The organism is Wenzhouxiangella sp. 15190 (genome assembly GCF_003417465.1).
In the GTDB taxonomy this organism is placed as follows: Bacteria; Pseudomonadota; Gammaproteobacteria; order Xanthomonadales; family Wenzhouxiangellaceae; genus Wenzhouxiangella.
In genome coordinates this window covers 69,307-124,962 of sequence record NZ_QVMV01000012.1, presented here as the reverse complement: position 1 = coordinate 124,962, position 55,656 = coordinate 69,307, and the positions used below count along the sequence as shown (strand labels likewise).

Sequence of the window (55,656 nt, the reverse complement as noted above, 5' to 3'; positions counted from 1 at the left end):
ACCGGTAAAGCCGAAGCTTTGCAGGCTGCCTCCGGGGAGGGTCTGCTTTTCGACAATGATGGTGCCGGTTGCCTCCGGGCATGCATCGGGAACGGTGATTGCGTTGTTGGCAGTAGTGACGGTCGAGCCAAATGCCAGAGCCCTGCCTTCAAGCGTTGCCGAATCTCCCAGAGTAATACTGAGGCCGGCGGCCGTACCACGAAAGACGGTTCCGATAAAAGCGGCATTGGCGCCAATGGTCGTGCCACCGCCCGGCGTCCAGAAGACATTATCCGTACAGGCACCATCAGCTGCGACGACACTGGAACCGGCGGCCGGATCAAGCGCGCCGGCCGGCCTGAAAATGAAAACCCCATCGCCTCTCAGCGTGACTGTCGTGTTCGCGGTGATGGTCATCGCACCGGAACTCGAGTAGCAGCCGGGCGGAAACTCTCCGGCCGGCCCACCGCCGATACTGATCTGGTCCAGCGCTACGGCAGCACCGATATCAGTACATGCCTGCGCGTCCAGTTCGGCCCGGGCGGCATTCTGATCCGTTCCGGTTTCGGGCGGGCATGGCACAAAGATTGTGCCGGTTACAGTGGGGTTAACGGCAGGCGGAGTCGTATAACAGACATCGCCATCCACAGTCGTCCCGGCGGTATTTGTATAGGTTTCTGAGACGATTCCAAATGGACTGGTTGCCCCGAGGTCCGGTGCTGTCTGGGAAAGCGCCGGCACGGCAAGCAACAGCAGCATCGCTGCCAAGCCCGTTTTAATCAGACATACCGCTATATGCGTACGCTTTCGGTTCACCATGTGTCAGAAGTTGAAATCGGTCATTCCGAACAGGCCGATCAGACCGACGACAATAAGGTAGATGGCGACAATTACGCTGAGCAAGCGCGGCACAATCAGGATGAGAATACCGGCAACAAGCGAGATCAAAGGAGTCAGCATCGCAGACAAGTTCATGAGTTTTATGCTCTCTTTGAAGAGTAAGACCCGCGTTTAATACACCGGGTGTCACCCAGTGTGTCTAAGGATGTCGAGAACGTCGGTGCGATAGCGCACCCAAGCCAGCGTGTATAGAGAGGAGATGTCTCGGCTAAGGTTCGCGGACGACCCGCTTGACCCGGGTTCCGGCCGGAATCGTCACCTCGGGCCCGGATAGCTGATTGATCAACGCCAGGCGTTCAATGTCAATGACCGATGGATACTGTGCATTGAACGACGTCAGCGTCATGGTCCGGGGAGCTCGTACGATGGCAATGCGATCGGGCTGCCTGTCCAGCGCCTTACGCTCGGTGAGCCTGGCGAAGCTGCCGGTGGTTTTCCGAAAAGCTGAATCATGGCGGCTGAGTTGGTCGGTGGGGGTAAATGCCAACAGGCGGTAGACGTGCTCACCGTGAGCAATGAAGGCCGCATGACCGCCAAGCTGGCGGTTCGATGTCTGGGCCTGGAAGCGGCCACGGATGGCGTCAAGCCCGTTGATCTGCTGCCGGCCCACGTCGCTGGAAGTCAGCCCTTCCTGCTGGAAGAATTGCCCGGCGGCTTCAGATACCGTGCCGGCTGTCAGGGTCAACTGCACCACCGCATCCTTTTCGGGGCTGCCGGCCAGTACGACCTGGGCCAGGTTCTGCATTTGCCAGCCCTTGGGAAACGTGAGCCGAAATGCCAGATCCGGGTGATTGAAGCGGTTTTCCTCGAAGTATCCCTGTCGCGGATTAACTCCAAAGACCGTGCCGTCGATGCGGGCCAGATAATCATTCCGACCGATACGCGTCCCGCCCAGCGACCGATCGAGCCTGCTCAGCCGGGTTTCGATGCGCTCAATCCGTTCGGCCGGATCGGGATGGCTGGAAAGCCAGCTGGGAAGGGGACTGCCACCGGCAAGCTGGCCGGCATGCTGCAAGGATGCGAATACATTGACCATCTCGCGCACGTCGTATCCATGATCCAGCGCATAACGGAACCCGAGATCGTCCGCCTGGCGTTCCGCATCACGCCCGTAACTGAGGAACAACAAGGACAATCCACCCGCGGCGGCCTCGCTGAACTCGGCCAGTTCGGGGCTGAGAATGCTTCCGACCCCCAGGCCGATCTGGGCTACCTGGGAACGAGTCATCATGGCAACCGAGTGGCGTGCGGTTACGTGCCCGATTTCATGACCCAGAACACTTACCAATTCGGCCTCGTTACCCATCAAGCCCATCAGGCCACGGGTTATGAAGATGTAGCCACCGGGAAAGGCAAATGCATTGGGTGTGGGATCATCGATCACGCCGAATGACCAGGGCAGGTCAGGCCGCTCCGAGTCCACCGCCAGGTTCATACCGAGTTTCTGAACGTATCCCTGGAGCCTCTCATCTTCCACCAATCCGACGGATTGATTAACACTCTCGGCGCCCTGCGCGCCCATGGCGATTTCCTGCTCCTCACTGACCAGCACGAACTCGCGTTCCCCGCTGACCGGATTGACTGCGCATCCTTGCAAGAATACAAATGCGAGCCAGACAACGCTGATTGATTTCTTGACGTTAAATTTCATGATTCAAAGCGCCTCACGCAGCAAAGACCCGGATAATTCGATTACAACGGTATCCTTCGCCGAAATAACAGTCGGTACGCTGGCACACCCAACACCCGCGAGCATAAAATGGGTGTGCTGTTTGCTTCCGAACAGACACAACTCCCAGAGAGGATCAACCTACGCTCGAAGACTCAAGCATCCGCATAACAGAAGGCATCAGGCACCCGATGGAGAACATTGAAACCGACACGAGCATTACCACCCTGGGGGATCAGGTCATACAGCTAACGCGAGCACGGTGGGGATCAGACCACGCTCAACTGACAGGACTCCGCAGAGAGCCGCTCACGACTCCAGCTGGCACTCAGGCAAACCGCTGGACAGATTTTGTTCCACCCAGCCGGGAATAATACTCATTCGCTGGTAAATGAAAAGAAATCTGACAAACATTCTCGCAAACGGAAAAAATCAGGCCGCTCTGAGCGGCCTGATCTTTTGAACCCATCGCAGCTACCAAGCACTCCCGATGACTACTTCATCGGCAAGTGCTCAGCGCTATCTTCCTGGAACTACTTGCGCGCGAAGGCAGGTGCTTCAACCAGGCTAAGGTCGGATACGTCAACGGAAAGCGTAATGCTTTCGCCGTCCACTTTGCGTTCAACCTGGTCCCATGCGATAGCCAGATCCTTCTGACCCAGACCCATGACGCCACCGGTACTCATAATAACCGCACCTATCTGGCCATTTTCGTCAATCAGAAGTTCATTGACCTTGCCGACAACCTTATTATCTCGCCTATTCATTACTTCATGGCCCACAATATTGCTTGAAAAGTAATCATCAGCAGGCTTGCTTGCCAGATAGTGCAATTTCGCTTCAACAGCTCTGGCCTCGGCGGCTTCCTTGGCGGCGGCATCGGCCTTGGCGTCAGACCTTGACTCGCGTGCCAGGCGCGAACGTGTTGAGGCATTGGCAGCTTGCTCAGCACCCTGCTTACCATGACTCTTTTCAGCGCTTACGCTGGTCCGTTCGGAATCACACGGACAATCGCATTTCTTATCCTCGGCCGACGCAACAGAAACACCCATTGTAAGAGCGGGCAGAAGAACGACTGCGTATTTCATCGAAATGAACCTGTTCATTGATATTCTCCTAGGTTACCCATGTGACTGAAATGTCACCGGGCCATCAGCACCAGCGGCATGATAATCGCCCCCTGGAAGTGTTGATCATTGTTGCTGTTGTACAGGGCCAGGTCTGTACGCTGCGACACGCTCGTCCAGGCTATGAGCATCCTGCATGTTCGGCAGAGTGGTAGATACTCCTGGACGATTCTCTGACGAAACGTTCGAGATAACCATTGGCAGGTAGGGCCTGCGTGCGATCGCGTACAGATCACAACGTCCGAAACGTTCAAGATGGGCGTCATGGATAAGCCCACTTCAGCTCGCGAACGACCGAAAGCACTAAATTTTCTCTTTTGCGCGCTCGCAATCGTCCTTGTCTTGCTGTCACCCGCGCTGGGTGTCATGGCGGCTGCTATCGCCACTTGGCATGCCCTGCTGGCCGGCTCGTTCTGGTACATGCCGCTCGGGCTGGTCATGACACTGGCGGCATTTGCGATGGTGCAGAGTCACAGGCTGTTTGACCTGGCTTTTCTCGGCCTGATGGTTGTCGCGGCCATTACCTGGTTCGGGTTGGATTCGCCCCAACAGCGCTCCTTGCTGGAGGCAGTCCAGGCTCTGGCCTCTCAGACCTACCTAATGGCCGGTGTACTGCTGGTAATGCTGGTGGCTGGGGTGCTGATCCATATAGCACGTGGAGCGAACCGATGGTAATTCAGCCAGCACTGCGGCTTCCGGCTTGCCAGTCCTGCTGCAAACTAGCCAGACGCCCGGCCTGGGCCTTCAAGTGCCGCTCGAGCTGCCGGAGACGCTTTCCGAAAGTGGGGGCTTGCCAGCGATAGCGCAGTGCCGCGCTACCGGCCTGAACGCGCTCGGCCTGAACGGCTTGCCACTGGGCAACCGTGTCCCTGAACTGCTGGTACTCGCGCTCGATAGTCCGGGCCCAGGTCTCTTCGGAATCGCTAGCGGCAAGCTGGTTCTCGAGTTTTCGGAACTGCATCTGTACGCGGGCCCGCCGCATCTTGAAGGTCGGCGTGCGCTTTAAGCCGCCAGCCAGTCCAACAGCCTTACTTGCCGCTATCAGCCACTTCCCGGGATCGAAATCCCACCAGTGGGCGCCATTTCGATAATCTGCCTGAAAGGCGTGATGAAAATTGTGATACCCCTCGCCCCAGGTCAACAGCGCCAGCCAACCATTGTCACGCGAGCTGTTGTCGTCACTGTAGTGTCGCTTGCCCCAGGTGTGGGCCAGAGAGTTGATAAAGAAAGTGCAATGCTGGCTGAATACCAGTCGCACGGCGCCAGCCAAAAGTATCATGCCGATTACATCGCCGGCCAGGAACCCCAACGCGACGGGGACCCCAAGGTTAAGAAACCAGGTAAGCAGCCAATAGTGCTTATGCTGCCATTTGAGAATCGGATCGCGTTCGAGATCCCAGATCTGCTCGAAATCGACCTCGCTTGAGGACCAGTGACGCAGCATCCAGCCGATATGAGCATGCCAGAACCCAGTTCGAATGGAGTGGGGATCCCGCTCGGAATCATCGACAAAGCGGTGATGGACCCGGTGACGAGCACACCAGACAAGTACCGAATTCTGCAGCGCGAAGGTACCGAAAACGACAAAGAATAGTTTCAGTGGCCACGCGGCGCGGTAGCTTCGGTGCGACCACAGCCTGTGATATCCAGCAGTAATCGAGAGCCCGCTGAACAGCCAGATCAGACCGGCGGTTAGCCAGGTCCACCCGCTGAAACCGACCAATATGCCCCAGAGGGGCGCGGCCACGAGGGCCAGCACGTGGGCTGCGACGAAGAAGCTTACGTTTGCTGTTGCGAGTGGCGGCTTACGCATGGTCATGCTCAAGGGATCCTGAAGTTGCTGCAAATGTTCAGCCCCATTGGATCACCTTGGCGGGGTTCCTTTCTGTTCGGTAGCATACGGAGTTTCGAGAATGGACCTCAGCACAGGCCTGCGAGGCAAAATGCTCGATTATTGCCCGGTTGGGTCCCGATTGCAGGAATGCTGAATCAAATCGGCAGCATGGTCGAACCGTGACCCAACCACCGGTCGCTCCATACCTGCCTCGTGAAAGCAGTAGCCTTTCTCGTTATCGATTTTGGCGTGGTACATAGCAGCATCTGCCCGGTGCATCAGAACGTCCATTTCAGTGCCATCCTCGGGGCAAATACTGATTCCGATACTTACCTCCAGACTGATGTTGCAATCCCGAGTGTGCTGAAGCTTCGCTGCCGCAGCACGCATCTTCAGAGCCACCTTGCCGGCATCTTCAGGTTGCCTGACTTCATTGAGCAAGGCGACAAACTCATCTCCGCCGTAGCGACAGAGCAGGTCGGTGCCCCGAACGCAGCCTGCCAGATTTCGAGACAGGGCCCTCAGCAGCCGGTCACCCGCATGGTGTCCCAGGCTATCGTTGACCTGCTTGAATTGGTCGAGGTCGATGAAGAGCAGAGCCAACCTTCTGTGGTGCCGCCGGGAAAGCTTCAGAGCCTGATCAAAGTGTTCACCGAATGCGACACGATTCGGCAATCCAGTCAGGGCATCATGACGCGCCAGATAGGCCATTCTTGCCGTGTTTTCACGTGATAGCCTGCGGTCACGAAAGACCACGACCGCGCCCGTGAGCTGACCGCTCTTGTCTAGGATCGGGGCCGCGGAGTCCTCTATGGCCAACTCACTACCGTCGGGGCGTAGCAGCACACAGTCTGTCGGCATTTGCACAATCTCCAGACTTGCCATGGCACGCCCGGCCAGGCTTTCAATGGGCTTACCATTTTTCGGATCGATTACCTTGAAGACCCGATCAAGCGCCTGGCCGCCGGCTTCCTCTCGAAGCCAACCGGTGAGTCGCTCCGCAACTGGATTCAGGTAGGTTACGTGTCCCCTGGCGTTCGTACTGATCACGGCGTCGCCGATGCATTCCAGCGTCACACGCGCACGTTCTCGCTCCCCTGATAGATCATCCAAGGCTGCCTGTTTCGCCTGTTCCGCGGCCTTGATTCCGCTGATATCTTCAATGGTATGGATATGGGCGCCAGATGCGGTTCGATCGCCCAGCCTGGCGATGCTGTGGCGTGTCCATATACGCTGTCCGGAGCCGGTGACAATTCTTACCTCGAACTGTAAAGGCCGGTCTGTTTGGTTGAATTTACGCCAATCGGTTGGCACAACCGCCTGATCATCGGAATCCATGAGCTGGCTCCAATGAATGCCGATCAGCCTCGATGTGGTAACGGCGTACATGCGCTGACAGGCGGGGTTGCTGTAAGTGATGTTACCGCGATGATTGGTTATGAGGATCCCAAGCGGCAGAGCGTCGAGCAGCGCAAAGTCCGGGTCGGCATGGCTGGGTATTTGTCGGCGGCCGGACCGATCCGCCGCGGGTGTCCAACATAGACTGCCACCTTCATTCTCCCAATCCCCCAGGGGATCGGAGCACCGCCATCGGTGACGATACAGATGACGCGTGGACTTGTGATCAGACATGGACTCCGCCCCCCGTGCAACGTTGTTCCTGGTTGACAGAGCACCTTACCGTCGGCCTCACTGCCGCCTCAGTTCGTTGACCCACATAAAAACATGGACGCAAAAGCGCCCATGCTCCCCGCCTGCGCTGCCATTTCTAGTTGATTACAAAACTGATTCGCATGATCACTCGGTAGTTCGTGATCTTGCCTTCGTCAATGGTGAGTTTCTGTTCAGAAATCCACGCGCCTTTTACATTCTTGACTGTTCGTTCGGCACGCTTGATGCCGGACTCGATGGCATCCTGAAAACTCTCGGTGGAGTCACTCGAAATTTCAATGATCTTGGCAATCGTCATGGGAGATTCCTTTTAAACAAAACCGGGCGATCGGCTTGCGACCACCCGGCGAGTTACTTCATAGCTGGTGGTTCAGGCGTTCGGGGCCTTGAGGCGCCGACGCGTGGTCAGTGTGACGCCACCCATCAGCGACAACATGCCGCCCAAGGCGATGATCGGCAACGGGCCAGCGGTGGCCGGCAGAGTTTCCGGCTGCTCGGTCTTGGCCGGCTGCGCCTTGGCCATTTCCTGTTCCTTCCGGGGTTCAACGATCGTGACCTTCTCGGTATCCAACGCGCCCGGCTTGGTGGTGAAGGCATAAGCGTTTTCCGGCGCATAGAAGTTCAGCACCTGGCCTTCCTTCAGCTCGGAGAACCGATATGGACGGCCATCGAGCATCACGCGCTGGTCCGGGCCCGGCATCAGCCGCACACTGCCAAGCGAGCGTCCGTTTTCGTCCCTGAAGTCTGAGGTAATCGCCCCATCACGATGGAACTGCTCAAATTCGGCTTCGAAGCGGGCCCATTTCTGTCCATCGACGATGATGGCTTCCTGGCACCCTTCGGCGACCCAGGGGTAGTTACGCAGCAGACTGCGATTCCATTCGACATCCCTACAGCTTGCCCGGTCCACTTCCGGTCCCGGCATTGCCTGTCTGGATTCCTGGGCGATCACGCTGCCAGTCGATGCCAGACCCAGCAGCAAGGCTACTGATGTCATGGCGAATACGTTTAAACGGGTGTTCATGGTGTTTCTCCTGATGGTGATGCGGTGGGAACTGCGCCCATTCGGCGCGCGTTCCCGGGTTGATCAACGGCGACGGCCTGCACGATGTAGCGTTGCGGTGCATTGCCGATGAAATAAAACGGGTAACAGGTGACCAGGGTGACGGTGGGCTCGGTCGTGTCATCGAGAACCGACACATCGTCCGGATCAACAATGGCGATCCTCGATACTCGATACTCGCCACGGCCGGAGAGACTCTCCAGCTCCATGGTGTCGCCGACCTGGATGTCCTTGAGCGGACGAAAGTAGCGATCGCGATGGGCGGCGATCGCCATATTGCCGCTCGTGTTGGGTGCGGCCGTGCCGCCGATCCAGCCGGCGCCCCGGCTCATGTTCAACTCACTCAGGTCCGGATAGACGGGTACCTCAAGCGCCACCTTGTCAATGCGCAATACGGCAATCGGCAGTTCGTCGGCATCGGCAACCCTTGCACGGGTCGCTTCAGGCGCGACTTCCTGGCTGTTCAACAACGCCAGGGTCTGGCCGGCGAGGGGAAGATCCTCCAGGCGGTGGCTCACTGTTGCTGCCGCCCGCGCCTCGGAGAACAATTCGATACCCTGCTTGCGTTCACTCTCCAGGCCGGTGGTTATCAGAAAATAGGTCGCGATAAGCGCAATGCCCATGATCCAGAATGCCAGTTCCACAGATATCCGCCCTGAGCCGTTGGCCATCGATGTGCGCGCGGCCAGGAGACGAGATTGTCGGGAGAAAATCGGGGTGGAGCGTTTCATTGCAGGGTGTTCCTTTGCGAACTGCGACAGGAACCCATGATGAGACTGCAATCAGAACCTGTCTGTTCGCAAGCACACAGTTCGACAATGCCGGGAATGCTCCCGGAAGCCGCAATGCTCAGGTGCGACAAGGCGCACCGGGTTCTTCAGCTACTGGCAGGAAAAAAGCTGGTCGTCAGTCGAACAGCTCGCCGCTGGCTTGCTGCCGCCGCTGGTAGTGCTGGGCATCGACCACGGCAATGGCGGTCATGTTGACCACGCGGCGCACGGTCGCCGAGGGGGTGAGTACGTGGGCCGGGCGGCCGATGCCCATCAGCATCGGGCCAATGGTCACGCCCTTGCCGACCACTCGCGCCATGGAGAAGGCAATGTGAGCGGCGTCCTGGTTGGGCATGATCAGCAGGTTCGCCTCGCCGCTGAGACGCGAGTTGGGGAAGATTCGCTCACGGATCGCCGGCATCAGTGCCGCGTCGGCACGCATTTCGCCTTCGACTTCCAGGTCGGGTGCGCGCTCGCGCAACATGTTGAAGACCTGGCGCATCTTCGAGGCCGATGGATTGACGTGGCTGCCGAAGTTCGAGTGCGAGCAAAGCGCGATACGCGGCGTGATCCCGAACATCCGAAGACGCTCGGCCGACATCAGGGTCAGCTCGACGAGCTGCTCGGCCGTGGGGTCGGGGTTGACGTGCGTATCGCAGACGAACCACACACCGTTTTCGTTGGTCATGGCCGACAGCGCGCCCAGCGTGCCGCAATCGTCGCGGGTGCCGAATACCTCGTTGATGTACTGCAGCTTCTTCTGGTAGCGGCCGACCACACCGCAGATCATCGCGTCGGCCTCGTTGCGGTGCACCATCACCGCGGCAATCACGGCCGTGCGCGTACGCACGAGCGCTTTGGCCGAATCGGGCGTGACCCCGCGGCGCTGGGTAATCTCGTGGAAAGTCTGCCAGTATTCCTTGAAGCGCGGATCGGATTCGGGGTTGACTAGCTCGAAGTCCTCGCCGGGCTTCAGCCGCAGGCCGGCGCGCTCGATGCGCATGTCGACCACCTTGGGCCGGCCGATCAGAATCGGTTTCGCGAGGCCGTCATCCACCACCGTCTGAACCGCACGTAGCACGGTTTCCTCTTCACCCTCGGCGAAGACCACGCGCTTGGGGTCCTTGCGGGCGGCGTCGAAGACCGGCTTCATCAACAAGCCGGTGCGGAAGACATGCTGGTAGAGCCGTTCGGTATAGGCGTCGAGATCCTCGATCGGCCGGGCGGCCACGCCCGAATCCATGGCGGCCTTGGCCACCGCCGGGGCCAAGTGCACCAGCAGTCTCGGGTCGAAGGGCTGGGGGATCAGGTACTCGGGCCCGAACTTCGGGGCCTGGCCGCCGTAGGCCTGGGCGGCCACGTCGGAGGCTTCCATCTGGGCCAGCTCGGCGATGGCGTTCACGCAGGCCATCTTCATCTCGTCGTTGATGGCCGTCGCGCCCACATCGAGCGCGCCCCGGAAGATGTAGGGGAAGCACAGGACGTTGTTGACCTGGTTGGGAAAGTCCGAGCGGCCGGTGGCGATCAGCGCATCGGGACGCGCCTCGCGCGCCAGATCGGGCATGATCTCCGGCACGGGATTCGCCAGGGCCAGGATGATGGGCCGATCGGCCATCTTCTTGACCATTTCGGGCTTGAGCACGCCCGGTGCCGACACGCCCAGGAAAACGTCGGCGCCCTTGATCGCCTCGCCCAGCGTGCGCGCTTCGGTCTCGACGGCATAGGTCGCCTTGCGATCGTCCATGTAGGACGCTCGTCCCTTGTAGATGACGCCTTCGCGGTCGCAGACGACGATGTTCTCGCGCCTGACACCCATCGTCACCAGCAGGTCCAGGCACGCCATGCCCGCGGCACCCGCTCCGGAGGCGACCAGGCGGATGTCGTCCATCTTCTTTTCGACGAGCTGCAGGCCATTGACCAGGGCGGCGGCCGCAATGATCGCCGTGCCGTGCTGGTCGTCGTGGAAGACCGGGATATTCATGCGCTCCTTGAGCGCTTCCTCGACCTTGAAGCACTCCGGCGCCTTGATGTCCTCGAGATTGATGCCGCCGAAGGTCGGTTCCAGGCTGGCGATGATTTCGATCAGCTTGTCGGGATCGCGCTCGTCGATCTCGACGTCGAACACGTCGATATCGGCGAACTTCTTGAACAGCACGCCCTTGCCTTCCATCACCGGCTTGGAAGCCGCCGCACCGATATCGCCCAGGCCGAGCACGGCCGTACCGTTGGAAATGACCGCCACCAGGTTTCCGCGCACAGTGTAGTCGAGCGCCTTGAGCGGGTCCTTGGCGATTTCCTCGGAGGCCGCCGCCACGCCCGGTGAATAGGCCAGCGCCAGATCCTTGGCCGTGGTCAGCGCCTTGGTCGGCACGATCTTGATCTTGCCCGGCGGGTACTGCCGGTGATACTCGAGGGCTTCTTCGCGGAACTTGTCTTGGTCGCTCATTGATTCTGTGGTCCGTGGTCGGTGGCCAGTGGTCTGTGGTCCGTGGTCAGTGGTCGGTCATCCCGGGCCCGTGTTCAGCAGCTGCAATCGGGCGATGGACCTCTAATACTGATTACAGACTACCGACCACAGACTACAGATCACGGACCACCGAAGCAGCCGTCAGCCGCGCTCGGCTTCTTCGCTCCACTCACCCATCGCGGCCAGGCCGTTCATCTTCGCGCGGTGGGCGAGGATCTGCTGGGCCTTTTCGCGATTGCCCTTCGGGTCGGCCGCCCAGGTCTTGAGGCATTCCTGTTGCAGAGCACGACCGTAGGAGAACGACAACGGCCAGGGCAGGGTACCCATCTTGTTCATGGTGTCCAGGTGCTCGGTCGCTTCCACGTCTTCCTGCCCGCCGGACAGGAACACGATGCCGGCGGTCGCCGCCGGAACGGCATTGAGTAGGCAGTCGATGGTGGCCTCGGCCACTTCCTCTGCGCTAGCGCGATCGCTTGCATCCGAGCCGGAAATCACCATCGAGGCTTTCAGCACCGTGCCCTCGAGCAGCACGTTCTGCTCGTAGAGCTGGCCGAACAGCGCCTTGAGGGTGGCCTCTGTGACGTCGTAGGAGGTATCGAGGTCATGGTTGCCATCCATCAGCACTTCCGGCTCGACGATCGGCACGATGCCGGCTTCCTGGCACAGGGCTGCGTAGCGAGCCAGAGCATGGGCGTTGGCGTCGAGGCAGGCACGCGAGGGGATGTCGTCACCGATGGTGATCACCGCGCGCCACTTTGCGAACTTCGCGCCCATCTCGGCGTACTCGGCCAGGCGCTCGCGCAGACCGTCGAGTCCCTCTGTGACCTTCTCGCCCTCGAAGCCGGCCAATGCCTTGGCACCGCGGTCGACCTTGATGCCCGGCAGGATGCCGGCATCGTTCATGACATCGACCAGCCGCTTGCCGTCGGAAGTCGACTGCCGGATGGTCTCGTCGAACAGGATGGCGCCGGAAATGTGCTCACCCAGCCCCGGCGTGGTCAGCATCATCGAGCGGTAGTCGAGGCGGTTTTCCTCGGTCGACTCGACGCCCACGGCCGCGAGGCGCTTCTTGATGGTGCCGGTGGATTCGTCGATGGCCAGGATACCCTTGCCTTGGGCGACCATCGCCTGTGCGGTTTCAACGAGCTGTTCGAGTTTGTCGGTCATCTTGAAAATCCCCTGCTACGCAGTTTGAGGGTGAATGAGAGATCAGGCCGCTATTGTAGCCAGCCCAGAGGCCGAGTTCACCCATCTTGGGGCTCTGGTGGGTAAAAACCTTTAAAACGCAAAGCCGCGAAGCAGCAAAGATCGCAAAGATTGAAAAAATGAGTCGGGCTCTGGTTGACCAGGCCGTCCCTTCCCCAGAGCAAGGGTTTCGCCCAATCCCTGTTCGCCACCAGTACCGCAATGAGAGGGATCCGGGGGACTGGCCCTAGCACCGGTACTCTTTCAATTCACTTCTCTTTCTTTATTCTTTTCTTTTTTCTTTGCGTCCTTTGCTGCTTTGCGGCTTTGCGTTCCAAAGGTTTTGAATTTCGCGGAAGCGCCCCCGTCACTCGACGGTGAGGATCTTCATGGTGTTGGTGCCGCCCATGACGCCCTGCTCGTCGCCGAGGGTCATCAGGACGCGGTCGCCGGCTTCGACCACGCCGGCGCGCCGGGCGTGCTCAAGCGCGGCGCGGGCCTGGCTGGGCGTGGGCACGTTCTCGGGCACGAACAGAAGCGGGCGAACGTGCTGGAACAGGCGCATCCGGCGCAGGCTGGCGCGATTGGGCGAGAGCGCGATGATCGGCACCGGCGAGCGCACGCGGCTGAGCCACTGCGCGGTCGAGCCCGACTCGGTCAGCGCGATAATCGCCTTCACCGGAAGGTTGTGGACGGTCACCATCGTCGCCATCGCCACCGCCTGGTCGATGCGCTCGGCGCGCACGTTGATCTTGCCCATTGGCACGTGGGCCTCGACGTGGCGCTCCGCGCCCCGGCAGATACGCCGCATGGCCTCGATCACCGTCACTGGATGACGCCCGACGGCCGTCTCGGCCGAGAGCATCACCGCGTCGGTGCCGTCGATGACGGCATTGGCCACGTCCAGCACCTCGGCGCGTGTCGGGATCGGGGACTCGACCATCGACTGCATCATCTGCGTGGCCGTGATCACCGGCCGGTTGGCCGCCAGTGAGGCGGTGATGATGCGTTTCTGCAGCCCGGGCAGTTCCGCATCACCGATCTCCACGCCCAGGTCGCCGCGGGCGACCAGCACGGCATCAGAGGCCTCGATGATCGCATCGAGATTCTCGATCGCCTCGGCGCGCTCGATCTTGCTCACCAGTCCGGCGTGGCCGCCGGCCGCCTCCATCAGCTCGCGGGCACGTTGCATGTCTTCGGGCCCGCGCGGAAAGGACACGGCCAGGTAATCCACCTGCCATTCCGCGGCGCGCTCTATGTCACGCGCATCGGCCTCGGAAATGCCGGGCACGGACAGGCCGCCACCGCGCAGGTTGAGCCCCTTGCGGTCGGACAGCTTGCCGCTGGTCAGCACGGTGCAGTGAATGGTGTCGCCGTCGACACGCTCGACCCGCATGGCCATCAGCCCGTCGTCGAGCAACAACTCCGATCCGGGCTTAACGTCATCGACCAGTCCCAGATAGGCCACGCCCACGCCATTCTCGTCACCGGCCGGCGGATTCTCGCGGGCATACAAGGCGAATCCCTGCCCCGCCTTCAGGCTGACCGAGCCCTCGCGGAAACGGTCGATGCGTATTTTCGGGCCGGCCAGGTCGGCCAAAACCGCGACGTCGGTGTCGAGCTCGCGCGCGGCGGCGCGCACCATCTTGATGCGGCGGGCGTGGGTTTCATGATCGCCGTGCGAGAAATTGATCCGCACGACGTCGCAGCCGGCGGTGATCAGACGCTCGAGCACATCCGGCTCGTCGGTGGCCGGCCCCAGGGTGGCCACGATCTTGGTTCTTCTTGTCATGCCTGCGAGTCTAGCAGTCGCGCATGCCGATTCGATGACTCACGCGTCCGGCTTGCGGAATTTCAGGGTCATCCGGTGCGACTCGCCGATGGCCTCGTACTTCGCACCCAGCGCCTCGGCGTTCTCCGCGTCCTCGGGCACGCGCAGCGAAGGCGGCAGACGCCAGACCACCTCGTCGGTCGTCGGACGGTCGTTGGGATTGGCGTTGATGTCGCTTTCGTCGACCAGCTCGAAACCCGCCGATTCAGCGCGTTCGACCACGAAAAAGCGCTTCAGATAACCGGCGCTTCCGTCGGCCCATTCGTCGGGCATGTCCTCCCGCGCTTCGTGCTGAACCACGCCGAGAATGCCGCCGGGCTTCAGCGCCGAGAAGGCATCGGCAATCGCCTGGTCGAGATAGTTATCGACCCCGGCGTTCTGGAAGTTCGCCATGTTGTGCATCAGCCGGATGAACAACACCGCATCGGCCGCGCCCTCGATTTCGGCCGGCATATCGCCGAACCAGAATGTACGGACGTCGGCGCAATCGTCTTCGCACCACCCCTTCGCTTGCTGCGCAAAGGTTTCGGGCCATTCGCGCATCTGTGCCAGGTAATCATCGTCCACGAAGGGGAAGTTCGGCCACATGTCCAGAGGGTAATTGGCCGCGATCAGTTCGCCGTTCGAACCGAGATACGGCAGGAGAATCCGGGTGTACCAGCCGCCGCCAGGCAGGCCCTCGACCACGGTCATACCCGGCTCGATCCCGAAGAACTCGAGCGTCTCGCGCGGATGGCGGTCGTCGTAGCGCGCCCTGACCTCTTCGGGCTGGGCCTCGAGAACCTGGCCCAGTCGGTCGGTGTCATCCGACGCCGAAGCATCCATCGATTCGTCCATCGACGGTTCCTCGGCGGTCTCCATGGCGTCGTCTTCGACCATGGGTTCGTTCGCTTCCGGTTCGGAAGCGTCGGTCTGGCCCTCTGTGCCCTCATCGGATGCGGGACCGCAACCCAGCAGAGTAAGCGCCAGCAATACAGTGATCAGGTGCTTCATGGTCTGTTCTCCGGGATAGGGGAACCCTCATTATCAATACAGCGACCGACCACGGCAATCGGGCGGCTTCACGCCCCGATGCCCGGCGACTACGCACAATTACCTAGGGAACCTCTGAATAACTCTGCGCGGGCGCGACGGTGCCTTTGCGGGAGGCTCCGTTTTGGCTTCGGCGAGCGAAGTTTGGTTATTCCAAATGAGCGAGTCGAAACGAAGCGGAGACCCCGCAAAGGCGCCGGCCCTCCGGGTTTCGCCGGAAATGCCGCATCTCGCGCGTTGCGACCCTCGGCCGTAACAATCAGTACTGTCACTCGGGTCGCACCACACGATCTGCGGCATTTCCGACTGAAACGCGCTCCGTGCAGAGTTGTTCAGAGGTTCCCTAACGACAAGAGTTGACGGCAGCGCGCACTGCTCGCACATTAGTCTGCGACACCGACATAAGGAGCACGTCGCATGAGCCAGGACGACTACGAACCGCCCAGAGTGTGGAAATGGGAACCCGATGACGACAACGGCGGCCAGTTCGCCAGCATCAACCGCCCGACCGCCGGCGCCCGCGAGGAAAAGGAACTGCCGGTCGGCAAGCACCCGCACCAGCTCTACTCCCTGGCCACGCCCAACGGCGTCAAGGCTGCGGTGATGTTCGAGGAACTACTCGAAAAGGGCTACTCGGATGCCGAATACGACGCCTGGCTGATCCGCATCGGGGAGGGCGAGCAGTTTGGCTCCGGCTTCGTCGAACTCAACCCCAACTCCAAGATCCCGGCCATGGCCGACCACAGCGTCGACCCGCCACGGCGAGTGTTCGAGTCGGGCTCGATCATGCTCTACCTGGCCGAGAAATTCGGCGCTTTCCTGCCGGGCAATCCGGACGGACGCACCGAATGCCTCAACTGGCTGTTCTGGCAGATGGGTGCGGCACCGCTTCTCGGCGGCGGCTTCGGGCACTTCTACAACTACGCGCCGGTGAAGATCAAGTACGCCATCGACCGCTACACCATGGAGGTCAAACGCCAACTCGACGTGCTCGACCGCGAGCTGGCCAACAAGGAATACATCGCGGGCAACGACTACACCATCGCCGACATGGCCATCTGGCCCTGGTATGGCTGCCTGGTGCTCAACCGCGTCTACGAGGCGGTCGAATTCCTGCAGGCACACGAATACGAGAACGTCATGCGCTGGGCGAAGGCCATCGACGAGCGCCCCGCCGTCAAGCGCGGGCGGATGGTCAATTCGGTGTTCGGGGAGCCGGAGAACCAGTTGCGGGAGCGGCATGATGCCAGTGATTTCGAGCATCGGACCTGGGACAAGGTCGGAGACCAGGACTAGGCGATTGCATCAAGATGGCCCTGAGAAATCTGTCGCACAATGCCGAATTTGATCCGCCGCGGGACCGCGCGACAGTCCGGCGGTCAATTAACGCGGCTTGCTCGGCAGACCGCTACTCCACATAAGCGAAGTAGTCGGTCACGCCCGGGTCGTGGCCGAGCTGGGACAATAGATTCGTCACTTGACCCCGATGGTGGGTTTGATGATTGAACACGTGTGCAGCCGCCACCCAGACAGGATGCTCGCGCACCTGGCCCTTGGAATTACTGTAGCGCATGGTTTGCGCCAGCAACTCATCGTTCAGTTCCTCGACCCAGTTCGAAATGACCCGGTCCGTGGCTTTCCGCTCACTGAACAACTTGCCGAAGTCGGCACAGATTTCCTGCGACAACGACGAGAACTCGAAAACCAGTTCCGCATTGCTCAGCGCGGACATGTCCGGAAACGCTTTTGCGAACCGACCAAGCCAGATCCTGTCGGCCAGCAATATATGATTCAGGGTCCCGTGGATCGAGCCGAAGAAAGCGCCCATATCCCGTCTGCGCTCGCCATCATCGAGCTCCGCCGCCTTGCTGAACAGCGACAAGTTGAACTCGCGATTGTACTTGGCAAATCCACGCATCTGATCCTGATGTGTGCCCATCAAACCTCCTCACCAAGCACCGGCCTGGGCGGTGAAGTGCGAGAAAATGAAGCCTCAAACGATGCCGGCATGCCCCGCATCATCGAGACTAACGCTTGGCCTAACCGGCTCGGTCTTTGCCCACGTCTGAGCTGCGGCCATTGTCAGCAATCAACTCTTTAAGCATGAATTGCGCTGAATCAGGGCATAGTCACCATACAGTTCTATACCAACCACTGCGGAAAGCGCCCCATCTTTCTTTAATACCAAAAAGCTGGATTTGGTCATTCTGCGGAACATCCGATACGGGAAGCCCATAGGACTCCAGGAGCTCTTTCACTTCAATATTGAAATCTATCTCTTCCATTGCCCTCCCGTAGTTCAATGTTGCCTTTTTGCCCCGGCCGGTTCAAGCGGTCAATGGGTAAATATGCTGCATTCGCTCTCGGCAGCGACTATCCTTTTCCAAATGCTGATTGCCTTCAACAAACCCTTCGGCGTGCTCTGCCAGTTCACCGGGGAGGGCCCGACGCTGGCCGACTACGTGGATGTGCCCGGCGTGTATCCCGCCGGGAGGCTGGACAAGGATTCCGAGGGTCTGTTGCTTCTGACCGACGACGGCAAGCTGCAGGCGCGGATTGCTTCGCCGAAGTTCAAGTTGCCGAAGAGCTACCGGGTGCTGGTCGAGCGCGAGCCGCCGGAGGAAGCTCTGGAGCAACTTCGCCGCGGCGTCGAGCTCAAGGATGGCTGGACTCGGCCCGCCGAGGTGCGGCGTATTGCCGAGCCCGAAGGGTTGTGGCCGCGTGATCCGCCGGTGCGGTATCGCAAGAACGTGATCGACGTGTGGCTGGAGATCGTGTTGCGCGAGGGGCGCAATCGGCAGGTGCGGCGGATGACCGCGGCGGTGGGGCACCCTACCCTGCGGTTGATTCGGTGGTCGATTGGGGAGTGGTCGGTAGAAGGCCTGGCGCCGGGGGAGTGGCGTCGGCTTGATTGAGGGGGTCTGCCCTCCGACATGTGCGAGGTCCCGGATAGCCGCTGCGCGGCTTCCGGGACGACACATTCACTTGTCCCTCTTGGGCCAAGAGTCGTGCGGTTAGTCCTCGGCTGATTCCGGGCAGCGCTTGCCGATGAGTTCTTGCAGTCGTTCGGACAGCTCTTCGGCGGCGGGTTCGGAGCGCTCGAGGATTTCTTCGACGCGGTCGAAGTGCAGCATGCGGATGTCGTCGAGTCCCGGCTTGATGTAGATGTCAGCCGGGTATTCGCGCAGCCGCGCTCGAATGATCGACTGCTGCATGATCTCGAAGCTGCTGAACAGCAGGTCGCTGATGTCCGGGGGGGCGCCCGAATCGCGCCGGCGCGAGCCGGTGACGTCGATGGCCACCACGATATCGTGCTCGCCCACCACGTCGACCGGCAGCGGGTTCGATGCGCCGCCGTCGATTAACAGGTCTTCGCCCTTGCCCACCGGGGCGAACACGCCGGGCACGGCCATGCTGGCGCGCATGGCTGGCAGCAACTCACCGGCGTCGATCACCCGGGGCTCGCCCGACCAGAAATCGGTGGCCACGATCGACAGGGGCATTTCGAGGTCGTCGAAGGTTCGTGCTTCCGTGCGCTCGCCGACGAAATCGACGAAACGGTTGGAATCGAGCAGGCTGCCGTTGCCCAGGTCGATCTCGATGAGCTCCCGAAGGCTTGGCGCTACGTTGCCGCCGAACAGGCCGGCGAAGGGGTTGAACGCGGAGCCCCCAAATTCACGAAACAAGGTCTCTATTTCGTCGGCATCCATGCCGGCGGCGTGCAGAGTGCCGATGATCGCCCCGATGCTCGAACCGGCAACGACACGCGGCCGGATGCCCTGCTCTTCGAACGCACGCAACATGGCAATGTGGGCCAGGCCGGCCGCGCCCCCGGAACCCAGCACCAAGGCCACGTCCGGTTCGGGACAGACCGCCGCCGGCTTATCGGCCGAGGCCCAGGCACCGGCCAGCAGGCCGACCCAGCACAACACGCCCGCCAGCCATGCGGAAGGTCCCGGATAGTCGCTTTGCCACTTCCGGGACGACAAGGTTCGGGATGGCCGCCTGGCTCTGTCGTCCCGGCCAACGAGCCGGGACCTCGCACATTGGATCTCGACACGGCTTGGCTGAGTGGCAGCCGACAGGTGCGAGATCCCGGATAGCCGCTGCGCGGCTTCCGGGACGACAGTTCTCTTATTCCTCCTCGTCATGGCGCTCGAACCAGGCCAGGATATTGTCGACCTTGGCGATCAGGCGCGAGGGCCGGCCGGCAATGCCGTGCGGACTTTCGGGCAGGCGCACCATGACGGTGTCCACCCTCTGAAGCTTGAGCGCCTGGTAATACTGTTCGGTCTCCGAGATCGGCGTGCGGAAATCGTCCTCGCCGGTGATCAACAGCGTCGGTGTGGTCACGTTACCCACCAGCGACAGCGGCGAGCGCTTCCAGTAATGCTCGAACTCTTCCCAGGGCAGGCCCGGGAACTGGTGCTCGATTTGCGTGGTGTAGATGTCGCCGGTCAGCGTCTTGGAAATCCAGTTGATCACCGGCTTGGCCACGGCGGCGGCGCGGAAGCGGTCGGTCAGGCCGATGGCGTAGGCCGCGGCGATACCGCCGGCCGAGCCGCCGGTGACGAACAGCCGGTCGGGATCGACGAAGCCCTTGTCGATCATCGTGTCCACGCCCGACATATGGTCGCCGAAGTCTTCCTCGGAGGCGTACTTGTACTCGAGCAGCATGCCGAAGTCGCGACCATAGCCCGACGAGCCGCGGTGATTGTCGTAGAACACCACGTAGCCCTCGGCAGCCATGCGCTGCATCTCGGCGGAAAAATGCGGGCCGTAGGCCAGGTGCGGGCCGCCGTGGATTTCGAGGATCAGCGGATACTGCTTTTCGGGATCGAAGTCCGGCGGCGTCAGGTACCAGCCCTGGATATCGGTGCCGTCGACCGACGATTCATAGACGATTTCATGGACCTCGCCCAGCGCGCGTTGGTCGAGAAGGTTGCGATTCAGGCGGGTCAGCCGGCGGGCATCACCGCGGCGCGGCTGCACCCAGACATCGGCCGGATGCTTCTCGGTGCCGAGGGTGTAGGCAATGCGCCCGTCATCGGCCACCGAGAAATCACCGCTGCGATAAGGCCGGCCGACGGTTGTGCCGTTGATGCCGTCGACAACGGTATCGATGTCGCCGTCGAGGTCGATACGACCCACCTTGCGCCAGCCGCGGTCGGTGTAGTGGAAGTAGATCGATTGACCATTACCCGACCACACCGGCGACTCGATGGAGCGGTCGAGGTCCTCGCCGAGGATCTCGAGGTTGCCGCCTTCGGCATCGACCAGGCCGAGCGAATTGATGCTGTACTGCCGGCCCTGATGGTCATCGCGCTCGAAGACGATGCGCTCGCCGTCGGGCGAAACCGCGGGCGAGCCTTCGATGCCGGGCAGGTCGGTGAGTTGTTCGATATCACCGGATTCGACGTTGACGCTGTAGAGGTCCCGCTCGTTGCGCTCGTACTGCCAGTTCTCCGCCCGGTTGCCCGAGAAGACGATACCGGAGCCATCGGGCATCCAGGAAAGCGGCCCGTGGTGATTGAAATCGCCGCTGGTCAACTGGCGTGCAGCACCGCCGTCGGCGGGCACGACGAAGATGTGATCGAATCCCGGATCGATGTAACCACGACCGTCATATCGATAGACCACGCTGTCGATCACCACCGGCTCCGGTGCCCAATCGGCGCCTTCGGGCTTTTTCGGGGGATCGGCCAGCGACGGCTTCTCGGCCGGAACGCGCATGGTGAAGGCAATCGACTCCCCGCTCGGCGACCAGGCGATCGACGAGGGAGATTCGACCAGGTTGCTCACCATTGCCGTCTGGCCGGATTCGATCCAGCGCACGTAGAGCTGCGTCTTGTCCGCCTCGTCCTTTGCCACGTAGGCCAGTCGGTCACCGGAGGGTGACCAGCGCGGCGAGCTGTAACTACCACGCCCCGACAGAAGGGGCTGGTGATTGTCCCCGTCGCTGTCGACGATCCACAGGTTGGAACGCACGCAATCGCACATGATGTCGTGAATGGACCGCGTGTAGACCACGCGCTCGCCGTCGGGCGAAATGCGCACTTCGCTGGCGTACTGCAGATCGAACAGGTCGGCCGAACTCAGGCGGCCAGTCGTTTCGTCGGCAAGCGCCGAAGCCGCCAAAAAGTGGCCGGCGAGAACACAAAATACGAGAGGGCGAAGGACACGGGGCATCAAGCGATCTCCACTGAGTGAAATGGGTCGGCCAGTCTACCTTAGGCGCCGTGGGGTGGGCTTCAGCCGGGGCGCAGGTCGGCCAATTGCCGGGTAACCGACGGCGCGAGCCTCTGGCCCGATTGCTTCTCCAGATGCTCGACCACCTGGTCACGCACCAGTACCGGCATTTCGGCCGCATCGCCGTCGGTAATGGCGACTTCCGGATGCGCCAGGACAATGATGCCCCGTGCCCGGGCGTTGACGCCATTCCTGAGCAGCCACCGCTCGAGTGCCTCGACCTGCGCGCGCCTGTGGCACGGGATTGGGCATGGCGTTCCAGCTCGGTTGACTACCGCAGCCCGCCCGGCGCGCCAGCGGCCAGTGTTTCTCGCCCGGTCGCACCTGCACATGGCCGGGGGTGTTCTTGACCTCGACCACCCACAAGCCGGTCGGGCCGGCGATGATGAAATCGAGCTCGCGCTCGCCGTTGGTCAGGGTTTCATCGGGCAGGCGGACCCGGTTGAGGATCGCGAAATCATCGGGCAGTTGCTTCAACCGTTCGAGTACGGCCGCTTCTCCCTCGACGCCGGCCAACTGCCCCGCATCGACCGAACTCGAACCCGGCAACGCCGCGAAGAAGATCGCCAGCGCGGCGACACCGGCCAGCATCATCGCCAGCGGCGCGCTCAAGGTGGCCGCCGCAACAACGGTCAGCACGCCGATCGGCACCGCGATCATCAACCGGCGGCGACGCAATCGCCGCTGCTCGCGCAGCTCGTCGCGGTGGCGCTTCAGGGGCGGATAATCGGCAACAAGACGTGTATCGGCCATTGGCCCAGTCTACCCGGCATGTGATGCTTCATTGCCCTCATTCCGTCATGCGCTCGACGCAGACCTGCAATAATTTGAACTCGAGACAAGGACGTGATCGATCGGAGCGCGTCTCCGGCCGCCACATGATCCACAAGGAGAACGCCCGTGCAGCAAGAGACACCGCCGGAGCAAGAAGAAATCACAGACGGCCTGGAACAGGAGCACATCCAGTCGGTGATCGAAGCGGTTGAAGCGCAGGATTCCGACCAGCTCAACGAGTTGCTCGAGCCGCTTCACGCCGCCGACGTCGCCGACCTGATCGAGCAGATCAGCCAGCCCGAACGCGTGGCCCTTGTCGAGCTGTGGGGTGACGGCATCGACGGCGAGGTCCTTTCCGAACTCCACGAGTCGGTGCGCGAACCATTGCTCGAGGTGCTGCCGTCGGAAGTCGTTGCCGACGCCATCCGCGACCTCGACTCCGACGATGTCGTCGAGCTGGTCGAAGACCTGGAGGAAGAACACCAGTCGCGCCTGCTCGAAGCCCTGGAGATCAAGGACCGCATCGGCGTCGAGGGCGCGCTGTCCTACCCCGAGTACTCGGCCGGCCGCCTGATGCAGCGTGAACTGGTCGCCGTACCCGAGGACTGGAGCGTGGGCCAGGCCATCGACTACATCCGGGGAGACGACAGCCTGCCGGCTCAGTTCTACCACGTGATCCTCGTCTCGCCGGCCATGAAGCCGGTGGGCTACATCACACTGGGCCGGTTGCTGTCATCGCGCCGCCAGGTGCCGCTGGCCGATATTACAGAACCCAGTTTCCGCACGGTCAGCGTGACCGAGGAAGCGTCGGAAGTGGCCTACCTGTTCAATCATTACCACCTGATTTCAACACCGGTGATCGACGAGAACGGTCGCCTGGTGGGCATGATCACCATCGACGACGCCATGACCGTGCTCGACGAAGAGCACGAAGAAGACATGCTGCGCATGGCCGGCGTTGACGAGGACTCCAGCCTGGCCGACACCGTCTGGCAGACCACGCGCGGTCGCGCCGTCTGGCTGATGGTCAACCTGATGACCGCCATCTTCGCCTCGATGGTGATCAACCTCTACGCCGAAACCATCAACCAGATGGTGGCCCTGGCCGTGCTGATGCCGATCGTCGCCTCCATGGGCGGCAACGCCGGCACCCAGACCATGACGGTGGCCGTACGCGCCATCGCCACGCGCGAACTCACGAGCCGCAACGCCCTGCGCGTAAGCTGGCGGGAAATCACGGTGGGCGCCATCAACGGGGTGGGTTTCGGTATCGTCATGGCCCTGGTCGCCGCATTCTGGTTCGGCATACCCATGCTTGGCGCCGTGATTGCACTGGCCATGGCATTCACGCTGGTCGCCGCGGCCCTGGGTGGCATCGTGATTCCGATCATGCTGGAGCGATTCAACATCGACCCGGCCCTGGCCTCCGGACCCTTCGTCACTACCGTCACGGACGTGGTCGGCTTCTTTGCCTTTCTGGGCCTGGCGTCGCTGATCCTGCTTTAGCGAGCCGCGCGATCAATCAGGTCTGATCGTCGACCTTCGCGTCGGGGGGCGTTCTTCGCAACACTCTTGATGCCGTTGCGGCAACCGGATTCCGAGTCATAGGTCTGACTCGTGCCGATTACCTGGCCATTGGTGGCCTTGAGCTTGAAGGTCCATTTGCCACTTGCGGTCTCGTGGCTTTCGAAACGCTCCTCGACTTGCGAGTTTTTGCGCACCGACTCGATGCCGTTCGTGCAGCTGGGCTTCTTGGTGTAGCCTTCGCTGCCGAGGATGTTCTGGCCGTTGCTGGCCTTCAGGCGAAAACGGAACTCGCCGGCCTAGTCCTTGTAGATCTCGAACTTTCCCGCCATGGTGACCTCCTGTCACGTGTGACTGCGGTCGATCCGATGTCGACTACTTGATGATTATGCGCCCGTTCGGCTTGTGAGGTGTTGACGTCGATCAGACATGAGGCCCGGGCTCCACGCGGGGAGACGCGCTACTTGGACAACACGATCGTGACCGCAACCAGGATGCCGACCGCCAGCGCGAGCAGGCTGAAGCGCCGGCTTTCGTGTTCCGCCTGGGGCAGCAGATGCGTCGCGCCGACGTAGACCAGTGCCCCGGCGGAGAGAGACAGCAAGGTACCCAGCAGGGGCTCGTCGATGCGGCTGATGAACGGGTAGGAAACCAGCATGCCCAGCGGCGTGGACAGCGAGGCCGCCAGCAAGGCGAGCACGAAAGCGGAGCGTTCGGTAAACCCGCCGCGCAGCAGCAGGAGATAGGTGACGATCCCTTCGGGGAACTCGTGCAGCACCATTCCCGTCGCCGCCAGGGCGCCGGTGAGGGTGCTGACCGTGAAGGTGATGGAATAGACGAAGCCGTCGATGAATGAATGAAACCCGATGCCGAGCATGGGCACCAGCCCGATGCCGTATCGCGCCCGACCCTCATCCTCGTGCTCGCAGACAAAAGCCGTGACGAAACGGTTGAACAGATGCATCGAAACGAAACCGACAAGCAAGAACGTCGGTGCACTGTTGCTCAGTTCGAAAGACTTGGGAATAATGTGAAGGAATGAAACCGTGATCAGCACACCGGCGGCAAAGCACACGAAGTAAATGTTGTATCGGCGGCCCCAGGACTCGAACCGCCGGATCGTGATGATGCCGGTCGCAGTCACCAGCGCCGCCAGGGCGCTTGCAACGAAGGCGATCCAGAACGTGTGTTCCATCAACCCTTCTCCACGTCATCGACAAAGCCGTGCGGCCTGCCGGACATTCACGGTAATCGGTCGTTCAGTACCATGGTTTTTGGCCGACGAACGATTCCGGGCGAAGCGCATTCAATGTAGTTCGTGTGAGCTGTCCGGGTATTGATACGCGTCAACGGGACTGCCCGGACGCACCAAACCGAAGGAAGTAAGACCATGCGCTCAACACCCGATCTTTGCGACGACCACGCCGACCATGTCCAGGTTGTCACCGGCCTGCACTGGCACTCCTACGGCGGCCGTGAGCGATTCGGCGGGCCGATTGCCACGGTCAAGTGCTTCGAAGACAACTCACGCATCAAGGAGCTGCTGGGTACAGAGGGTAAGGGCCGTGTTCTTGTCGTCGACGGCGGCGGCTCGCTGCGCCACGCCCTGATCGGCGACATGATCGCCACCAACGCCCGCGACAACGGCTGGGCCGGCATCATCATTCACGGCGCCTGCCGCGATGTGGACGTGTTGCCCGACATCGACTTCGGCGTATTCGCACTCGGCTGCGTACCGCGCAAGAGCGTGCGCCGCAAGGAAGGCCAGGTCGATATACCGATCAGCTTCGGGGGCGTCACTTTCCACCCCGGCGAATACGTCTATGCCGACGCCAACGGCGTCATCGTCGCGGATCGACCCATCGATTGACCGCGGCCGGTGGCCAGTCTGGAAGCCAAGTTCAGGCGTTCGGACCGGGGATCTCGATCTCGAACTGAATTGCTTCGCGCTGCTCGGGGGCGAGACCATGGCGCTCGAGCAGCGCATCCCAGCGCGGATCGTCGCGAAGCGAATCGAACTCGGGTTTCCAGAACGAGTCGCTGAGGCCGCCGCGGGCGATGCCATCGAGCCAATCGAACGCCCGGTCGACTTCCCCGGCGTAGCCCGAGAGCATGGCCGCCTTGAAGGGATATTCCTCAGCCCATTGATCGAGCCATTCGTCGCGTCGGCGCTCGAATACGTCGCGCGGCTCCAGGTCATGGGTGGCCATTGCCAGCCCCAATTCCTTCTCGTTTTCCGAGAGCTCTGATCGAAAGGCCTCGGCAGCGCACTCGGGCTCGCCTTGCTGAAGATAGATGCGACCCAGGACCACGTTCGAGCCATAAGCATTGGGGCTCAGGCGAAGCGCCTCCTGCACGGACACCAAGGCCTTGTCGAGATGACCGGCATCCAGCTGGATCCTGGCCAGGTTGGACCGCGCGTGGTGGCTGAGCGGATCACGCTCGATCACGGTCTGGTAGAGCGCACTCGCCTCCTCCAGCCGCCCGAGGGCATACAGCAACACCAGTGCGTTGGACACCAGGTTCATGTCGGTCGGCGCTTCCTCGAGCGAACGTTCGAAATACGCTGCCCCTCCCGACCAGTCGTTCTCGAACTGCATCAACTTCCAGCCCATCAGACTGTTCGCCTTCGCATGATCCGGGTGAGCGTCCAGCACATTATCCAAGCGCGCCTGCACCTGGGGCAGCGCCGCCTCCCGGGACCTGACGCCGAAACTGGTTTCATTGATGAGAATCACGGCCAGGCCGATTTGCGCCTCGGCGTTGTCGGGATCGATCTCGAGGGCGGCCTCGAAATACTCCCTGGCCTGCTCGAACGACTCCGGCGTGCTGATGTTCGAAAAATGCCTGCCCTTGAGAATCAGCTCGTAGACTTCCGGATCGACCGGATCAACCTTGGGTGCATCACCCAGCAGCGTGACCTTGAGTTCATCGACGACCGCGGCGGCGATCTCATCCTGGATGGCGAAGATGTCCTCAAGTGTTCGATCGTAGGTGTGCGACCAAACGTGCGAATCGCTGCGCGCGTCGATCAGCTGCGCCGTGATGCGCACCTGATTGTCGGCCTTGCGGACCGAGCCTTCGAGAATGTAGGCCACATTCAGTTCGTCGGCCATGCGGCGCAGAGAAACATCCCGGCCCTTGAAAGCAAACGACGAAGAACGGGAAGTCAGCCGCAGCTCGGGGATGCGCGCCAACAGGTTGAGCAGTTCCTCGGCTATGCCGTCGGCCAGGTACTCCTGGTCGTTGTCGGGCGACATGTCGTCGAAGGCCAGCACGGCCAGTGAATTCTCCTTGCGAGAATCATCCCCTTCTCCAACAGGAGGCTCAGGTCCATCCACCTGCTCCGCGGTTTCCGGGGGCGGTAGTGCCTGATCAGTCGTCAAAAGGAACTTGTCGGCCACAAAATAGCCCACGGCCAGCAAGAGCAGGACGATGATGACCCGATCGAGCTTGCGCCCGGTTCTCGGCGCCACCGATCGCTCGCGGTCAACTGCCGTTTCCCGTTGGACGCCTTCCGGGGTCAGCTCGAAAGCCCAAGCGAAGAACAGCGCCAGCGGAAAGCCGAGCACAAGGACCAGGATCACGCCACGCAGGAAGACATCCGGCACCTCGAAGATCGGCAGGATCGTCTCGGCTACCTGGACAATCAGCCAGGCGATGACCACATACGCCGCTGCCACACGAAACACATTGCGGCGCTGCAATTCCCTCCAGAAACTCATGAACACCCGGTTATCGACGTGCCAAAGTCCCCCTTGTGTCGAAGGCTCCCTCACTCATCCCGCCACGCATTGTCGCTTGGCTTCTCCTGCCAAGGGGTTCCCGAGGGGCTTCTGGCATCATACATATCCCGCATTAAAAGGCAATTCGCCGAACACGAACGCGTCCATCGACAGCACCTGATAAGACATGCCGCCTTCGAGCACGGTGGTCGGCATTGCGCTTCCGGCACCAGCCGCCACCACCAGCGGCCAGTAATGCTCGGGCGTGGGATGGGCGCGGCGGGCGTTTGGCGCCCGATCGAGTGCCGACTTCAGTCGCCTGGTGTCGCCCGCCTCGATCACCTCGCGAATCCAGCCGGTAAAGGCTTCAGCATAGCCGGTATCCTCGGCGCCCCTGAACACCTCGTAGAGATTATGGGTCAGGCTGCCCGACCCGATCACCAGTACGCCTTCAGCGGCCAGGGGGGATAGCCCACGGCCAAGCGACCAGGCGGATTCACCGTCCAGCTCGGCCGCCAGGGAAACCTGCACGACCGGCACCGAAGCCTCGGGCAGCAAATGAAGCAGCGGTACCCAGGCGCCGTGATCAAGACCGCGTCCGGAATCGGTCCGGGCCGACCAGCCGGCCTGCTGAAGCCGCTCGACGATCCGCCCGGCCAGATCGGGATCGCCCGGTGCCGGGTAATCCATTTCGTACAGCGCCGGGTCGAAACCGCGAAAGTCGTGAATGGTCGACGGACTCGGGCTGGCCGTGACACGGATGTTGTCGGTTATCCAGTGGGGCGAGACGACCACGACCGCCTTGATCGGTGACAACCGTCGGCCCAGCAAACGAAGCTTTTCACCGATTGCGCCTGGTTCCAGGGCGAAGGTAGGCGCACCGTGAGAAACGAAAAGGCTGGGTAGCTTATGCATGATCGACCCGTGCTTGTGGAATGAACGATCAGGCTTCAGCCGACCCGCTCAGGTAATCGTCGAGCGATGCCTTGCCGCCGCCGCTGGATACGAGGGCCAGGCTGATGGCAAACAGCGACAGCGCGAACTCGTAGCCATTGTCGGCCATGAACAGACCGTTGGACCAGTGCACGGCAAAGATCGCCACCAGCATGGTAAAGGCCAGTGTCACGGCGGCCGGTCGCACCAACAGGCCGATGATCAATGCCAGGCCGCCAAAGAACTCGGCGCTGCCGGCCAGCAGGGCCATTGGCAGACCAGGCTCGAGGCCAATCGAGGCCATCCAGCCGGCCGTACCTTCCAGACCGTGACCGCCGAACCAGCCGAACAGTTTCTGTGCGCCGTGCGCGACGAAAATAATGCCGACGGCCAGTCGCAGGGCCAACGGACCCCAACCGGCGCGTGTGACAAGCAGATTTTTAAAAGTCGTGGTGTTCATGATGTGCTCCTTCGAGAATGAGTTTCCGGGCCAGGTGGCCCCGCGTTGGAAACCATCCTAGGAGCTTCGAATGGCGGAATAAACAGCTTGATATGTGATTGTTTATTGCGCAACATGCAACAATGGATCGCTTTCAGGAAATGCAGGTGTTCAGCGCCGTGGTCGACGCAGGCAGCTTCGTCGGCGCGGCCAATGCGCTGGACCTGTCAGCGGCTGCGGTCTCCCGGCAACTGGCCGCGCTGGAATCGCGACTGGGCGTGCGCCTGCTTAACCGCACCACCCGAAGGCTATCGCTGACCGAGGAAGGAGAAGTCTTTCTCGAACGCGCCCGCGAGCTGCTCGAGCAACTGTCGGAGGCCGAGGCCGAAATCACCGAACGCAGCGCTGAGGCCGTAGGCCGGTTGCGCATCAACGCACCGGTGAGCTTCGGCGTTCAGCACCTTTCCAGTCTCTGGGGCGACTTCCTGGAGCAACACCCTCGGCTACAACTCGATATCACCCTGTCGGACCGAACCGTCGACCTGGTCGAGGAAGGTTACGACCTGGCCATTCGCATCGGCCGGCTACCCGATTCGACGCTGATCGGAAGGCGGCTGTCGACCACGCGCATGATCCTGTGTGCCTCGCCCGAGTACCTGGTGCAAAACGGATCACCAAAACACCCGCAGGAGCTGGCCGATCACGCCATATGGTCCTACAGCTATTTCGCGCTCGGCGACGAGTGGCGCTTCACGGGACCGGACGGCGAAGTCAGTGTGCGCCTGCGCCCGGCGCTGCATTCAAACAACGGCGACACCTGTCGAACAGGCGCTCTGCAGCATCGTTGCATCATCCTCCAACCTAGCTTCCTTGTCGGTGCCGATCTCGAGGCGGGCCGCCTGGTCGAACTACTGCCCGACTACCGCGCCGGCGAACTCGATATCCATGCCCTCTACCCCTCACGTCGCCACATCGCCCCCAAGCTGCGCCTGATGATCGACTATCTTGCCAATGCAATGGAAAGCTCCGACTGGGCGGTGTAGCAGCGGGCCGACAACGTCAGCAGCGTCAATCGTTTCGAGTGCCGTCGCTGTCGGCCAACCGGGCGATCACTTCGGTGAGGTGGGCGTTGAACGCCTCGGGCCGTGCCATGTGCAGGAAATGGTCGGCGCCTTCCATGATGACGGCATCGAAAGAGTGCATATGGTTGCGGTTGGCCTCGGCATCGGTCGGCCACAGGTCGGCATTGATGGTCACGATCGGGATATCGAGCCCATCAAATACCTTTCTTGCCCCTCCGGTTATTGCGTCGTCCAACATGTGCTCCATGGAACTGAGCGCCACGGCCGAAGGCGCGGCAGACATGTCGGCGATCACCCAGTCACGGAGGTTCTCATCGGTTTCGGGCACAAACATACTGGCAACAAACTGACCGGTGCCTTCGCGGAAGTCGCTCTTCAACGGTGCAAGCCATTCATCCATTCCCTCTTGCGTCATCTCCTGGTCAAGGTTGTGGAAAGTGTCCACACCGACCAGTCCAATGACCCGATCCGGCAACAGCCGGGCCGTATGCGCCACTACCGGGCCGCCCATGGAATGCCCGACCAACACGACATCGTCACTGCCAACGGCCTCGATGACTGCGCGCACATCTTCGCCAAACGCTGCCATGGAGTAAGACTCGCGCTGTAAGCCCGAATGACCGTGACCGGCCAGGTCGACCGTCACCACCTGGTGATTCCCGGAAAAATGGGGTACCTGCGCGCGCCAGTAACGACGATCACAGCTCCAGCCATGCACAAAGACCAGCATGGGCTCACCCGAACCGTGTACTTCATAGGAGATCGGGGTGCCGTCTTCCGAATTCACGATCCGGGGCCAGCCCGTGTCGGCCTGCACGGCCCCGACAGAGAGGACCAGGCCGGCAACAAGCAGGAAAGCACCTAGCGTCCGTCTTTGAACGGCCTTACTTCTTGAATCAGACATTGCCACCACCTCGTATATCGATTGGCTGAACCCTGACCTGAATAATCCTCGTAATCAATAACGTAAGCCTGACTATTTCGTTATAGCGCGCGCGTCAAAAGTCTACCCGGGCACATACCGGCTGGATGGCGACCCATGCCGTTCCTGCTCCCTTGCTGACGCCATACTGCCCAAAACCGTCGGCGGGCGCGAATCGTCGCGCTGGCGGGGCACACTAGGCTGCGGCTTCTTGTGGCTGACCGGTCAGTTTTCCGGCGGTGCAACCGGCAACTCCCAGCTGTATTCATAGCCGGTAACACGACCTTCGTCGTCGGTGGTGATGTGATAGCCGGTGGCATCGCCGAAACGTTCGCCGTCAACGAAGAAATACTCGCCGTTGCGCTTTTCGACGCGCAACTCGTCAACCGTCTTTTCCGGCTCGCTGAACGGAAACCCGAAATACAACGCCAGCGTTGCGGCCACCAGTCGCTTGGCGTCCTCATCAGACGTCACCCGAAAGTCGTCCGGGAGCAGCTTCAAGAAGTTTTCGCGCGTTCTGGGTTGATCGAAGCGATGGATGCGCAGCACCTCGCCGTCCTTGACGGCCATGAAAACCAGGCTCTCGCCGTCGTTACCTTCGCTGTTGTAGGCGACCTTCCAGATTCCGGTGGTCACCAGATCGTCCAGCGCCTCGGCGTGGAACGATTCAACCGAGTTCACCGAGGTAATGGACTTGTCTGAGTCGTTGAGCAGGTGGTCGCGAATCAGGTGAGGCGGTTTGGCGGTTGCCAAGGAAGCCAGGCTCACCAGCAGCAATGTCAGGGCAAAAAAGCGATTGGTGCGAATCATCTTGTACCTGTCGAATCGAGGCATAAATCCTCCTTCATTATTCGGTCTCACCTACGCTACGGTTTCAGGTAGCCGAGACTGCCATCAGTTTCGTTCGAACTCAGTCGGTCGCAGCTTCGACAAACTGCTGTAAACCCTTGCGATAGCGCTCCCCGGACTCGAGGAAACCGGTATTGTGCCCACCCTGGATTTCCAGCATGGTCCCGCGGTCACCGGCAATCTTGTAAAGGCGGCGGCCGTGTTCGACGGGGATGATTTCGTCCTCGAGACTGTGCACGATCAGGATCGGGAGGTCGGTGCGGCGAATGTGATCGGCGGCATTGAACTCAAGGCGTGAGAGCAGGCGAACCGGCAGCCACCAGTACAGCTCGGCGCCGATATCGGGCGCCGAGGTAAACGTGGATTCGACGATCAGTCCTGCGGCCTCGACACGCCCGGCGAGCCGGCTTGCAACCGCGCCGCCCAACGAACGCCCGAACAGGATGATGTTCTCGGGGCGCACGCCCTCGGTTTCCGTCAGCCAGTTCCAGGCTGCCTGTGCATCGCGGTACACACCGGCCTCCGACGGCTTGCCGCTGGATTGACCGTAGCCGCGGTAATCGATGATAAACACCTGCAACCCGAGTTCATGGAAGATTTTCAGGCTGTCGAGCCGGTGCGAGATATTGCCGGCATTGCCGTGGAAGAACAACAGCGTAGCGCGCGGTTGATCATGCGGCAGCCACCAACCATGCAGGGTTTCGCCGTCTTCGGTCGACAGCGTCACATCGCGGTAAGGCAGGCCGATCTGCGCGGGTGTTGCGGCCAGTTCGCGCCCCTGGAAGTTCGGCATGAAAAGCAGGCGTGGCTGAAGCAGATAGACCAGCAGCACCAGGATGCCGTAAGCGACGATCAGGGTGATGAGCAGTCGGATCACAATGATCGATCCTCGCTGGCGTTCTTAAGCCGCCTGCTGTCGATCACGATGCTCTTTGATCCGGTCGTAAGCCTTGCGGATATCGCGTACTCGCTCCTCGGCGACCGTACGCATGTTCTCGGGCATGCCGCTGCTGGCGAGCTTGTCGGGGTGATACTTGCTCATCAATCGGCGGTAAGCCTTCTTGACCTCGGCGTCGCTGGCCGAGGAATCCACGCCGAGGGCAGCATAGGCATCCTCGAGCGACTTGCCGTCCGGCACTCCGGCACCGCCGACTCCTGCACTGGAAGCACCCCTGAGGGTGGCTTCGAGCCGCTTGACGTCGAGTTCGGACAAACCGAGAAGACGCGCCACGCGCAGAAGCATCTCGCGTTCGTCGTCGTGCAGTACGCCGTCGGCTGCGATCGCCGACAGTTGAATCTGGAGGAATAGCTGCAGCAACGGCTGGTTATTGCGGACCACACCGCGCAGAAGCTCGATCTCGGCAGCCAGGTCGAAGCCCTCTTCCTTGCCGCGGTTGAAGGAATTCCGCGCAGCCTGACGCTGCTCCTTCGAAAGCCCGAGCTTGCCGAAATACTGTTCAGCGACACGGATCTCGTCACGCGTCACGTGCCCGTCGGCCTTGCACAGCGCGCCCATGACGGCAAAGGTCGAGTCGAGAAACTGTCGCTGTATTGCGCCCAGCCCGTGCGGCAACAGCACGCGCGACATCAGGTACCCGACGCCGTAACCCATGGCAGCACCCAGCAGCAAACCGCCGAAGCCTCCAGCGAACAAGCCGATCATGCCGCCAATCAGAATAAACAAAGACATGTGGGCATGATACTCGACTAATCGTCGGGCGCGGGACACACCCGGTCAGTACGGCCTTCCCGCAAAACTGGCGTCGTGATTTTGTCTCCCTGCTCGAGCTAGAAGCTCCCGCTGAGTGAGAGAATCAGCGAACGGCCGCGCCTGAAGTCGCGGACTTCTCGAAAGGCTGCCTCCCCTTCCACACGACTCGACTCGAAAACCCGCCGATCCCGGCCGAAGCGGCGATCCAGCAGATTCTGTGCCACCAGCCTCATTTTCGTACTCAGGAAACGCGTGGTCTCGATGAAAAACGTCAGATCGACACCATCATCCCTGGTGTCGAGTTCATCGAGCTCGTAGCGCGTGACAGCATCCTCGTAATAAGCCTCCAGCCCCCAGGCAGTCTGCGCAGCGAGCACATCCTGGCGGAACTCGGTATGGATTCGGAATTTCGACTCTCCGGAAAACGGTCGGTCCCGGCTGGTGACCGGGTCTTCAACGCTCGAATCCTGCCACCGCAGGTCCATGTCCAGACGCGCGTCATCCAGTCCGATCGGGTCCATGGGCATGGTTGTCTCGAGCTCCATGCCCCATCGACGCCCGTCTCCGATGTTGCCCGGTACGTCCTTCCCGTCGATCGGCAACCGGTCCTGCAGATCGCGCACGTAGTTGAAGAACATCTTTGCCGTGGCAACGCCGACTTCACCGAAGCGACGTTCGTGAGCCACCTCTGCAATCCAGGTGTTCTGGGGCTTGAGGGAAGGATTGCCGAGGTTGATTTCATTGTCGCCGAAGTTCGTGGCGCTGACGAAATCACCGAAATCGAGTTGCGCCACGCTTCGGCGAAGATTGATCCGGGTCTGTCGCTCGGAAGCCGGTGCATGGATCATCGCCAGTGACGGCTTGACGAAAAAGAATGAACGCTCGCGTCCCTGGGGACCGGTCTGACTGATGCGCGAAACCTCGGCGCCCAACGACGGCTCCAGGGTCCAGGCATCGATCTGCCAGGAATCGCTGATCTGGACATCGCCCCGCCATTCCTCGACGCGCGAGTCGGCACCGGGCACCACAACGGGACTGAAACCGCTTCCATCGTCGATGGCCAGCTCGAGCTGGTTGTCGAGCACATTCAGCGCGGTCTCCAAATCGAATTCCAGGTAGTGGTCGTCCCACCCGGTCCAGTCGACTTCGACCCGCGCAATGCTTTCGGCCTCGCGTGTCTCGCGATTCGCCCGCTGGCGTCGAATTAACAAGTCTTCGACTTCACGCCGACGGCCGGAAATCCTGTCTTTCCACTCGCGATTGAATACCAGTATGGTTTTCACATCAGTCTGCGGGGTTGCTTGCCACTGGAGATCGCCGCCAAGTTCGAGTTCGTATTCGTCGCTGTCGGTGTCTCGATGCACACTGAACGGCGACTCGTCCGCTGACTGCGGCGTACGTTCCGAGCGCTCGAAAAAATCGAACACCTGATGCTCGAGTTTGCCGTTGAAGCGCGCTACCGTCGAATCCCAATCGGTCTCCGAATTGAAGCTTGCTGCAAAGTCATTGCCCTGCGTCTGCTCGACATCATCGCGCCACTCTGCCGGGACACCGCGTACTTCTAGGCGCTCATCGGCGACATTGCCAATGAAAAAGTGCCGTGCTTCCACACCCGCCGCATAGCGGGTATTGCCACTTCGTGCAACCATCGACACACTGCCGCCCGGCTCGGGACCGCCGCTGTCGGTGTCCTGTTCGACCTGCGCCTTCCACGTCCAGTTCGCGCGTCCTTCATCGCGAAGAACCACGTTGGCGACCACGGACTGTCCACCCGCGGTCAGGGAGCCGGTATCACCCCGCACCAGCTCGATCTGCTCGACCCGGGCTGCCGGAATGCGTGACAGGATCTGCGACAAGCGATCCTGCTTGCTGCTCGGCCTTTCAGCGTTGATCAGCACATTGCCGGCGTTCCCGCCGAATCCGCGACTGCCGCCGCCTTCGATCAAGCGAAAGCCCGGGAGCTGATTGACCATGTCGAGCGCATCGACCGGGCTGTACATGTCGAAGAACGACCGCGGATAAATCACCGTCTCCTCGTTCTGACCGGGACCGTCCGCGCGCTCCGTACCCGGCAATGCCGTCTCGGCAGCGTGGCTAAAAGCGGTCACCGTCAACGACATGGCGAAGCCCAGCGCCGCCCACCAGCCGGCTGAAGCCGGGGCGAGATTTCGAACATCCATGCGAATGCAGTAATTCAGATCGGAAAAGCGCGTCATTCTAACGAGTCATTGTTCATCGCGAGGCGTAAACGGCAGGATCCGCCCGGACAATCCGATAGCGCGAACCCGAAACGAGATGCCCGTCACACTTGCGCCTGACTCCGCATCAATCTCTGTAACGCTCGCTCAACGCTTCGAATCGCGCAAACAGCGACTCGCGCTCACTGCGCAACAGTTCAACGAGCTGGGCCTGATCGAAGACGAAGGTCCGCACCAGGATCTTGTCGCGGTAGGCCAGAATGCTGCGGCGATAGCCCAGCGCAACGAAACCCGTTGGCGGTAGAACAGCGATATAGGCCAGGATCCACGGCCACGCAAGCTCGCTCGAACGCCACAGCCAGTAACCCACGGCAGCGTAGCTGGAGAGAAATGCCAGCACGCCCATACCGAAGAAAGCGAACGTGCGAACGGCCTCGTCGCGAAAGATCCGGGGTAGGAACTTGGTGATCAGATAGGGCACGACATTGTGCGCCAACCCGAACAACGCCACCGGCGCCGTCACGACGGCAAAGACCGTCATCCGCAGACGAACCCAGCGTTCCCGCACCGGGTGGTCGAAAGACTGCTGCAGTGCCGCCTTCAGGCGCCCCTGGGCCAGGTGGTCCTTGTAACGCTCGAGGTGGATCCTCAACGCCACCAACGACTTCGGATCTTGCTCGAGTGTCCGTGACAAGACCGAACTGATCAGTTGACGCGAGAGAATCCGCTGTTCCAGGGCGCGACCCGCGGCGACGCTCGAGCGGTGGTACCAGCGCAACATCTTCCACACCCAGCGCTTGGCCAGGGTCGGTTCGGGCTCCTCACTCGACAAAGACTCACCCTGATCCAGAAGCCTGGCCAGCCGGTCCGAAAAGACCGTCTCGAGATCGGAAACCATCCGTTCGAGCCGACGGTCGGCTATGTGCAAGGCCTGTCGCCGAAGCACTTGCTGCACCTCGTCGGTCAATGCCTGCACGGCCACTTCCGGATCGCCCTGGTAGATTTGGCGGTAGTCTGCCACGCGGATCGGCTTGCCGAAGCGAAGCAGCGCGTCCGAAGTCAGCAGATCGCGCCGATCATGATTGATGCCGACCGGGACGATCACCAGACCCAACGCAAAATCATTGCGCGCTTCGGCGCCCAGCGCCATACGCGCCACACCCGTTCGCAATTGCCCGACCTTCGCCCAGGGGGAATTGCGGCCTTCGGGAAACACTCCGATGCAGCCGCCGAGTTCCAGATGCTCATGAACCCGGGCGAATGTCACCCGGTTGCGCTCACTTGCATCGGCCGTCTCGTGTGGCCGATAGACCGGTATGGCACCCAGTGATCGAAACAGCGTGGCGAGAAGCGGCAGACGAAAAAGACCGCTGCGGGCGAGATAGCGAATCGGGCGCGGGACCTGCGTACTCAGCAGGATCGCGTCGAGAACCGAGCCGGGGTGATTGGCCGCGAGAATCAACGGACCTTCCCGGGGCACATGATCGCGTCCCGAAGAGCGCACCTCGATGAAATACAGGTGCGTGACCACGCGCAGGAACCGGATCAGACTGCGATACAACCGCATGCCACCCAGCATAGCGGTTCGGGCCGGCTCGTGCCGTGAGCGCGCGTCGGCATTTGCATGTGCCGAAGGCTGCGGGACTAGTAGACGGTAATCACGCCGGGCCTGACAACACGTTATAATTGTGCCGATTCCTCGGGGCGGCGTTATCGCCTGAGACACCCGCTGAGGGTGGACCCGTTGAACCTGATCCGGTTAATGCCGGCGTAGGGACAGGAACGAAAAAGCACCCCTTGTTCGGGGTGGCTTTCGACAATATCCCCCGCGCATTCCGGGTCTCCACCAACTTGAACCACGGAGACTCAGCATGAAAACATCAGCCCTCACTGCCCTGTTGATGGCGATCCCACTGGGCGCCGCCGCGCAATCCGACTCCTCACCCTGGGAGATCGAGGATCGCATAGTCGTCACAGCCGACTTCTACGGTAGCGGCCTGTTCGACCTCGGTGGCAGCATCAGCGTGATCGACGGCCAGACGGTGCGCCAGCGCGGTGCCTCGCATCTCCAGCATGTGCTCAACACCGCCCCCAACATCAACTTCTCCACCGGCGCCTCGCGCGGGCGCTACTTCCAGATCCGCGGTATCGGTTCCCGAAGCCAGTTCGTCGAACCGATGAACGCATCCGTTGGCCTGCTGGTCGACGGCATCGACATGACCGGCCTCGGTGGCGCGGCCACCACGCTCGACATCGAACAGATCGAGATCCTGCGCGGCCCACAGGGCACGCTGTTCGGCGCCAACGCCCTGGCCGGCATGATCAACATGGTTTCGGGCAGCCCCACCGAAGTGTTTACCAGTCGCCTGGAACTCGGCGCCGGCAACTACGGCATGCGCTCGTTCGAGGGGGTGGTCTCCGGTCCGATCAGCGAGTCGCTGGGCTATCGCGTCGCCTATGCCAATCACCAGAGCGACGGCTTCCAGGAAAACGATTTTCTCGGCATCGACGACAACCAGCACATCGACGAGCAAACCCTGCGGACCAAGTTGCAATGGCAGCCCCATCGGGACCTGCAGATCGACCTGACCGGACTGTACCTGGACGTGGACAACGGCTACGACGCCTTTTCACTGGACAACACCCGCACCACCCTGTCCGACGAACCGGGGCATGACCGACAGGAAACCATGGCGGGTTCGGTCCGGGTCAACTGGCGCGCGCATCAGGCCTTCGATATCGAGGCACTGGTCAGCCACACCGACGCCGACATGGAATACGGCTACGACGAGGACTGGGCTTTCGAAGGCCTTTGCGATGTCTTCGAGTGCGTGTTTCCCGGCTACTCATCTTTCGACAACTACATCCGCGGCGACCGCAACACCACGCTGGACGTCAGGGCGGTTTCCAGCAATGCCCCACGCGAACTGAACTGGGTTGTCGGCGCGTATTCGCGCGAACAGTCCCAGAACCTGCGACGCGAGTACACCTTCCTGGCCGAGGATTTCCTGTTCGACTACGACACCGAAAGCCGGGCGCTCTATGGCCAGCTAGACATCCCGCTTGGAGAAAGCCTGCAGCTCAGCGCCGGTCTGCGCCGCGAGTGGCGCGACGTCGACTACAGCGACAGCGACGGCGCGGCCTTCCGGCCCGATGAGGGCATGTGGGGCGGCAAGCTGATGTTGGAATACCGCAGCGAGCGGGGCGGGTTGTGGTACGCGCTGGCCTCGCGCGGCTACAAGGCCGGCGGCGTCAACGCCGATTCGATCATCCCGAACGAATTCCGGACATTCCACACCGAAACACTCTGGAACTACGAGCTGGGCGTCAAGACTCGACTATTCGACGGCCGAGTCAACCTGCGGACCGCAGTGTTCTTCCAGGACCGTGACCAGGTGCAGACCGAGCAGTCCCTGGTCGAACCCATCGAGGGTGATTCCTGCCCCTGCCAATTCGTCGAGTACAAGACCAACGCTACCGGCGGCACCAGCTACGGCCTGGAAACGGAACTCGACTGGCGGGTCAACGATCGCATGCGCGCCTTCGCCAGCCTCGGCATTCTGGAATCGCAGTTCGACGATTTCCTGAATTTCTCTCACGTCGACGCCGATCCGGAAACCGGCGAGCCGGTCAACCTGGACGGTCGCGAGCTGCCGCATGCGCCGGGATACATGTTCGGCCTGGGCGCGATCTTCGATTTGTCCGATCGCTGGTATCTGCGCGTGGAGGCCGAAGGCAAGGATTCCTTCTTCTTCTCCAGCCGGCACAGTGAGCGCTCCAACGCTTACGAGATCTTCAACGCGCGCCTGGGCTACCGACAGGAGCGCTGGGAAGTGGCGCTGTGGGCACGCAACCTCGGCAACGAAGATATCCGCACGCGCGGCTTCGGCGCCTTCGGCAACGACCCACGCAAGGGGTATGCGACCGAGCCTTATTACCAGTTCGGCGAACCGCGGGTCGTCGGGGTCTCGGCAAGCTATGCCTTCTGATCGCCCGGAGCATTCGACATGATCCCGGAGCGCTGGCTCGAACAGATCGCCGAGCGCTGGGCAGCGATGTCGGGCTGGGAACTGGCGGCCGTCGTGCTGGCGGTCACCTACCTGCTGCTGGCCGTACGACAGAACCGGCTGTGCTGGATCGCCGCGTTCGTCAGCACGACGATCTTCACCGTGCTGTTCTGGAACGTGCAGCTGCTGATGCAGTCGGCACTCAACGTCTACTATATGGCCATGGCTGTCTACGGCTGGTGGCACTGGCGGCACGGTGAAGGCAGCGAAGGGTCGCTGCCGATCACGCGCTGGCGGCTTTCCCGGCACGCGCTGGCACTGGGCGTGATCGCGGCCTGCGCGCTGGTCTCGGGTTACCTGCTCACACGTCACAGTCAGGCGGCCTGGCCCTACCTCGACTCCCTGGTGACCTGGGGGGCGGTGGTGACCACCTTCATGGTGGCGCGCAAGGTGCTGGAAAACTGGTCGTACTGGATGGTGATCAACAGCCTGGCGATCTTTTTGTTCATAGACCGGGGCATGGCGCTGACGGCCACGCTGCACGCGTCCTACTTGGTCATTTCCGTTTTCGGCTGGATAAGCTGGCATCGAGATTATCGGCAGCAGGCAACCGCCCAGGAGCAAACCGGCCCATGAGCCCGGAGAACCTGATCGACACCTGGCGTGACTGGGGCCTGGCGCTGAACGATCGACCGCGATTGATCGAACCGATCGAAGCGGGAAGAACCAACCGCAACTATCGACTGAGCGCGCCGGGACGATCCGGCGATCTCCTGATGCGGGTCAATCATCCCAACCCGGCCCGGCTGGGCATCGATCGTGAACGCGAGCACGCAATCCTGACGTTGGCATGGGATGCCGGCCTTACCCGCCCCGTCTGGTACTGGGATCCCGACCAGCGCTTCGTCATATTCCCATATCTATCGGCACGAACCTGGACGACGAAAGATCTGGAAAACCCCGAGCAACGAGCCCGGCTGTGGGCGATGATCGAACGCCTTCACCGGATTACACCGGACTGGCCCCGACGCCGATATCACGCCTACCTGTGCCACTACTGGCAGCAGCTCGAACAGATGCAACGAGTCGACCGTGAACTGAGACAAGCGTGGGAATCCTTCGAGCCACGACTCGAATCCTTCGACACGTCACCCTGGTCAGCCTGCCTGGTTCATCACGACCTGATCCCCGACAACATCCTCGACACCGGTGAACAGGTGTATCTGATCGACTGGGAATACGCCGCACCCGGTCACCCCGACATCGACATCTGGACCGTCGATCCCACAGCAATACACGAGCCGTTCGTCGCCGAGATGATGGACTGGATCAACGGCCTGTGGGAGCGGTTAATTCGAAGCTAAACCCTCACCCTTACTTTTCAGAATGCTCAGAGCAGCAAATACAGCCATTGATGTGGATCACTCGGAGTTTCGTGGAGCGCGTATTTGCTGACCATTACCGCCTGGCAATCGTCATCGGCACGCGCCGAGACTTGTGCGACGATTAATCAGCGCGCCTTCGATTTCTCCGTGCCGCTAATCTCGAAGCGCACCGGCTCATCACGGTCCGGGCGGTGCCAGACCGCGCTGGCCTCCAGTTGTCCGTTCTCGACAGTGCCTTCCCAGGTCATGTAACCCTTGGTGTAGCTCTCGGCACGCACCTCGAACCGGACTTCGCCGTCGGACTCGTGGGCCGTATAACTGGATTGCGGAAAGTCATGATTGACGCAGACGGCCGACAGAAAAGTGCCATCGTGGAATGTCAGCGTATTGTCCACGGGTTCGTCGGCGCCGGCCGGCAGCATCTCGACATCGAATGCCTTGCCGTCAAGCTCCGGAGAGCCAGCCTGTGCGACGGCCGCCACAAGGACCAGCCCTCCCACTAGCGGTTTTGTCGACACACTCAATTGGTTGATTCGCGGGAAATTCATGGTCATGCCTCTTGGAATTACCTGCGGGTATCAAGGGAAACGGAGCGCATTCCGATTACCCGCCATCAATGCTGCACTCAGAATATGACTAGCTCCCGGATACCACGCAAGGCCCGCCCCTTTTCTCTACGGCATCAACCGCTTTAATTTGACATGAGGATTCTGTGCAGTCGGCAGGGTGATACGGATCACTGAGAACTTTTGATATCTTGGTTGCCTTGGTTTTCCATTTTTCCAACCGGAGACAAATCCACTTTGCCTGACTTCGAAAGCTGGACACTGCTGCAGAGTGTGATCGTATTCGCCGCGTGCACGGCGATCATCGGCTTTTGCGGTGTCTGGATCACCGGCGTCGTGGATCAGCTCGCGGATCGGACCGGGCTCGGGGAAGCCATTTCCGGTGCGGTGCTGTTGGGCGCGGCCACCTCCCTGTCCGGCAGCGTTCTGTCGGTAACCGCTGCCTGGAACGGCCTGCCGGAACTGGCGCTGGGCAATGCCCTGGGCGGCATCGCCGTGCAAACCGCATTCCTGGTCGTGGCCGATGTGGTGTATCGCAAAGCCAACCTCGAGCATGCGGCGGCTTCGGCCCAGAACATGATGCAGAACGCACTGCTCATCGCGCTACTGGCAATGATCCTGCTGGGACCAACGCTGCCGGATGTCACGATATGGGGTATCCATCCGCTCACGCCACTGATGCTCGGCGTCTACATCTACGGCATCCGGATCATCGGTGGCATGCACGACCGGCCCATGTGGAAACCGACACTGACGCCCGAGACCCGTCGCGACGAACCGGAGAACCTGGACAATGTTCCCGCCCTCAAGAGCCTGGTCGTGCGCTTCCTGGTTTTGATGCTGGCACTCGGCATTGCCGGGTGGACGATGGAAAAGGCGGCCTCCAACATCGCGCAACAAACCTGGCTCAGCGAAACCGCGGTGGGTGTCCTTTTCACGGCAATCGCCACCTCCCTGCCGGAGTTGGTGACTTCAGTCGCAGCAGTGCGCCGCGGCGCACTGACGCTGGCGGTGGGCGGGATCATCGGGGGTAATGCTTTCGATACGCTGTTCACCGCCGCTTCCGACGTCGCCTATCGCCCGGGGTCGATCTACCACGCCATGTCCGATTCCGTGATTTTCTGGACCACGCTCACCCTTCTGATGTCGGCAGTCCTGATGTTGGGTTTGATCCGGCGGGAGAAGCGCGGTCCCGGTGTAATTGGAGTCGAAAGCGTGGTCCTCCTGGCGCTGTATGTCACCGGCGTGACCCTTTTGCTGGTACGCGGCTGAAGATACTACGACAAAAGCTCTTCGGACCACTTCATGAACACAGGAACCGGAACCATGTCACGACGCTATCGCTGGCCGGTCATTGCGGGTGTCGCCGGGATCATTCTCTGCGCGTTGGCTTCATGGACTTTCATACAGGGATTCGGGGGCTGGCACACGTCATTCCAGGGGCCGGGCACGGTCACTGTCGAGATTCCCGAGGCGGGCGATTACCGCCTCTGGCATGAATCGAAGACCATTATCGACGGCCGACTGCAGGTGGTCGACGACGAACTGCCGGCAGGGACGGTCATCGAGTTCAAGAACGCCGGTGGCACCACCGTCCCGCTGAAATCCATCGGCGGCAGCATGAGTCAGGAGATCGGCAACGCACGTCGAGTGGCCGTTGGCCGGGTTGAGATCCCCGAGGCTGGCACCTACATGGCAAACATTGCCGGCTTCGCAGATCCCCGTAAGTTCCGTCTGAGCGAAATCCGTTTCCTCGAGCATTTCCTGCGCGCACTGCTTTTCGCGTTGCCTGGCATGTTGCTGGCCATTACCGGACTGGTCTGGGCCATCGTCATTTCGACCCGCCGGCGCTAGCACAACGAATGGGCAGACGCTCCGGTAAAAACGCGCTAGAGTATTGATCTTCAGGAACCTTCGTTTCAAGTTGTAGGTAGGCGATGCCCGAGTCTCCGCTGGCGATTGCTTTTTTCTACGGTGCCCTGGCTGCCGCCTCGCTGCCGCTGGGCGCGCTGTTCGGTGCCTGGGTGCGGCCTTCTCCGCGAGTGACCTCATCGGTCATGGCTTTCGGCGCGGGGGCGCTGCTGGCAGCAGTAAGCTTTGAACTGGTACTTCCTGCGCTCGAGCGTGAGCACTTCACGTTCCTGGGTGCCGGGCTGATACTCGGCTGCGTCGTTTTCGTCGCACTCAACCATGTCCTCAACGAATACGGTGCCTTCTTGCGGAAGGCCGCTACTCTGGGCAAGTATGCCCGGCGGTTTCGGCAACGAAAGGTAAAGGCAACCCTCGAAGAACTGGCCAAGGTCGATATCGTGCGATCACTGCCACCGGAAGAGATTCAGGCCCTGCTTCCGGTGATCAGCCACTATCGTTACCCGGCCGGTGAAATCCTGCTGCGGCAGGGGGAAATGGGAGACGCGCTCTACATCATTGAATCAGGCCAGGTCAGCGTGCTACGCGAAGAAGAAGGCCGAACCACGACTCTGGCCCATCTGACGGCGGGGGAGACCTTTGGCGAGGGCACCTTGCTGACGAGCAACCCCCGCAATGCGTCGGTGGTTGCCACCGAGCCGGTGACACTTTGGAAGATTCACAAGGACGACTTTGATCGTCTCGTCGCCGACTCGCCGGCGCTGGAACAGGCCGTGAACGAAATGATGGCCGAACGCAACCGCCGCACCGAGCTGCTGCTGCAGGCCGACGAATGGCGCGATCGCGCATTCCACAGCCTGACGCCGGAAGCCCGACAGCCCACCTCCATGGATATCCAGCAAGTGGTCAGGGATGCCCGTCATCGGGGTGCGGCCGGTTTCGCCATCCTCCTCGGCTCGGCGCTCGACGGTGCCGGCGAATCGGTGGTGCTTGGCGCCACCACGGTCGGAACCGCGGTCAGCCTGCCGCTGCTCGGTGCCATCTTCCTGTCGAATCTGCCCGAATCCATGTCCTCGGCGGTGACGCTCAGGCGCCAGGGACTGACTCGAACCGTGATTGTCCTGATCTGGATGTTCCTGGTTCTTCTGGCGGGCATGTTTGCAGCCGGCGGTTATGCCCTGCTTCTGGGTGCGCCGCCTGCCCGTTTTTCATTCATCGAGGCAATGGCGGCGGGTGCCATGCTGGCCATGATTGCCCAGACGATGCTGCCCGAAGCTTTCGAAGAAGGTGGCGGAAACTTTGTCGCACTACTCACCGTGGCCGGCTTCGTCGCCGGCATTCTCCTGGTGCCGCTTTCCGGCCTGGGTTGAGGTGGCTGCAGATAACCCTACGTCGTGAGGTGCAAGCTGGTCTCGGCCGGGCAGGCCCCTTCGAGTGCGAAGGGGTGCCCTTTTCGGAGTCCATTCCCAGATGAAACCTTCTCGTCAATACACAATGATTTTCGGAGTGGAAATGATGGAGGGCCGGTCCGGTCGTCCGACATCGATGATCACGTAACGGCAGCCGTCGGGTGGTCTGCAGACGCCTTCATCGTTGACCTCGTAGAGGTTATTCCCGGATCGCAAGTCCAGGGTGTAAAGCGGAGTTCCCTGGTTGTCGAGCAGCGCCGGCTGTTCGAATGAAAGCACGATGCGGGCCGAATCCCGTTGGACCGAAACCCGTTGGGCCGAATCCCGTTGGGCCGAAACCCGTCGGGCCGAATCCGATCGGGCCAAAGCCTGTTCGGCGTTCTGAATGCGAAAATTGACTTCGGATCCGCCTTCGACATGGAGATTGGCGGGCTCGTCGGGCAAGTTGATATCGACCCGGCATTCAGCCCGGCAGACTTCGGGCTCCCCGGGGGGCGCTGTCACCGCGCAGCCGGCAAGAATGAAGATAGTGATTCCGAACAGACTAATTGATACAAGTCCTGTTTTCATGGCAGTTTCCTCCGTTCGTTGAGGTTAACTGGAATCGTCCCGCATCAAGTCCTGGTAGGCCGGATGATCCGACAAGGGTTCCAGATTGGGATCGGCTTCCAGAAGATCGCGCGGGTACCCCAGATCGATCGCGCGTTGGAAATGTTCGATGGCTTCGGTTTTATTGCCCAGAAAGAACTCCGTCATACCGATGGAAAGTTCGGCATCGTAGTCAAGCTGCTCCAGTTCGGACAGATTTCGAAGTTCTTCCCGTGCTTCATCAATCCTTCCGATCCGGGCCAGATAGAGGGCAATCCGCGCAAGCGTTGAATGATCATTGGGATTGACTTCGAGCCGCTCACGGGCCAGTCGAATCGCCTCTTCGTAATGGGCCTTCGCTTCGGAACTTCGACCTTCCTGGATTGCAATGACATCCCCCAGAGACCCGTGATACAGGAAATTGGATGGGTTCATTGCGATGGCTTCCTCGAACATGGCCTCCGCTTCCGAGTAATTGCCCGCAAAGAAGTAGTTGACGCCAGCATTGGAGTAAGCCCTGTCGGTGGGACGCAATTCGATCGACTGTCGAATGGCGTCGGCACCCTTGAGATACTCGCCAAGATGCACCAGCGCTCCACCCAGATTGGAGTAGGGACGGGGGCTGGCGGGTTCAAGCTCGATGGCACGTGAGAACTGTTCGGCCGCCAGTTCGTACCGGCCGCTTTTGAAATACATGACTCCGAGGTCGTTGTAGTGCCGCCAGTAACCCGGGTCCAGCTCGATCGCCTTGCGGAGATCGCTTTCGGCTGCTTCCAGTTCGCCGCGCTCTTCGTAAACCTGGCCACGCACCGAGTAAGCCTCGGCGTTTCCGGGCTCGATCTCCAGTGCCCGCTCGAGCGCCGACCAGGCTTGATCGAGCTCTCCGATCCCCAGATACAGATTGGCCAGTGCCACATGCGTTTCCGCCAGTGAATCATGGCGATCGGCCTGGCGGCAGGTATCGATGGCCTCCTCGGCCATTTCGTTATCACGGGTAAGATCATATTGTTGCCACTGCGCAGTGCAAAGACCGGCCATGGCCAGGCCGTATTCGGGATCCTGCTCAAGCGCCTGTTCAAAATATCCGGCGGCTTCTTTCAGGTTCTCCAGCGTGCCTTCCTTGCGCAGGCTGGCGCGGCCTTTCATGTAAAACGTGTGGGCTTCGGCAATTTCGGTCGGTCGTTGCCGAAGTTGTTCCTGCTCATCCGGGCTGAGGTTGGCTTCGAGCGCCGACACGATCTGTTCGGCAATCGCGCTCTGAATCTCGAACAGGTCCGTAATCTCACCGCGTACAAAAGACTGCGCCCACAGGGTTTCGTGGCTACGGGTATCGACGTGTTGAACCGCTACCCGAATGCGATCACCAGAGCGACGCACGCTTCCTTCCAGGATGGAGCCGACCTTCAGTTCATCGGCAATTCGTTCCAGGTCGCTGCCGGCGAACTCCTGTACCGAGCGGCGCGATATGGTGCGGATACCACCGATTCGGGAAAGCTTGATGATGATGTCTTCATGAATCCCCTCGGCGAAGTAGGCGTCGTCTTGATCGGGACTGAGATTCTCGAAAGGAAGGACGGCAATGGAAAGCCGGTTGACGTCCGGCGGAGCCACCGGGTCGGGAATCAGTGAATAGACAACGAAACTGGCCGCGGCCAGCAATGCCAATGCCGCGATCACCATCGGCGCGGAACGAACGCCGGAGCCGGACCTGACCGTGCCGCCGGCGTTGAAAGCGTTGCTTTCACGCGTGGTTGAACCGGTGTCAGAACTGGCCGCCGCATCCAATCCACCGCTGGCAGCATCCTGCTGGCTGCCCGGCTCAAGCTTGTAAAGTTCTATGGGCAGGCTGATGCCCTTCAGTTCACGATGGCCCAGCCGGGTAGCCTGCAGGTCGGTGTGGTTTCGCGTCTGGTGCCAGACATCGGCGGTCAGGCAGATGCCGCCCGGCGGGGCCAGCGATTCGATCCGCGAGGCGATGTTGACTCCGGACCCGTAAATCTCCTCATCCTCAATGACCACATCACCGATATGAATGCCGATCCGGAGGGCAAAGTCCTTTTCCGCTTCCTGGATGGCGACGGCACAGCGGACCGCGTTGACGCCGCTGCCGAACATCAGCAGCTGACCATCGCCGATTTCCTTGAGTAGCCTGCCGCCGTACTGCCCGAGGAGGGACTGAACAAGACGCTGCTGGGATTGCAGAACTTGACGGGCGTGGGCTTCGTCGGCCTCCATCAGCGCAGTGAAGCCGACCAGGTCCGTGAACACGATCGCGGCAAGCTGGCGCGTTTCGCTGTCTTGAACCATACAGGACCCCTGCTGCTCTTTTTCAGGCTGCCTGGCTCGTCCGCAATGGCTGGACACTCAACCCGCCGGACGCCAAGCCCACCCAGTATCCCGAGGATAGAGGATACGTCGCATTCTTGCCAGCGAAGGCCTTGTCCAGTGGGCATGTGCCTGAAGGCTCTTCAGGCCTGATTTTCGAAAGCTGCGTCAGGCAAGGCCCTGAAGGGGGTATTTCAAACCGGTTGCGCAGTTGAACAGCACGCTATGTGCACCCTCGTCGAGCTGACCATCGGCGACGGCCTGCCGCCAGGCTGCATGGGTGGCCGCCCCCTCCGGACACATCAATAGGCCTTCTGTCCGGCAAAGTTCGCGCCAGGAGGCATTGATGGCGTCCTCGGAAACGGCGATGGCGCTGCCGCCGGACTCGCGTACCGCATCGAGAATGAGGAAATCGCCGAGGGCCTTCGGCACACGAATGCCCGCCGCGATGGTGTGTGCGTTCTCCCAGCGCTCGGCGAAACGCTCGCCGGCATCGAAGGCGCGCACGATGGGGGCACAGCCGGCCGCTTGAACGGCGAACATCTTCGGCAAGGGCCCTTCGATCCAGCCCAGTTGCCTCATCTCAGCGAAGGCCTTCCACATGCCGATCAGCCCTGTCCCGCCGCCGGTGGGGTAGAAGATCGCCTCGGGCAGGCGCCAGTCCATCTGTGATGCCAACTCCAGGCCCATGGTCTTTTTGCCTTCGAGCCGGTAGGGCTCCTTGAGCGTGGAGACGTCGAACCAGCCTTCCCGTTGGGCACGTTCGGCCAGCAGCTTGCCGCAATCGTCGATGTAGCCGTCGACCTCGACCACTTCGGCGCCGGCCAGCTGTGTCTCGTCGATGTTGATGCGGGGCGTATCAGCCGGACAGTAAACCAGGGCCTCGAGTCCGGCCCGCGTGGCATAGGCCGCCAGGGCCGCCCCGGCATTGCCATTGGACGGCATGGCGAGTTTCTCCAGGCCGAGTTCGCGTGCCATGGCCACGGCCAGAGCCAGACCGCGCGCCTTGAAAGATCCGGTCGGCAGCCGGCCTTCGTCCTTGACCACCACGCCTGGGTTAGCGGCCAGTTCAATCAGCGGGGTGTCGATCTCGCCGAGCCGCGGAACCCGGTCGAAATCCGAAACTGGCAGCAATTCGCGCCATTTCCAGAAACCACCGGGGCGTGCCGCGATCTCGTCGCGATCGAGCTGCGCGCGCATGCCCTCGAGGTGGTAGTCGACCAGCAGCGGCCTGCCGGCCTCCGACAAGCGATGGACCTCCCCGAATGGATAGCTTGTCCCGTCCAGGCTGCAGTGCAACCCACGAACCCGATTGGTCATCACTCAGTCATCCCGCGGTGTTGAATGGGCAGTGTAGCAAGCGACCGTCGGAAGAAGACTGCGGGACTTGCTTGACCGCTATCAAAGCGACTCCGACTCTCGGCCTTGCGAGTCAGGTGTCTGTGCTTGCCGGACACGCGTACGATCTGGCATGGTGCACGATGACAAAAGGGCTCACACATGAACGCAACCTGCTCCCTTCTACCGTGGATTTTGCGTGCCGCCTTCTTCGGATTGTCGCTGGTGGCCGCGAGCGGCCTTTCGGCACAAGAGCGGATCGAGAAATTCGGTATCCGCATGGCGCTCGATCCGGAAGGGTACCTGACGGTCGAGGAAGCGATCACGGTGGATGTGCGGGGCGAGGAAGTCGAACACTACCTCTACCGCTCGCTGACCGAAAGCCTGCAACTGCCCAATGATGGTAGCCACGAGGTCGCCTACGAAGCCAACGGGGTGCGGGTCGAGCGTCATCGCGACGACGGTTCCAGTGCGATCGTCTTCCAACGGGATGATGGTGAGGAATTAATCCAGCGCCAGTTCGTGATTCCCCGCATTCCGGCGGGCGACCCGAGAACCGACCTCGAACCCGGCCGATATACCTTCCATTTCGACTACCGCGTCACTGCACCCTTTCGCGAAACCGGTGACGAGGCCCGAATGTACTGGCCGGTTACCGGTCGAGGGGGTTGGCCCCTCGATATCGAAAGAGTCCGGGTTGAACTGAATGTACCCCGACCCCTTTCGGCAGATCAGGTCAATGTATCGACTTTTGACCGCTGGCCCGGCGAGGGCGAGGGGGTTATCGAGACCGATTCCACACAGGTACGTCGCAGTGATTCCGACACCATTGAGATCATCCACGATGAAGGCGTAGCCGCCGGTGGCGAGTTCGCCTTTTCCGCTCGCTGGCCCTCGGGCCTGATCGAGCCGTCCCGGATTCCGATCGATTTCGAACTCATCGGGATGCGGATATTCGGGATCGTCTTCATGCTGGCCTTCGGTGCAATCGTGTTCTACCTGGTGTTCTTCATCCTGCCGGCCGGGCGTGGCGGCGGCACCATCGGGACTGGTGGTGGTGGCGGCGGCGCCGGTGGTGGCGGCGGCGGTGGAGGTGGCGGTGGAGGCGGTGGCGGCTGAGGATGCCCTGATGCTTTGATACCCATGTGACGTACCCACGGGTCGACAATCCACAAGTGTTATTCTGAAGGGCATTATTTGATTGGAGATGCTCGCATGAAGACGCCTGAAACGAGAATCCTGCTCATTCCCCTTTCTTTTGTGTTTCTGATTGGCCTTACTCAAGGCGTGAACATAGCTCACGCCGACGACATCGAAGGCAGCGAGGATCATCCACTAATTTCTCGTTATGATGATTCGGTTATCACTTACTACGATGTAAAAGACTTCGGTGAATATAAATTACCCCTTGGCGAGCTTGACGATGACCGGGAGTTGTCGGACAGCAAAACAGTCACTGGCAAGGTAACGCGAATCCAGTACAAGGCACCTGAGGGGCGATCTACACTCGAAATATACCGCAACTATGAAACAGCCCTAAAGGATGCTGGCTTCGATATATTGTTCTCCGGCACTCAAGGAGAATTGGGCTGGTTCTGGACCATCAAGTTATACCAGCGCGATGTCAATCCGTTGGATATCGAACAAAACCCGGTCGTATCCCAGCAGGATTTTCGCTACCTGTCGGCAAAGCTGGATCGTCAGGATGAAGGTGCAGGCGTCGTCTATGTTTCTCTCTGTGTAAGTTTACGGGAAGGTTCAGACAGTTCCGGGATCCAGGTTGATGTTGTCGAGACTGGATCGATGGATACCGACAAAGTCGACGTCAGGACCGATGCCGATGTGCTGGCCGAGGAAATCAGTAGCAAGGGCGTCACTTCCATTCAGGATCTGTACTTCGACACAGGAAAGGCATCGATAAAATCCGAATCAAGGACTGCGCTCGAGGAAATCTCAAAGTTTCTCAAGGAAGAAAAGGGTTTCGACCTCTATGTGGTCGGACACACCGACAGCAGTGGAGACCTTGAGTACAACATGAGTCTCTCGAAGGATCGAGCCAAGGCAGTCGTCAATGCTTTGGTAACGGACTATGGCATTAGCCAGGAAAGGCTTCATCCGCATGGCGTCGGTCCTTTGGCGCCGACGGCCACGAATGCTACTGAAGAAGGGCGTGCGCAAAATCGGCGAGTGGAGCTGGTAAAGCCCTGATCGATTTAAACCGACAATCCGCCCCACCAATCCCAAGAGGGTCGGGCTACGTTTCGAACGCCGGAATAGCAGCAGTATCCGGCAGCCGGGACGCATGCTTCGCGATGTCACGCCAAGGGTCTTCAATCCGGGCCAGGCGGCGAAAGATATTGCCGATGTGATAACGGCGCGGGTCCAGGTGCCCGTCGAGCTCTTCCCAGCGAATCGGCGTGGCGAGCGGGGCGCCGGGTCGCGCCCGAACCGCATAGGGCGCCACGGCCGTCTGACCATAAGCATTGCGAAGGTCGTCGAGGAACACTCGCTTGCCTCGCTTGGCCTTGCGCTGCTCGGTGGTCATGAGCTCCGGATCTTCCGCGGCGACACGCTCGCACAAGGCATGGGTAAAGCCCCGGCCTGCTTCAAAGTCGGCGTGACGGTCCAGCGGAACCACGATGTGTAGCCCACGCGAGCCGGTCGTCTGCACGAAGGCATTCAGCTCCAGGCGGTCGAGCATCTTCTTCAGGTACATGGCGGTACGGCATACTTTCCTGAAGTCGTCGTCCGAGGGGTCCAGGTCAAAAATCATGCGGTCGGGATGATGCGGTCGGTCGATGCGCGACAGTGACAAGTGTGGCGTGATGCAGTCCTGCTGGGCCAGGTAGACCAGTGTGGCTTCGTTGTCGGCAACGACGTAGGTAACCTCGCCGTCTTTCTTCGGCAACGTTGCCCGGTTGATCCAGTCGGGGAAGTGATCACCGATCTTTTTCTGGAAGAAGCCTTCATCGCCGATCCCGTCGGGATAGCGGTGCATGCTAAGTGCGCGATTCTTGTAGTGTCGCAGCGCGGTTGGGGCGATGCGTGCGTAGTATTCGGCCAACTCGCACTTCGTGAGCCCGTCGTCCGGGAACAGCACCTTGTCCGGATGACTGATCGCGATCTCGCGGCCGCCGACCTCGATGACTCGTTCGCCATCCTCAGTCATCAGCTGTCTCGCGGGTAACCTCGCGCGGCTTCTTGTCCCGCCGCAACCCGAGGAAGCGTGGATGCCTGAGCTTCCCGTCTTCGGTCCATTCGGTGAAACTGAATTCACCGACAAAGTGTGGCCGTACCCAGGTGATGTTCTTTTCGGTGGGCCCGTCGGCGAACGGGCATTCGCCGATCGCGTACTTATCCAGCCGAGCGCGAAATTCCTCGAGGAAGCGATCATCGTAGCCGGTGCCGACCTTGCCTGCATAGCAAAGATCACCATTGTCGTAGTAGCCGACCAGCAGTGCGCCGAAGCCCTTGCGCTCACCTTTCGGCTCGGTAAAGCCGGCTATGACGAGTTCCTGGCCGCGATCGCATTTGAACTTGAGCCAGTCACGGGATCGGCCATGGCAATAGTGGGAGTCGGCGCGCTTGGCGATGATTCCCTCCCAACCCTTTTTACATGCCTCTTCAAAGAACGCCTTCCCATCCTCGTTGCGGTGCGGGGTAAAGTGCAGCGGCACCTTGAAATCGAACAACCGCCGAAGAATACGCTTGCGTGTTCTAAGCGGCAAGGCATCGAGATCATATCCGTCGACGTGCAGTGCGTCGAATATATAGAAATAGACTGCTACGCCGCTGGCGTGCGCCTCTTCCGACTCCGCGATCTTCATGCGCTGTTGCAGCCTCGAAAAGCTCGTTACACTCCCCTTGAATGCCACCACCTCACCATCGATTACGAAATCCGGAATCTGTTGCGCCATCAATGTGTCCCCAATCTCGGGGTAGGTCTCCAGTGCGTTCTTTCGATTTCGTGTCAGCAGCCGGAGCCGGTCTCCGTCGCGGAACGCAAGCAGGCGTTCGCCGTCGAGCTTGCGCTCGAAAATCCAGGCTGGATCGGAGAACCGGTCCTCTGTCAGCGTCGCGAGCATCGGCGACATCCAGTCGGGATGCGGTGATTGCTTCAGTGCCTCACGCTCCTCCGAGGACAGGTCATCGAGCCAGTCACTCATTCGTCGTTCCCGCCTTCGTCGCGCGCGATCTGCTTCATCGTGCGCCCGCTTTTGACGGATTTGGGCTCGGTCGACACCGGATTGCGGCGCGCATCGGCGTCCGCGTCGTCGATCTTGATGAGCAACCAATTGGCGTCGGCTCCGGAACCGGTGCGACGAAGCGCATAACCACCAGAGATCTTCTCGCCGTGCAACTCGACAAGCACGTGCCCGTTTTTCCAGGCCTGTTTCAGCGGCTGGCGTTCACCATCCTTCTCGGTGATGTTGCTGAATGTACCGCGATCCCAGATCATCACGGTCCCACCGCCGTACTCGCCTTGGGGGATGACACCTTCGAAGTCAGCGTAGGCCAGCGGGTGATCCTCGGTCGGAATCGCCAGGCGCTTGTCGCCCGGATCCGTCGACGGGCCCTTGGGTACGGCCCAGGATTTCAGCACGCCGTCGATCTCCAGCCGGAAATCGTAGTGCAGGCTGGATGCATCATGCTTCTGGATCACGAAGCGGGGTTGGTCGCCGGACCCGGATTTGCCGTTGCCACCACGCGGCTCGGAGGTCCGGTCGAAGTCGCGCTTCGATGCGTATTCCTTTGTGGACACGTTTGCACCCTCGTGCGGAGCGTCCCCTGCACGATAGCACAAGGCCGCTTGGGTGCTCGGCGTCTGCTCGGTCGTTCGCGTCGCTGTTCCAGCTGATAGTCGGCCACGATCCCTTCCTCGTCGAACCAGAACCGCAGCTCCTTGTGCAGCTTGCGCTTCGGCACGCTCACGTCGCCACTCTATTCTGACGTGCCACGGTTCGACCCCGAGCTAGGTGACCTTCACATTGCGCTAGATGACGGTTTCGTTTCCCGATAAAGACTCGTTCAGCTCCTGGTTGTTTGGCGGGCCGCCGATTCTGTTGATTTGCTAGAGTACTGACCGATTCCAATTGTGTGTCGGTTTTATGGCTGTGCTCCGGACAATCCTGAAGTGGGGTTTTGTTTTTATTGTATTGCTGCTGGTTCTGGTGATCGCCGCCTGGGCTGTTTCACGGCTGATGTATCCGACCGAGGCGCAGCGCGAGGCGATTGCCGAGATGGAACAACATCCCGACTTTTCCGGTGAGAACGCATTTGCGTTGTTATGGACGCTCGCGCGTGATGTGCCGGAAGATCGTCTCGATGAGGTGATGGCGGAGGATGTTCGTCGCTTCTCCGAGATACCGGCCAATCCAAATATGGATGAAGGCAAGACCTGGGGAATCGAGTCAGTCGCCGAGGATTACCCTGACCTGACGCCAACCCCCGAAGATCGGGAACGGTTTTGCAGGCCTCGGGGGGATGACTGCCTGGCGCGAGTACGCGAAGAACTCGAAGCGTATACCGCACTGGTCGAACGCAACCAGAAGCTCCTCGATCGAATCGAAGCACTTCGCGATTATGACTACGTACGATTCGAATTTCCGTACCGAGTGTACACGCCGCTCCCAAGCTATCAGAACGTATTCCTGCTTCGGACCCGACATGCAGTCGCGTTCGCACAGGGACGAAAGCGGGAAGCGGTGGCGGCCACATGCCGCGACATCAACACCTGGCGCCGGCTGGGTGCGCATTCGGACAACCTGATTACCCGCCTGATCAGCGTCGCGAATTCAACCGACAACCATGGTCATATGCTTGCGAAAATGCTGGGCGAACTGCCAGTCGACATGCCGCTTCCCGAGGCATGCGACGACGCCCTGGCGCCACCAAGCTTCGTCGACGTATCCATTTGCAACGCGATGTATGGTGAATTCAAAACGTCGGCCAACAGCATCAGAAATCTGCCGGAACCCATGGACCAGGGCGGCTTCCTGGATCGACTCTCCCGGCCGCTGTTGTTCGACGCCGAAGCGACGGTGGGCACGAGTGCGAAGCAGCTCCGGTCGTTCTGTGGCGAATCCGAACGCGACCGGCTACGCGCCGACCGGCGTGAAATACCCGAATCATCGTCTCAAGGCATGCTGCGCTTTGCCTGTGTAGCAAACTCCATCGGCTGCATGATGAACTCGATTGCTTTGCCCAGCTACACCGACTACCGCCACCGCCTTCA

General features: G+C 60.8%; 51 protein-coding genes, 1 pseudogene and 1 riboswitch (1 of these 53 only partly in view). Of the genes and pseudogenes, 15 read left to right on the top strand and 37 right to left on the bottom strand.

Annotation, left to right across the window (positions count from 1 at the left end; translation table 11 throughout):
- The 4 genes from DZK26_RS04020 to DZK26_RS04005 form a co-directional block, all read right to left on the bottom strand.
- Nucleotides 1-738: ice-binding family protein (locus tag DZK26_RS04020; protein ID WP_181918439.1), on the bottom strand; the 738-nt coding region annotated here is incomplete at its 3' end.
- 63 nt (nucleotides 739-801) lie between these two features.
- Nucleotides 802-954, bottom strand: coding sequence for a DUF3096 domain-containing protein (locus DZK26_RS04015; protein ID WP_116898717.1), 153 nt, complete (start codon nucleotides 952-954; stop codon nucleotides 802-804).
- A gap of 133 nt (nucleotides 955-1,087) precedes the next feature.
- Entirely contained in the window at nucleotides 1,088-2,476 is a 1,389-nt protein-coding gene (locus DZK26_RS04010) for a M48 family metalloprotease (RefSeq protein ID WP_181918438.1), read from the bottom strand.
- Between the two features lie 605 nt (nucleotides 2,477-3,081).
- Entirely contained in the window at nucleotides 3,082-3,654 is a 573-nt protein-coding gene (locus DZK26_RS04005) for a PRC-barrel domain-containing protein (protein WP_116898715.1), read from the bottom strand.
- A 285-nt stretch (nucleotides 3,655-3,939) separates the two neighbouring features.
- On the opposite strand from DZK26_RS04005, the gene DZK26_RS04000 reads away from it, so the two are divergent.
- On the top strand, nucleotides 3,940-4,350 hold the full coding sequence (locus tag DZK26_RS04000) for a hypothetical protein (protein WP_147306690.1): 411 nt from the start codon (nucleotides 3,940-3,942) through the stop codon (nucleotides 4,348-4,350).
- 1 nt (nucleotide 4,351) lies between these two features.
- Here the strand turns inward: DZK26_RS04000 and DZK26_RS03995 are convergent, their stop codons facing one another.
- The 9 genes from DZK26_RS03995 to DZK26_RS03955 all read right to left on the bottom strand — a co-directional run bounded on the left by DZK26_RS03995 (nucleotide 4,352) and on the right by DZK26_RS03955 (nucleotide 15,489).
- Entirely contained in the window at nucleotides 4,352-5,494 is a 1,143-nt protein-coding gene (locus DZK26_RS03995) for a fatty acid desaturase (protein WP_116898713.1), read from the bottom strand.
- Nucleotides 5,495-5,626: 132 nt separating this feature from the next.
- Nucleotides 5,627-7,141, bottom strand: coding sequence for a diguanylate cyclase domain-containing protein (locus DZK26_RS03990; protein ID WP_116898712.1), 1,515 nt, complete (start codon nucleotides 7,139-7,141; stop codon nucleotides 5,627-5,629).
- A gap of 136 nt (nucleotides 7,142-7,277) precedes the next feature.
- A complete protein-coding gene (locus DZK26_RS03985) occupies nucleotides 7,278-7,478 on the bottom strand; it encodes a dodecin family protein (protein WP_116898711.1) in 201 nt (66 codons plus the stop codon).
- 72 nt (nucleotides 7,479-7,550) lie between these two features.
- The gene (locus DZK26_RS03980) at nucleotides 7,551-8,162 is read right to left on the bottom strand and encodes a hypothetical protein (RefSeq protein WP_116898710.1); all 612 of its coding nucleotides are present in this window, start codon (nucleotides 8,160-8,162) and stop codon (nucleotides 7,551-7,553) included.
- 38 nt (nucleotides 8,163-8,200) lie between these two features.
- Nucleotides 8,201-8,974 carry a class D sortase gene (locus DZK26_RS03975; protein ID WP_116898709.1) on the bottom strand — a complete coding sequence of 258 codons (774 nt, stop codon included), beginning with the start codon at nucleotides 8,972-8,974 and terminating at the stop codon, nucleotides 8,201-8,203.
- Nucleotides 8,975-9,149: 175 nt separating this feature from the next.
- On the bottom strand, nucleotides 9,150-11,459 hold the full coding sequence (locus DZK26_RS03970; RefSeq protein ID WP_116898708.1) for an NADP-dependent malic enzyme: 2,310 nt from the start codon (nucleotides 11,457-11,459) through the stop codon (nucleotides 9,150-9,152).
- 162 nt (nucleotides 11,460-11,621) lie between these two features.
- Nucleotides 11,622-12,647 carry a class I fructose-bisphosphate aldolase gene (locus DZK26_RS03965; protein ID WP_116898707.1) on the bottom strand — a complete coding sequence of 342 codons (1,026 nt, stop codon included), beginning with the start codon at nucleotides 12,645-12,647 and terminating at the stop codon, nucleotides 11,622-11,624.
- A 385-nt stretch (nucleotides 12,648-13,032) separates the two neighbouring features.
- Nucleotides 13,033-14,457: a pyruvate kinase gene (gene pyk, locus DZK26_RS03960; protein ID WP_116898706.1), complete on the bottom strand. Its 1,425-nt coding sequence runs from the start codon at nucleotides 14,455-14,457 to the stop codon at nucleotides 13,033-13,035.
- Between the two features lie 39 nt (nucleotides 14,458-14,496).
- Complete coding sequence (locus tag DZK26_RS03955) at nucleotides 14,497-15,489, bottom strand: class I SAM-dependent methyltransferase (protein WP_116898705.1); 993 nt, start codon at nucleotides 15,487-15,489, stop codon at nucleotides 14,497-14,499.
- Nucleotides 15,490-15,945: 456 nt separating this feature from the next.
- On the opposite strand from DZK26_RS03955, the gene yghU reads away from it, so the two are divergent.
- On the top strand, nucleotides 15,946-16,824 hold the full coding sequence (gene yghU, locus DZK26_RS03950; RefSeq protein ID WP_116898704.1) for a glutathione-dependent disulfide-bond oxidoreductase: 879 nt from the start codon (nucleotides 15,946-15,948) through the stop codon (nucleotides 16,822-16,824).
- A 112-nt stretch (nucleotides 16,825-16,936) separates the two neighbouring features.
- On the opposite strand, the gene DZK26_RS03945 is transcribed toward yghU, so the two are convergent.
- Together DZK26_RS03945 and DZK26_RS14265 are read right to left on the bottom strand one after the other, a co-directional pair.
- Entirely contained in the window at nucleotides 16,937-17,467 is a 531-nt protein-coding gene (locus tag DZK26_RS03945; RefSeq protein ID WP_116898703.1) for a DinB family protein, read from the bottom strand.
- A 190-nt stretch (nucleotides 17,468-17,657) separates the two neighbouring features.
- A complete protein-coding gene (locus DZK26_RS14265; protein WP_181935608.1) occupies nucleotides 17,658-17,813 on the bottom strand; it encodes a hypothetical protein in 156 nt (51 codons plus the stop codon).
- A gap of 63 nt (nucleotides 17,814-17,876) precedes the next feature.
- On the opposite strand from DZK26_RS14265, the gene DZK26_RS03940 reads away from it, so the two are divergent.
- Complete coding sequence (locus DZK26_RS03940) at nucleotides 17,877-18,443, top strand: pseudouridine synthase (RefSeq protein WP_258918355.1); 567 nt, start codon at nucleotides 17,877-17,879, stop codon at nucleotides 18,441-18,443.
- A 99-nt stretch (nucleotides 18,444-18,542) separates the two neighbouring features.
- Here the strand turns inward: DZK26_RS03940 and DZK26_RS03935 are convergent, their stop codons facing one another.
- The 3 genes from DZK26_RS03935 to DZK26_RS03925 all read right to left on the bottom strand — a co-directional run bounded on the left by DZK26_RS03935 (nucleotide 18,543) and on the right by DZK26_RS03925 (nucleotide 22,530).
- Nucleotides 18,543-19,469 (bottom strand): patatin-like phospholipase family protein, encoded by a 927-nt coding sequence (locus DZK26_RS03935; protein WP_404976176.1) that lies wholly within the window; start codon nucleotides 19,467-19,469, stop codon nucleotides 18,543-18,545.
- A 193-nt stretch (nucleotides 19,470-19,662) separates the two neighbouring features.
- Nucleotides 19,663-21,717, bottom strand: coding sequence for a S9 family peptidase (locus DZK26_RS03930; RefSeq protein WP_116898700.1), 2,055 nt, complete (start codon nucleotides 21,715-21,717; stop codon nucleotides 19,663-19,665).
- A gap of 150 nt (nucleotides 21,718-21,867) precedes the next feature.
- Nucleotides 21,868-22,530 (bottom strand): nuclease-related domain-containing protein, encoded by a 663-nt coding sequence (locus DZK26_RS03925; RefSeq protein ID WP_116898699.1) that lies wholly within the window; start codon nucleotides 22,528-22,530, stop codon nucleotides 21,868-21,870.
- A 147-nt stretch (nucleotides 22,531-22,677) separates the two neighbouring features.
- Here DZK26_RS03925 and mgtE point away from each other — a divergent pair, with 147 nt between their 5' ends.
- Nucleotides 22,678-24,057, top strand: a complete 1,380-nt coding sequence (gene mgtE, locus DZK26_RS03920) for a magnesium transporter (RefSeq protein WP_116898698.1) — start codon at nucleotides 22,678-22,680, stop codon at nucleotides 24,055-24,057.
- Here the strand turns inward: mgtE and DZK26_RS14405 are convergent.
- The 3 genes and pseudogenes from DZK26_RS14405 to DZK26_RS03910 form a co-directional block, all read right to left on the bottom strand.
- The gene (locus DZK26_RS14405) at nucleotides 24,054-24,272 is read right to left on the bottom strand and encodes a YegP family protein (protein ID WP_220337211.1); all 219 of its coding nucleotides are present in this window, start codon (nucleotides 24,270-24,272) and stop codon (nucleotides 24,054-24,056) included. The genes mgtE and DZK26_RS14405 overlap by 4 nt on opposite strands.
- Nucleotides 24,249-24,362: pseudogene (locus tag DZK26_RS14485) on the bottom strand (YegP family protein); the annotation flags it as partial. The gene DZK26_RS14405 and the pseudogene DZK26_RS14485, both read right to left, overlap by 24 nt.
- Nucleotides 24,363-24,535: 173 nt before the next feature.
- Complete coding sequence (locus DZK26_RS03910) at nucleotides 24,536-25,270, bottom strand: ZIP family metal transporter (RefSeq protein WP_116898697.1); 735 nt, start codon at nucleotides 25,268-25,270, stop codon at nucleotides 24,536-24,538.
- 195 nt (nucleotides 25,271-25,465) lie between these two features.
- Here DZK26_RS03910 and rraA point away from each other — a divergent pair, with 195 nt between their 5' ends.
- Nucleotides 25,466-25,945 (top strand): ribonuclease E activity regulator RraA, encoded by a 480-nt coding sequence (gene rraA, locus DZK26_RS03905; RefSeq protein ID WP_116898725.1) that lies wholly within the window; start codon nucleotides 25,466-25,468, stop codon nucleotides 25,943-25,945.
- Nucleotides 25,946-25,976: 31 nt separating this feature from the next.
- On the opposite strand, the gene DZK26_RS03900 is transcribed toward rraA, so the two are convergent.
- From DZK26_RS03900 to DZK26_RS03890, 3 genes are all read right to left on the bottom strand, one after another.
- A complete protein-coding gene (locus tag DZK26_RS03900; protein WP_147306689.1) occupies nucleotides 25,977-27,800 on the bottom strand; it encodes a tetratricopeptide repeat protein in 1,824 nt (607 codons plus the stop codon).
- A gap of 117 nt (nucleotides 27,801-27,917) precedes the next feature.
- Nucleotides 27,918-28,715: a class III extradiol ring-cleavage dioxygenase gene (locus DZK26_RS03895; RefSeq protein ID WP_116898695.1), complete on the bottom strand. Its 798-nt coding sequence runs from the start codon at nucleotides 28,713-28,715 to the stop codon at nucleotides 27,918-27,920.
- Nucleotides 28,716-28,743: 28 nt separating this feature from the next.
- Nucleotides 28,744-29,193 (bottom strand): DoxX family protein, encoded by a 450-nt coding sequence (locus DZK26_RS03890; RefSeq protein ID WP_116898694.1) that lies wholly within the window; start codon nucleotides 29,191-29,193, stop codon nucleotides 28,744-28,746.
- 122 nt (nucleotides 29,194-29,315) lie between these two features.
- Here DZK26_RS03890 and DZK26_RS03885 point away from each other — a divergent pair, with 122 nt between their 5' ends.
- The gene (locus DZK26_RS03885) at nucleotides 29,316-30,215 is read left to right on the top strand and encodes a LysR family transcriptional regulator (protein ID WP_116898693.1); all 900 of its coding nucleotides are present in this window, start codon (nucleotides 29,316-29,318) and stop codon (nucleotides 30,213-30,215) included.
- A 25-nt stretch (nucleotides 30,216-30,240) separates the two neighbouring features.
- Here the strand turns inward: DZK26_RS03885 and DZK26_RS03880 are convergent, their stop codons facing one another.
- The 6 genes from DZK26_RS03880 to DZK26_RS03855 all read right to left on the bottom strand — a co-directional run bounded on the left by DZK26_RS03880 (nucleotide 30,241) and on the right by DZK26_RS03855 (nucleotide 37,513).
- Nucleotides 30,241-31,071 carry an alpha/beta fold hydrolase gene (locus DZK26_RS03880; RefSeq protein WP_181918435.1) on the bottom strand — a complete coding sequence of 277 codons (831 nt, stop codon included), beginning with the start codon at nucleotides 31,069-31,071 and terminating at the stop codon, nucleotides 30,241-30,243.
- A gap of 330 nt (nucleotides 31,072-31,401) precedes the next feature.
- Complete coding sequence (locus tag DZK26_RS03875) at nucleotides 31,402-32,010, bottom strand: hypothetical protein (protein WP_147306687.1); 609 nt, start codon at nucleotides 32,008-32,010, stop codon at nucleotides 31,402-31,404.
- Between the two features lie 76 nt (nucleotides 32,011-32,086).
- Nucleotides 32,087-32,902, bottom strand: a complete 816-nt coding sequence (locus tag DZK26_RS03870) for an alpha/beta hydrolase (protein WP_258870882.1) — start codon at nucleotides 32,900-32,902, stop codon at nucleotides 32,087-32,089.
- 24 nt (nucleotides 32,903-32,926) lie between these two features.
- Entirely contained in the window at nucleotides 32,927-33,715 is a 789-nt protein-coding gene (djlA, locus tag DZK26_RS03865) for a co-chaperone DjlA (RefSeq protein WP_116898690.1), read from the bottom strand.
- 98 nt (nucleotides 33,716-33,813) lie between these two features.
- A complete protein-coding gene (locus tag DZK26_RS03860) occupies nucleotides 33,814-35,952 on the bottom strand; it encodes a TonB-dependent siderophore receptor (RefSeq protein ID WP_116898689.1) in 2,139 nt (712 codons plus the stop codon).
- Between the two features lie 109 nt (nucleotides 35,953-36,061).
- Nucleotides 36,062-37,513, bottom strand: a complete 1,452-nt coding sequence (locus tag DZK26_RS03855; RefSeq protein WP_116898688.1) for a 1-acyl-sn-glycerol-3-phosphate acyltransferase — start codon at nucleotides 37,511-37,513, stop codon at nucleotides 36,062-36,064.
- Nucleotides 37,514-37,624: 111 nt separating this feature from the next.
- Nucleotides 37,625-37,729: riboswitch (TPP riboswitch) on the top strand.
- A 76-nt stretch (nucleotides 37,730-37,805) separates the two neighbouring features.
- Between DZK26_RS03855 and DZK26_RS03850 the strand changes: the two genes are divergently transcribed.
- The 3 genes from DZK26_RS03850 to DZK26_RS03840 are packed head-to-tail and all read left to right on the top strand — an operon-like array spanning nucleotide 37,806 to nucleotide 41,305.
- Nucleotides 37,806-39,923 carry a TonB-dependent receptor gene (locus tag DZK26_RS03850; RefSeq protein WP_116898687.1) on the top strand — a complete coding sequence of 706 codons (2,118 nt, stop codon included), beginning with the start codon at nucleotides 37,806-37,808 and terminating at the stop codon, nucleotides 39,921-39,923.
- 18 nt (nucleotides 39,924-39,941) lie between these two features.
- Entirely contained in the window at nucleotides 39,942-40,577 is a 636-nt protein-coding gene (pnuC, locus tag DZK26_RS03845; RefSeq protein ID WP_181918433.1) for a nicotinamide riboside transporter PnuC, read from the top strand.
- Entirely contained in the window at nucleotides 40,574-41,305 is a 732-nt protein-coding gene (locus DZK26_RS03840) for a choline/ethanolamine kinase family protein (RefSeq protein WP_116898686.1), read from the top strand. The genes pnuC and DZK26_RS03840 overlap by 4 nt, the downstream gene beginning before the upstream one ends.
- A 146-nt stretch (nucleotides 41,306-41,451) precedes the next feature.
- Here the strand turns inward: DZK26_RS03840 and DZK26_RS03835 are convergent, their stop codons facing one another.
- Nucleotides 41,452-41,808, bottom strand: coding sequence for a hypothetical protein (locus DZK26_RS03835; RefSeq protein ID WP_147306686.1), 357 nt, complete (start codon nucleotides 41,806-41,808; stop codon nucleotides 41,452-41,454).
- 321 nt (nucleotides 41,809-42,129) lie between these two features.
- On the opposite strand from DZK26_RS03835, the gene DZK26_RS03830 reads away from it, so the two are divergent.
- The 3 genes from DZK26_RS03830 to DZK26_RS03820 all read left to right on the top strand — a co-directional run bounded on the left by DZK26_RS03830 (nucleotide 42,130) and on the right by DZK26_RS03820 (nucleotide 45,131).
- Complete coding sequence (locus DZK26_RS03830; protein WP_116898684.1) at nucleotides 42,130-43,164, top strand: sodium:calcium antiporter; 1,035 nt, start codon at nucleotides 42,130-42,132, stop codon at nucleotides 43,162-43,164.
- A 54-nt stretch (nucleotides 43,165-43,218) separates the two neighbouring features.
- Complete coding sequence (locus DZK26_RS03825) at nucleotides 43,219-43,746, top strand: hypothetical protein (protein WP_116898683.1); 528 nt, start codon at nucleotides 43,219-43,221, stop codon at nucleotides 43,744-43,746.
- 83 nt (nucleotides 43,747-43,829) lie between these two features.
- A complete protein-coding gene (locus DZK26_RS03820) occupies nucleotides 43,830-45,131 on the top strand; it encodes a cyclic nucleotide-binding domain-containing protein (RefSeq protein WP_116898682.1) in 1,302 nt (433 codons plus the stop codon).
- 114 nt (nucleotides 45,132-45,245) lie between these two features.
- Here DZK26_RS03820 and DZK26_RS14260 read toward each other — a convergent pair whose 3' ends face one another.
- The 3 genes from DZK26_RS14260 to DZK26_RS03805 form a co-directional block, all read right to left on the bottom strand.
- Nucleotides 45,246-45,740: a hypothetical protein gene (locus DZK26_RS14260; RefSeq protein ID WP_181918431.1), complete on the bottom strand. Its 495-nt coding sequence runs from the start codon at nucleotides 45,738-45,740 to the stop codon at nucleotides 45,246-45,248.
- 24 nt (nucleotides 45,741-45,764) lie between these two features.
- Nucleotides 45,765-48,065 (bottom strand): tetratricopeptide repeat protein, encoded by a 2,301-nt coding sequence (locus DZK26_RS03810; protein ID WP_116898680.1) that lies wholly within the window; start codon nucleotides 48,063-48,065, stop codon nucleotides 45,765-45,767.
- A 186-nt stretch (nucleotides 48,066-48,251) separates the two neighbouring features.
- Nucleotides 48,252-49,403 carry a threonine synthase gene (locus tag DZK26_RS03805; RefSeq protein ID WP_116898679.1) on the bottom strand — a complete coding sequence of 384 codons (1,152 nt, stop codon included), beginning with the start codon at nucleotides 49,401-49,403 and terminating at the stop codon, nucleotides 48,252-48,254.
- A gap of 180 nt (nucleotides 49,404-49,583) precedes the next feature.
- On the opposite strand from DZK26_RS03805, the gene DZK26_RS14255 reads away from it, so the two are divergent.
- Nucleotides 49,584-50,540, top strand: a complete 957-nt coding sequence (locus tag DZK26_RS14255) for a DUF2207 domain-containing protein (protein ID WP_181918430.1) — start codon at nucleotides 49,584-49,586, stop codon at nucleotides 50,538-50,540.
- A gap of 96 nt (nucleotides 50,541-50,636) precedes the next feature.
- Entirely contained in the window at nucleotides 50,637-51,629 is a 993-nt protein-coding gene (locus DZK26_RS03795; RefSeq protein ID WP_116898678.1) for an OmpA family protein, read from the top strand.
- Nucleotides 51,630-51,675: 46 nt separating this feature from the next.
- Here DZK26_RS03795 and ligD (DZK26_RS03790) read toward each other — a convergent pair whose 3' ends face one another.
- Genes ligD (DZK26_RS03790) through DZK26_RS03780 form a run of 3 tightly spaced genes read right to left on the bottom strand, consistent with a single transcriptional unit; the run spans nucleotide 51,676 to nucleotide 54,183 of the window.
- Nucleotides 51,676-52,590: a non-homologous end-joining DNA ligase gene (gene ligD, locus DZK26_RS03790; RefSeq protein ID WP_116898677.1), complete on the bottom strand. Its 915-nt coding sequence runs from the start codon at nucleotides 52,588-52,590 to the stop codon at nucleotides 51,676-51,678.
- The gene (gene ligD / locus DZK26_RS03785) at nucleotides 52,583-53,587 is read right to left on the bottom strand and encodes a non-homologous end-joining DNA ligase (protein ID WP_116898676.1); all 1,005 of its coding nucleotides are present in this window, start codon (nucleotides 53,585-53,587) and stop codon (nucleotides 52,583-52,585) included. The genes ligD (DZK26_RS03790) and ligD (DZK26_RS03785) overlap by 8 nt, the downstream gene beginning before the upstream one ends.
- Nucleotides 53,584-54,183: a DNA polymerase ligase N-terminal domain-containing protein gene (locus DZK26_RS03780; RefSeq protein WP_116898675.1), complete on the bottom strand. Its 600-nt coding sequence runs from the start codon at nucleotides 54,181-54,183 to the stop codon at nucleotides 53,584-53,586. The genes ligD (DZK26_RS03785) and DZK26_RS03780 overlap by 4 nt, the downstream gene beginning before the upstream one ends.
- Nucleotides 54,184-54,577: 394 nt before the next feature.
- Here DZK26_RS03780 and DZK26_RS03775 point away from each other — a divergent pair, with 394 nt between their 5' ends.
- A protein-coding gene (locus DZK26_RS03775; protein ID WP_147306685.1) for a hypothetical protein crosses the window boundary here: on the top strand, nucleotides 54,578-55,656 show its 5' portion. 235 nt of this gene lie beyond the right edge of the window; the window shows 1,079 of its 1,314 coding nt (coding positions 1-1,079); its start codon is at nucleotides 54,578-54,580; its stop codon lies off the right edge, out of view.

Excerpts from the sequence above, each read along its gene's own strand:
- djlA (WP_116898690.1), bottom strand. The coding sequence starts at position 33,715 with ATGTCTTTGTTTATTCTGATTGGCGGCATGATCGGCTTGTTCGCTGGA.
- yghU (WP_116898704.1), top strand. The coding sequence starts at position 15,946 with ATGAGCCAGGACGACTACGAACCGCCCAGAGTGTGGAAATGGGAACCC.
- DZK26_RS04000 (WP_147306690.1), top strand. The coding sequence starts at position 3,940 with ATGGATAAGCCCACTTCAGCTCGCGAACGACCGAAAGCACTAAATTTT.
- DZK26_RS03860 (WP_116898689.1), bottom strand. The coding sequence starts at position 35,952 with ATGACGCGCTTTTCCGATCTGAATTACTGCATTCGCATGGATGTTCGA.
- pyk (WP_116898706.1), bottom strand. The coding sequence starts at position 14,457 with ATGACAAGAAGAACCAAGATCGTGGCCACCCTGGGGCCGGCCACCGAC.
- DZK26_RS03985 (WP_116898711.1), bottom strand. The coding sequence starts at position 7,478 with ATGACGATTGCCAAGATCATTGAAATTTCGAGTGACTCCACCGAGAGT.
- DZK26_RS03995 (WP_116898713.1), bottom strand. The coding sequence starts at position 5,494 with ATGACCATGCGTAAGCCGCCACTCGCAACAGCAAACGTAAGCTTCTTC.
- DZK26_RS03855 (WP_116898688.1), bottom strand. The coding sequence starts at position 37,513 with ATGCTGGGTGGCATGCGGTTGTATCGCAGTCTGATCCGGTTCCTGCGC.
- DZK26_RS03975 (WP_116898709.1), bottom strand. The coding sequence starts at position 8,974 with ATGAAACGCTCCACCCCGATTTTCTCCCGACAATCTCGTCTCCTGGCC.
- DZK26_RS03890 (WP_116898694.1), bottom strand. The coding sequence starts at position 29,193 with ATGAACACCACGACTTTTAAAAATCTGCTTGTCACACGCGCCGGTTGG.
- ligD (WP_116898676.1), bottom strand. The coding sequence starts at position 53,587 with ATGAGTGACTGGCTCGATGACCTGTCCTCGGAGGAGCGTGAGGCACTG.
- DZK26_RS03825 (WP_116898683.1), top strand. The coding sequence starts at position 43,219 with ATGTCACGACGCTATCGCTGGCCGGTCATTGCGGGTGTCGCCGGGATC.
- DZK26_RS03940 (WP_258918355.1), top strand. The coding sequence starts at position 17,877 with ATGCTGCATTCGCTCTCGGCAGCGACTATCCTTTTCCAAATGCTGATT.
- DZK26_RS03795 (WP_116898678.1), top strand. The coding sequence starts at position 50,637 with ATGAAGACGCCTGAAACGAGAATCCTGCTCATTCCCCTTTCTTTTGTG.
- DZK26_RS03810 (WP_116898680.1), bottom strand. The coding sequence starts at position 48,065 with ATGGTTCAAGACAGCGAAACGCGCCAGCTTGCCGCGATCGTGTTCACG.
- DZK26_RS03955 (WP_116898705.1), bottom strand. The coding sequence starts at position 15,489 with ATGAAGCACCTGATCACTGTATTGCTGGCGCTTACTCTGCTGGGTTGC.
- DZK26_RS03900 (WP_147306689.1), bottom strand. The coding sequence starts at position 27,800 with ATGAGTTTCTGGAGGGAATTGCAGCGCCGCAATGTGTTTCGTGTGGCA.
- DZK26_RS03925 (WP_116898699.1), bottom strand. The coding sequence starts at position 22,530 with ATGGCCGATACACGTCTTGTTGCCGATTATCCGCCCCTGAAGCGCCAC.
- DZK26_RS03930 (WP_116898700.1), bottom strand. The coding sequence starts at position 21,717 with ATGCCCCGTGTCCTTCGCCCTCTCGTATTTTGTGTTCTCGCCGGCCAC.
- DZK26_RS03945 (WP_116898703.1), bottom strand. The coding sequence starts at position 17,467 with ATGGGCACACATCAGGATCAGATGCGTGGATTTGCCAAGTACAATCGC.
- DZK26_RS03910 (WP_116898697.1), bottom strand. The coding sequence starts at position 25,270 with ATGGAACACACGTTCTGGATCGCCTTCGTTGCAAGCGCCCTGGCGGCG.
- rraA (WP_116898725.1), top strand. The coding sequence starts at position 25,466 with ATGCGCTCAACACCCGATCTTTGCGACGACCACGCCGACCATGTCCAG.
- DZK26_RS03850 (WP_116898687.1), top strand. The coding sequence starts at position 37,806 with ATGAAAACATCAGCCCTCACTGCCCTGTTGATGGCGATCCCACTGGGC.
- ligD (WP_116898677.1), bottom strand. The coding sequence starts at position 52,590 with ATGACTGAGGATGGCGAACGAGTCATCGAGGTCGGCGGCCGCGAGATC.
- DZK26_RS03820 (WP_116898682.1), top strand. The coding sequence starts at position 43,830 with ATGCCCGAGTCTCCGCTGGCGATTGCTTTTTTCTACGGTGCCCTGGCT.
- DZK26_RS14260 (WP_181918431.1), bottom strand. The coding sequence starts at position 45,740 with ATGAAAACAGGACTTGTATCAATTAGTCTGTTCGGAATCACTATCTTC.
- DZK26_RS03895 (WP_116898695.1), bottom strand. The coding sequence starts at position 28,715 with ATGCATAAGCTACCCAGCCTTTTCGTTTCTCACGGTGCGCCTACCTTC.
- DZK26_RS03885 (WP_116898693.1), top strand. The coding sequence starts at position 29,316 with ATGGATCGCTTTCAGGAAATGCAGGTGTTCAGCGCCGTGGTCGACGCA.
- DZK26_RS03875 (WP_147306687.1), bottom strand. The coding sequence starts at position 32,010 with ATGCCTCGATTCGACAGGTACAAGATGATTCGCACCAATCGCTTTTTT.
- DZK26_RS03805 (WP_116898679.1), bottom strand. The coding sequence starts at position 49,403 with ATGACCAATCGGGTTCGTGGGTTGCACTGCAGCCTGGACGGGACAAGC.
- DZK26_RS14265 (WP_181935608.1), bottom strand. The coding sequence starts at position 17,813 with ATGGAAGAGATAGATTTCAATATTGAAGTGAAAGAGCTCCTGGAGTCC.
- DZK26_RS14255 (WP_181918430.1), top strand. The coding sequence starts at position 49,584 with ATGAACGCAACCTGCTCCCTTCTACCGTGGATTTTGCGTGCCGCCTTC.
- DZK26_RS04005 (WP_116898715.1), bottom strand. The coding sequence starts at position 3,654 with ATGAACAGGTTCATTTCGATGAAATACGCAGTCGTTCTTCTGCCCGCT.
- pnuC (WP_181918433.1), top strand. The coding sequence starts at position 39,942 with ATGATCCCGGAGCGCTGGCTCGAACAGATCGCCGAGCGCTGGGCAGCG.
- DZK26_RS03840 (WP_116898686.1), top strand. The coding sequence starts at position 40,574 with ATGAGCCCGGAGAACCTGATCGACACCTGGCGTGACTGGGGCCTGGCG.
- DZK26_RS03970 (WP_116898708.1), bottom strand. The coding sequence starts at position 11,459 with ATGAGCGACCAAGACAAGTTCCGCGAAGAAGCCCTCGAGTATCACCGG.
- DZK26_RS03965 (WP_116898707.1), bottom strand. The coding sequence starts at position 12,647 with ATGACCGACAAACTCGAACAGCTCGTTGAAACCGCACAGGCGATGGTC.
- DZK26_RS04015 (WP_116898717.1), bottom strand. The coding sequence starts at position 954 with ATGAACTTGTCTGCGATGCTGACTCCTTTGATCTCGCTTGTTGCCGGT.
- DZK26_RS03990 (WP_116898712.1), bottom strand. The coding sequence starts at position 7,141 with ATGTCTGATCACAAGTCCACGCGTCATCTGTATCGTCACCGATGGCGG.